This is a genomic window from Streptomyces bauhiniae (genome assembly GCF_004784475.1).
Classification (GTDB): domain Bacteria; phylum Actinomycetota; class Actinomycetes; order Streptomycetales; family Streptomycetaceae; genus Streptomyces; species Streptomyces seoulensis.
Genome location: NZ_SRRT01000005.1, coordinates 514,558 through 570,375, shown reverse-complemented (window position 1 = coordinate 570,375; position 55,818 = coordinate 514,558). Strand labels below are relative to the sequence as shown.

Sequence of the window (55,818 nt, the reverse complement as noted above, 5' to 3'; positions counted from 1 at the left end):
TCTGCGAGGAAGCGCCGAGATCAAGCTCAGGGCTCTGGGTCTCGACAAGCACCTTGATCTCGCCAGCGGTGGATACGCGTCCGACAACTCCCACCGCCCTTCGCTGGTGCGTGTCGCGCAGCAGCGGGCGGGGGGCAACTACAGCTGCGAGTTCACCCGCGAAACGACCGTGATCATCGGTGACTCCCTTGAGGACGTCCGCACCGGACAAGAAGGAGGAGCCCGCGTTATCGCTGTCGCGTCTGGGACCACTCCGCATCACGAACTCACCGCCGCCGGAGCGCACCATGTCATCCCGGACCTCACCGACGCTTCGCGACTAGTCGAACTCATCGAGCAGTCCACGTGAGTCGGGGTGCCATCTCCCACCGCTCCCCAGTGCACGGCCCGGCCTTGTGTACGGCTATGTCCAAGCCGTAGCCCCCGTCGCTCCCCACGCGCACGGCCCGGACCCTCGCGCACGCCTGGGTGATGTCCCAGGAAACGGTCGCTCCCCACGCGCACGGCCCGGACGGGGATGTTCAGGTGCATGGGTTCCTCGATTCCGGTCGCTCCCCACGCGCACGGCCCGGACGGTCTCAACGACCTCGATCGTGACCGAGCTGACGGTCGCTCCCCACGCGCACGGCCCGGACACTTCCTGACCTGCGGCTCTAGGCGCGCTTTGCCGTTTCGTGTCCTGTGTCGTCGAGGGTGAAGAGCGTCAGCGGATCGCTCCGCTGAGGTGGCACCGGCCTTGCTGGGCTGGTGTCTTCCCGTTTCATCGCCTCCTGTCCTCCGGCCCGAGGGCCGGGTGGTCTTATGGGGGCTCCGCGGGCGTTTTGTGTCTCCCCTCTACCGGGGGCGAGGAGTTGATCGGCGAGGACCGCGTGCTGGGCGATGTTGCGTGCGGCGTTGAGGTCTCGGTCGATCGTGGTGGAGCAGTTGGTGCAGTGGAACGTCCTGTCCGCGAGGGTGAGGCGTGGGTTTTGCCATCCGCAGGCGGAGCAGGTCTTGCTGGAGGGGAACCAGCGGTCGAGGACCGCGAGGGTGGATCCGTACCAGCGAGTCTTGTAGGTGAGCTGGCGGCGCAGCTCGCCGGGGGCGGTGTCGAGGATGGCCCGGTTGAGGCCGGCCTTCTGCTTGACGTGTCGGCCGGGCTTGTCGGGGGTGCCGGAGGATGACCGGGTCATCCCGGAGACGTGCAGGTCCTCGATCGCCACCTCGGCGAAGCGAGTCGCCAGTTGTTTGGTCAGTGCGTGCAGGACGGTGCTGCGTCGGACGGCGACTTCGTGGTGCACGCGGCCGACTCGGCGGCGGGCCTTCGCGCGGCGCGCCGACCCCTTCTGCGTTCGGGAAAGGGCGCGCTGGGCCTTGGCGAGCTGCTGCTCTGCCTTCCTGATGTGACGGGGGTTGCTGACGAAAGCTGTGGTGGCTGCGTCGGTCTCCAGAGGCTGGGACAGGACGGCGAGGTGCTTGACGCCGAGGTCGACACCGACGCGGCCGCGGTCCCACTGGCGGCGAGTGGGCTGGTCAGGAAGGTCGGCGTTGACCTTACAGAGGACGGAGGCGTACCACCGTTGCCCTGCGCGGGATACCGTTACCGACTGGATTACCGCATCGCCTCGCCCGATCGAACGGCTCATCCGCTTGGCGGTGTCGTGCAAGCGCACCGAGCCGATGGTCGGAAGTCGGAGCCGACGATAGCTCTCTAGCCGAACGGTCGGCTGCTTCACGTTATGGTGCAGCCGGAACGCTTCGCGGGCGCGCCCCTTCTTCTTGAACCTCGGGTATCCCACCCGCCGGCCAGCTCGGGTGCCCTTCAGGGAGTCGAGCCAGTTCTTCCATGCCCGGTCGGCGTCGATGAAAGCGGACTGGAAGGCATGTGTGTTCACCTCGTGCCACCACGGACAGGGCCGCTCCGGCCCCAGGCTGCCATCCGGCAATGCATCGCCGCGCGAGTCACCCTTGATCTGGTTCAAGTGCTTCTGGACGACCGCCTTCGTCGGCACGGGCACGCGCACCTCCTTGCGCGCCTGGGCCTCTGACATCCCGTTATCCACCAGCTCCTGAACGGCGCTGCGCCACTGCTGATGCGCGGCCACCTTCATCCCGAGCGCGTGGTTGAACGCCCACCGCGCGGCGCCGGCATGCTGGGCAAGGCCCTCTAGCTGGCTAGGAGTGGGGTCTAGCGCAAACCGGAATGCTTTGAGGATCTCCTGCTGCATGCTGCCTCCCCTCCTTCACCAGCGCTGCCGTCTAGTCGGTCCAGACCCTAGCCGCTGCCACTGACAACCGGGGTCTGGTCCTTCCTCCCACGCCGCTGGACGGGCGGCGCCGCACGGGTTTCTACGGTCGGGCTGGGGCGGTGAGATCGTGCCGCGCTCCGGCTCTACGAGGCAAGCTTTCACTCTCCGTCGGCCACGGTCCTGGCGCGCCCGGGTGTAGTCAAACGCTCGTCGAGGGGTGGAGCCGTTTGGCGACGAAGACATGGTGATGCCTTCTGGGGCGGCCGCAAATACGGATTCGCCTACGGCAGACAAGATAGTCCGCGAAGACACTGGATAGCTACGCAACAGCATGTCAACGTACAACGTCCCGCAAAAAAGCATTTCAGGCGGCGCTGTTGCTCGACTCCGAATCTGCTCAGAGTCAGCGTTGCATGGGCCGCCGCCGACATGGTTCCTGATCCGGAGGCCCAGCCTGTCCGATTTCGCTATCCCATCTGCTCGTCTCACCTCTCCCGTACTGCTCGTTATCGGCGCGCTGAACGCTCGGGCCGGTCGAACAGTAGGTGAGCACTTTGGGGCCTCAACGGGGCCCTGTGTCTTCGCGACGGGCCTATTCGGTGAAAATATCTTGCAGCGAGGTTACCTCGCTGATCGCGTCGCCCTCGCGTATGTGGCTCAGCATCCTGTCGTCTCGGGTAGCGCTCCCAAAGCCCCACGCTCATACCTTCTTCGCCCCGAAGATGACGAGCCCCAAAAGGGGTCCGAGGCGTGAAGCGGCCCGCAACATAGCCGCCAATTGCCGGTTAGCCAAACCGGCACTTCTCCAGACCCTTGAGGTGTTCGTTGCGGCTGCGCTTGGCGGTGGAGCTGCTGTGAACACCGAGGTGGCGAAGGAACTCGTTCCGTCCAAGAGCAAGGTGCTGTCCTCGGCTCGACAGGTATCGCCGGTGCCAGTAGCGAGACCGCCGCGGGCACCTCGCCGGAGGAAGGACTTCAGGCTTATGCCCATGGCGCGCTGGCTTTCCTGGCCTTTTGGGGTGGCCGTCCGACAGAAACCAGCGGTCAACTCACCACGCCCCTAATTGCGTCCCCAACTGCATCGCGCGTGGCCATCCTTCGCCCCGACGTGGCTTAGGCGACCGACAAATCCGGAATCCCCGAGGAAATATCAATGGCTCGTCCACCTGCGCTCAAGCTCGCCGAGGTTCTAGCGGAAATCCGGATGAGCCCATCGGCCTTCTACCGCCTACGCGCTCGCGGTCAGGCACCCCAGATGATCAAGCTGCCCAATGGTGAATTGCGCTGTCGCCGCGCCGACTTGGATGCGTGGTGGGATGCGTGCGAAAGGGATATGCCTGAATGGCGATGAGTTATAAGGTCCGGTTCTGGGACATTCGCGAGCGGTCCGACCGCCGCAAGGGATTTGAGGTTCGTTGGACGGTCAACGGGCGTGAGAAGTCCGAGTCCTTCCTCACCAAGGGACTGGCGGAGAGTCGTCGCGCCAAGCTCATGACCGCCGCTCGCGAAGGCGAACCCTTCGATATCCGGATGGGTCTGCCGGCCTCCGAAATCCGCGCCCTAAAGCAGCGGACCACTTGGTACGTCCTGGCCCGGGAGTACATCGAGCAACGGTGGGACCGAACACCAGGGAACACGCGACGCACGCTGGCAGATGCGTTGGCGACCATCACGCCAGCCTTCGTTGAACCAGGAGCCAGCTATCGGGAGCCCCGCGTGCTGCGGCGAGCCCTCTACTCGTGGGCCTTCAACAAGAACGCCTGGAAGGTCGATTCGTCAGAAGAGTGGCAGACGGCATTGGACTGGCTGCAGCGCCACTCCCTGCCTGTAGGTGAGTTGGACGATCCCGATGTGCTGCGGCGTGGCCTCGACGCACTGTGCCGGAAGGTCGACGGAACGGCCGCCGCCGCGAAGACTGTGAAGCGAAAGAGGGCTGCGGTCAACGAGGTGTTTGGTGTAGCCGTTGAACGCGGATACTTCGCGCAGAACCCGCTGATCGGTCTTCGTTGGACAGCGCCGGAAGTCGCCGATGAAGTCGACCCTGACTGCGTGCCGAACCCGGCTCAGGTTGCCCGATTGCTTTCCGCAGTGAGAGTTCTACCTGGCCGTGGGCCTCACCTGTACGCCTTCTTGGCTGCATGTACTACGCCGCCATGCGCCCAGCCGAGGTGATCCATTTGCAGAAATCCCAGTGCCGTCTTCCAGCGAGTGGCTGGGGTCTTCTGAACCTGAAGGGCGGCGTCGTGACTGCTGGTAAGGAGTGGACGGACGACGGCGCCGTCTACGAGATCCACTCCCTGAAACGGCGGGCAGCCAAGGCGACACGCCCGGTGCCGATTCCTCCAGTGCTCGTCCGTATATTGCGCGAACATATACGAAGCTTCGGCGTTGCTCCCGACGGACGTCTGTTCCGCAACGCAGCGGGGAACTACATCGATGCCTCGGCGTATGGGATCACCTGGGGGCGAGCACGTGAGGCTGTTCTTACGATTGACGAGCACGCCCTTGACCTGGCGAAGCGTCCCTACGACTTGCGCCACGCCGGCATCTCGTTTTGGTTGGCCTCTGGCGTCGACCCCGCGGAGTGTGCGCGCCGGGCTGGTCAGAGCATCCAGGTCCTCTTCCGCTACTACGCCAAGTTCCTGGCTGATGCGCGGAACCACGCCAACACCTTGATCGAAGACTCCATGCGGCGATGGGAGGAGGCGACGGACGATGATGATGCGGAGAGCGCCTTAGCGGGATCTTGGCCCGGAAATGCCCCGGAACTGCTGGTCAGAGCTGGGATACGGGTGGGAGATATCGGGAGTAAGGGCGTGTTTCGACTCGTTGCTTAGATGTGCGCCGAGAAGGGCGCCTGCCGGGCATCTGCCCTGGTCAGGCGCCCTTTTTCTGTGTCTAGAAGAAGCCGAGCTTCTTCGGTGAGTACGACACCAGGAGGTTCTTCGTCTGCTGGTAGTGCTCCAGCATCATCTTGTGGTTCTCCCGGCCGATCCCGGACTGCTTGTAGCCGCCGAAGGCCGCGTGGGCCGGGTAGGCGTGGTAGCAGTTGGTCCAGACGCGGCCGGCCTGGATCGTGCGGCCGGCGCGGTAGGCGGTGTTGATGTCGCGGGTCCAGACGCCCGCGCCGAGGCCGTACAGCGTGTCGTTGGCCAGCTTCATCGCGTCGTCGAAGTCGTCGAAGGACGTTACCGAGACGACCGGGCCGAAGATCTCCTCCTGGAAGATCCGCATGCGGTTGTCGCCCTCGAAGATGGTCGGCTGGACGTAGTACCCGCCCTTCAGCTCACCGTCGTACTCGACACGTTCGCCGCCGGTGAGCACCTTGGCGCCCTCCTGGCGGCCGATGTCCAGGTAGGAGAGGATCTTCTCCAACTGGTCGTTGGACGCCTGTGCGCCGATCATCGTCTCGGTGTCGAGCGGGTGCCCCGGCTTGATCTGCTGGGTGCGGGCCACGGCCGCCTCCAGGAAGTCGGTGTAGTGGCCGCTCTGGACGAGCGCCCGGGAGGGGCAGGTGCACACCTCGCCCTGGTTGAGCGCGAACATGGTGAAGCCCTCGAGCGCCTTGTCCCGGAAGTCGTCGTCGTGCGCCCAGACGTCGTCGAAGAAGATGTTGGGAGACTTGCCGCCCAGCTCCAGCGTCACCGGCTTGATGTTCTCGGAGGCGTACTGCATGATCAGCCGCCCGGTCGTGGTCTCCCCGGTGAACGCCACCTTCGCCACCCGGGCACTGGAGGCCAGCGGCTTGCCCGCCTCCGCGCCGAAGCCGTTGACGATGTTGACCACGCCCGGCGGCAACAGGTCGGCGATCAGATTCATCCAGTAGTGGATGGACGCCGGGGTCTGCTCGGCGGGCTTCAGGATGACCGCGTTGCCCGCCGCGAGCGCGGGCGCCAGCTTCCAGGCGGCCATCAGGATCGGGAAGTTCCACGGGATGATCTGCGCGACGACCCCGAGCGGCTCGTGGAAGTGGTACGCCACGGTGTCGTCGTCGATCTCACCCAGCGACCCCTCCTGCGCGCGGATCGCCCCCGCGAAGTAACGGAAGTGGTCGATGGCCAGCGGGATGTCCGCGGCCAGCGTCTCGCGGACCGGCTTGCCGTTCTCCCAGGTCTCGGCCACCGCCAGCGACTCGAGGTTCGCCTCCATGCGGTCGGCGATCTTCAGCAGGATGTCCGAACGCTCCGTCACCGACGTACGGCCCCAGCCGGGCGCGGCCGCGTGCGCCGCGTCGAGTGCCCGCTCGACGTCCTCCGCGGTACCGCGCGCGATCTCGGTGAACGGCTGCCCGTTGACCGGCGACGGGTTGTCGAAGTACTGCCCGCGCGCCGGCGGCACGTACTCCCCGCCGATGAAGTGGTCGTAGCGCGGCTGGTAGGAGACGATCGAGCCCTCGGAGCCGGGCGTCGCGTAACGGGTCATGCTGATGTGCCTCCCGGTGCAGCGCTGCCCGCCATTGGGCAGCTCCCGTCGTGCAGGCTAGACGGGCGGACGTTGCGAATATGTTGCACCGCTGGTCACCCAGGGTGTCTGACGGACCTGAGGGCGTCGGCCCGGTACCCCCGGCACGGACAGTTCGGCCTCCAGCGCCGCGATCCGCGCCCGCACCGGTGCGGTCGGCCGCACGGCCGCCAAGGCCCGCCAGACCGCCAGGTCGTGCTCACCCCACGGCGCGTGCGCCCAGTCCGCGAGCAGATCCGGGTCGCCACGGGTGATCAGCGCCGTTCGCAGAGCCCCGGCGAGTCGGCGTCGCAGGCCCACTACCGCCGGGGCCTGGGAGTTCGGCAGCAGGGGGCCGCGGTACGCCCGTATGGCGGCCGTGAGCGCACCCGTCTCCAACTGCCGTTCCACCAGCGCCGCGTCGCACTCGACCGGCACGGAGAGCCGGTAGGGCCGCGACGCCAGCAGCCCGGGCGGCAGCAGCGGGCGAAGTCTGGCCAACTCGGCCCGCAGGGTCACCGGTGTCACCGACTCGTCCGCGTACAGCGCGCACAGCAGTTCGTCCCCGGTCATGCCCTCGGGATGCCGGGCCAGGAGCACGAGAACCTCGCTGTGCCGACGGCTCAGCCTCACCCGGCGCCCGCCACCCGGACGGAGTTCCGCCTCGTCCCGGCCCAGCACGCTCAATGTGACCGTGTCCTCCGCCTGCCTCGGCGGGGTGACCAGGCTGAGCTGCGACTCGGCCGCGCGTGCCACCGCCTGCACGAAGCCCAGGCTGTGCGGATGTGCCAGACCGTCCCCGCCGGTGATGTCGACGGCTCCCAGGACCCGGCCGGTGTGCGGATCGTGGATCGGCGCGGCCGCGCAGGTCCACGGCTGCACCCGCCTTATGAAGTGCTCGGCCGCGAAGACCTGCACCGGACGGTCCACCGCCACCGCCGTGCCCGGCGCGTTGGTCCCGACCGCCGCCTCCGACCAGCGCGCCCCGGGCACGAAGTTCATCCGGTCCGCCTGCCGCAGCGTCGTCGGATGCCCCTCGACCCACATCAGCCTGCCGTGCGCGTCGCACACCGCGAGCAGATGCGAACCCTCGGCGGCGAACGTGCCCACCAGCTCCCGAACCAGCGGCATCACCTGGGCCAGCGGATGTTCGGCGCGGTATGCGCCGAGGTCGTCGTCGGTCAGTTCCACACTCGCCGTGCCGTCCGGCCCGACGCCGGCCCGCGCGCTGCGCCGCCAGGACTCGGCCACCACCGGCCGGACCGGACGCGGGACCGTACCGACGGTCGTGAAGGTCTCATGCGCTCGGCGTAGCGCCCGAACTCTTTCGTCTGGGTCGGCTCCCGGCTCCAGAGCCACCCACTGATCGGTCAACTCGTCCTCCCTGCGAGGGATCAACTGGGTCATCGTCACGCGCGGCTCCGCCGCGGACAACCGGGCCGGCATGAGGTCAGGAGAAATTGACGAGTCTGATGTAGCGGACCCAGTCCCAGTTCACCCCCGGGTCGGTGTGATCGGTGCCGGGTACCTGGTAGTGGCCGATGATGTGCTCCCGGTCCTTCGGGATGCCGTACTTGTTGCACACCGCGGCCGTCAGTCTCGCGGACTGTTCGTAGAGCGCGTTCGTGAAGTAGGCCGGCTCGTCCACCCAGCCCTCGTGCTCGATGCCGATGCTCCGGGTGTTGTAGCCCCAGTCGCCGGCGTGCCAGGCGATGTCCGCTTCCCGGACGCACTGGGCGACATGGCCGTCCGCCGAGCGCACGAGGTAGTGCGCCGACACCTTCTTGTCGGTGTTCCGGAAGATGGCCAGAGTGTTGGTGTAGGTCTCCTGGGTGACATGGATGATCACCCGGTCGATCTTGTAGGCCGTCGGCCGGCTGGACACCGTGTAGTTGCCGCTGCTCGCGGGCTGCCATTCGCCGGGCGGGTAGTCCACCGCCGCCTGCGCGGCCGCCTGGGGGCCGGGGAGGAGTGCATAGGGGACAGCGGCGAGCGCCGCGCCCTTGAGGATGCCGCGTCGGGTGAGGTGGGTACGGGGCTGGTTCGTCTCCATCGTCGGCTGCCCTTCAGCAGTGTGAGGTGTCATCTGCCTTGTGTGACTTGGCAGTTGAGGGTGCGAATGCGCGGGACCATGGTGTGTGCGGATGCGTGCGTACGGCGGGGGTGCACGTCCGGCTCAGCGGAGCCCCCGCACGTATGACCGACACAGTGTCAGCTCCGGTCGGCGGGAACCGGGAATGGTCGTGGTGGTGTCGGTTGTGGCGTCGTGCGCCGGTCGCTTTCGCGTACATGTATCCCCCGATGCATGTGGCAGATGGTGCTCAGCACGTGTACGGCCTGGGCTTCCGCCGCTTAGGCCCGGCGGTTGCGGCTCGCGTGAATCACGGTACGGCGCGGGGGAGTTGGGCAGAAGGGTGAGCGCCGAGTCCGTGGACAACTGGCGGATTGTGGATAAGTCGGCCACCCGTTCGAGGGACTTCGGGCGTCGGCGGGCGTGGCGGGCTTTCGCCACGGGCACCGCCGAAGTGTCAGGGCCGTTCCGCCGCCATCGCCGGATCATCCAGCACGGCCCGTACCACCGAATGCGCGGCACCGAGCAGCGGACCCTCCGGCCCCAGCTCGGACACCGCCACAGGGCAAGCCGGACCGGCTGTGCGACTGCGCAGCTCACGTTGCAGAGAGGGGAGAAGCCATGGCGAGAGGGCCGCCAGCGCACCGCCGAGGACGACCGTGTCCGGGTCCAGGAGATTGACCGCCCCGGTCAGGGCGATGCCGAGCGCCGTACCCGCTTCCCGCAGCGCCGAGCGCACGTCTTCGTCGCCCGCTTCGGCCTGCTCCGCGAGCACCCCAACCACGTCCTGGCGGGGTTCGATCCCGGCCGCCCGCAGGACGGCCTCTTCTCCGGCGTACTGCTCCAGGCAGCCGCGTCCGCCGCATGGACAGGGAGGCCCGTCCGGACGGACCGGGACATGGCCCAGCTCTCCGGCGAAGCCACGGGTGCCCCGCAGCAACTGACCGTTCACGACGATCGCCGCACCGATGCCGATCTCCGCAGACACATGGAGGAAGTCGCCCGGCGTGCCGGCACCGAGCCACAGCTCCGCCAGCGCGCCGAAGTTGGCCTCGTTGTCCACGGTCAGCGGTACCCCGCCGGGCAGTACACCGCCGAGGTCAGCGTCGTGCCAGCCGAGATTGGGGGCGCGCACGACCGTACGGCCGTCGCGGGCGATCAGACCGGGAACGGCGACCGCGAGCCCGGCGACCCACAGGCCGTCCTTCTCCACCTCGGCCGTGACCTGCTGGAGAAGGGAGGTCAGTTCCTCGGCCACGGCTTCGGGGGAGCGCCCTCGGTTCGCGCCGCGCCGCACGGCCCGCGCACGAACCGAGCCCCGCAGGTCGACCGCGCACACCGCGAGATGATCCACCCCGATCTCAGCCCCGATCCCCGCCGGACCACGCCCGCTCACCGCGAGCGCGGAGCCGGGTCGTCCCACCCGGCTCGGTCGTTCGGGGCCCAGTTCCTCCAGGAGGTCCCAACGGATCAACTCGTCCACGAGGGACGAGATTGCCGCCCGGGTGAGACCGATGCGCGAGGCGACCGTGGCGCGCGACAGCGGGCCGTCCGAGCTGACGGCGTGCATGACCCGAGCCAGGTTGCGGCGACGCATGCCCTGCTGGGTGTCCGGCAGGGCGCGTCCGCTGCCCGCGGGTCGGCTGTCGTGCGGCGGTGCGGTCATGCCTCCGTCGATCCTCGGTGTCCGTGGTCCCTGCTCGGCTTGTGGTTCGGTAGCTCGCTGCCGGACCTGGAGCGCAATCCTCTTGGGCGGGGTCAGAGAGAGTCCGCACCCCGCTCCAGCAGCGGGGACGCGTCGGAGAGTACCCCGGCGATCCGGCTCAGGGCTTCCTCGTCCCGCTCCACGGCGTCCAGGACCCTTCCCTCCGTCGTGTTCCAACGGCGAGCTACGGCCGCCGGGTCCTCGCCGGTCAGCAGCCCCGCGGCCTGCGCGGCCGCGCCGAGGGCGACCAGTTCCTTCGCCTCGGGGATCTGTACCGGCCGCCCGGACAGCCGGCGCACCGTCTCCTGCCAGGCCGTGCCGCGGGCGCCGCCGCCGATCAGCAGCAAGGGAGCGCTGCGGTCGGCGTCCTCGTCGAGAACCAGGTCGAGTGCGCCGAGCAGCGAGTGCACCGCGCCGTCGTAGGCGGCCTGGAGCACCTGACCGGCGGTCGTGTCGTGGCGGAGGCCGTGCAGCAGACCCGAGGCGTGGGGCAGGTTGGGGGTGCGCTCACCGTCGAGATACGGCAGCAGGGTGACCGAGGTGCCGGGTTCCACGGCCTCCCGGTCCAGTCCCAGCAGGGCCGCGACCCGGTCCACGGCGAGGGTACAGTTCAAGGTGCAGGCCAGCGGCAGCCAGTCGCCGTGCGCGTCGGCGAAACCCGCCACCGTGCCGGTCGGGTCGGTGGGGCGGCGCTTGGAGACCGCGTACACCGTGCCCGAGGTACCGAGGCTGAGCACCGGAGTGCCGGGGCGCAGGCCCAGACCCAGGGCGGCGGCAGCGTTGTCCCCCGTGCCCGGCGCCACCAGCGCACCCTTGGAGAACGGCAGGTCGTGGCCGTCGCGCACGGTGCCCGCCACCTCGCCGGGCCGCACCACCCGAGGCAGCAGCGCGGGGTCGAGTCCCACGTGCGCCAGGGTCTCCTCGTCGTACGACTCCGTCGCGGACGCCCACCAGCCGGTGCCGGAGACATCGCCGCGGTCGGTCGTGCCGAGGCCGGTGAGGCGCTCGGTGAGGTAGTCGTGGGGGAGGCGCACCGCCCTGGTGGCGCGGACCGCGTCCGGCTCGTGCTCCGCCAGCCAGGCCCACTTGCTCACCGTGAACGACGCCCCCGGCACACTTCCCGTGCGCTCCGCCCAGGCATCCGGGCCGCCCAACTCCTCCACGAGGCGGCGCGCCTGCGGGGCCGAGCGCACGTCGTTCCAGAGCAGCGCGGGACGTACCGGCTCGCCGTGCGCGTCGAGCGTGACCAGGCCGTGCTGCTGGCCGCCGATCGACACCGCCGCCGCCTCGTGCGCCGCGTCGCCGCACTGGCGGAGCGCCTCGCACAGCGCGTCCCACCACTGGCGCGGATCGCTCTCCCGTCCCGCGCCCGAGGTCACCGTGTGCGCGGCCTGGCCGCTCGCCACCACCTGCCCGGTGGACGCGTCGACGACCAGTGCCTTCGTGGACTGGGTGGACGTGTCCACACCGACGACGAGCGGACCCTCGGCTGCTGACATCGGGCTCTCCCTCTTCCGCGGCGTCATCGACCGGCAGCGACGCCGTTCATCGATGGCGCCCCGGCGTCGAGAACATCTGGTCTCTTCCCAGAGGCGCCTTCGCATACTAATTTGTAAACGGCCATGACGAAATAGTCGTACGCACCAAGGAGCCGCGGCATGAACTACCAGCCCACCCCCGAGGACAAGTTCACCTTCGGCCTGTGGACCGTCGGCTGGCAGGGGAGGGACCCGTTCGGCGACGCCACCCGCCGCGCCCTCGACCCGGTCGAGTCGGTGCAGCGCCTGGCCGAGCTGGGCGCCCACGGCGTGACCTTCCACGACGACGACCTGATCCCCTTCGGCGCCTCCGAGACCGAGCGCGAGTCGCACATCAAGCGCTTCCGCCAGGCCCTGGACGCGACCGGCATGGCCGTGCCGATGGCGACCACCAACCTCTTCACCCACCCCGTCTTCAAGGACGGCGCGTTCACCGCCAACGATCGCGACGTGCGCCGCTACGCGCTCCGCAAGACGATCCGGAACATCGACCTCGCCGCCGAACTGGGCGCCAAGACCTATGTCGCCTGGGGCGGCCGGGAGGGCGCCGAGTCCGGTGGCGCCAAGGACGTCCGGGCGGCCCTGGACCGCATGAAGGAGGTGTTCGACCTCCTCGGCGAGTACGTCACCGCCCAGGGCTACGACCTCCGCTTCGCTATCGAGCCCAAGCCGAACGAGCCGCGCGGCGACATCCTGCTCCCCACCGTCGGCCACGCCCTCGCCTTCATCGAGCGCCTGGAGCGCCCCGAGCTGTACGGCGTCAACCCCGAGGTCGGGCACGAGCAGATGGCCGGGCTCAACTTCCCGCACGGCATCGCGCAGGCGCTGTGGGCGGACAAGCTCTTCCACATCGACCTCAACGGCCAGTCGGGCATCAAGTACGACCAGGACCTGCGCTTCGGAGCCGGTGACCTCCGGGCCGCCTTCTGGCTCGTCGACCTCTTGGAAAGCGCCGGCTACGAGGGTCCGCGGCACTTCGACTTCAAGCCGCCGCGCACCGAGGACCTCGACGGTGTCTGGGCTTCGGCCGCCGGGTGCATGCGCAACTACCTCATCCTGAAGGACCGTGCGGCCGCCTTCCGCGCCGACCCGGAGGTGCAGGAGGCACTTCGCGCGTCTCGGCTTGACGAGCTGGCCCAGCCCACGGCCGCGGACGGGCTCGACGCCTTGCTGGCCGACAGCTCGGCCTTCGAGGACTTCGACGTGGACTCCGCCGCCGCGCGGGGCATGGCCTTCGAGCGGCTCGACCAGTTGGCGATGGACCACCTGCTCGGCGCCCGAGGCTGACGGAATCGCGCGTGGCCAGTCCGTTGCGGCTGGTCACGCGCGTCCTGCGGTGCCCTTCGAACCGGGTCTCAGGGGTTCCTCAGGGTCGGCTTCAGGGATGTCTCAGGGTCGGCGGCCGGAACCGTGAGGCGCTCGGGACCGTTTCCCATGCAGAGAGCGGCAGTGGGTCGTGACGGAGGAGGCGGAGTTCATGTCGAGAAACGCGAAGGTCGCCGTAGGTGGCGTGGCGGTCGGGCTGATCCTGTTGTTCTGGCTGCCCTGGTGGGTGGCGCTTCTGATCATCGTGGGCGTGCCCGCCGCCGCGTACCTGACGTTGGACCCCTCGCAGCGGCGCAGGCTGCGCCGGGTGGCGCGCAAGGAGATAGGCCGCTGACGCCTTTGGGCGCGGCTTCGCGCGGGGTCACAGCGGACGTACGGCGATCTTGTCCAGTCCTTCCAGCAGGCCGGGGAGCTCCGGGCCGCGTCCCACGGGGATGACTTCGCCGGGTTCCGCGTCGAGCAGGATGAACGCGATGTCGTCGGTGCGGGCCACGATTGACCAGCCGGGACCGTCGGCCCGCAGGGTCCGCGCGTCTCCGGGGGCGAACGACGAGCGGACGCGTCCCAGCGGCGGCGGGGCGTCGATGTAGGCGCGTGCCTCCGCGAGCACCTGGCGGACGCCGGGACGGCCGGGCTTGGCGGTGCCTTCTGGCTCGGTCTCCGGTGCTGCTTCGGTCTCCGGAGCGGGTGCCTCGGCTCCGGAAGCCTGCTTGTTCGGCAGGACATCCGCGTCGTCGAGCCGACCGCGCCACTCGGCCCACTGAAGTGCTATCTCGTCGGCGCCGAGTCGCCGCTGGGCCGGTCCCCACGTGCTGGTGTCGGGTGGGGTGAGAGGAGGGGGGTCCGTGGACTCGGTGTCCGGGTCGTGCGGGGCGGGTACGTCGGGAGCGGCGACGGCCAGCGCCAGAGGCCAGCCGGGCAGGGCCGCCACGAGCGTCCGCTCGTCGGGCGACAACTCGTACTCCATGCCGCAGTCCCAGGAAGCGATCGCCACCGCGACCAGGGACACGTCGTCGATGACGGCCGTCCAGCGGGCTCCGTCTCCGTCCTGCCCGAGAACCAGGCCGTACCCCTCCTCGAGCGGTGTGAGGCCCAGCGCCGCGCAGGCCGCGGGATAGTCGTCACCGAGCACGCTCGGGAACTGCGCCGGTGTCAGCAGCACCGCCGTCAACACGTACAGCGCCTCGTCCGCGGCAGCCACGGGTGCATCGTCCGACCCGGCCATCTCAGCCTCCCCAGTGGTTCGTCCGTCGGCGCGCACCCTAGTGCGCGGGGGAGAGGCTTGTCACGACTCCGCGCACCGGGCGGAGCTGCGGTTTTCCTGCCGGACAGGGGCGAAACACCCCGTGGCCGTCAAGAGTCTCCTCAGTCCGCCGGCAGGCCCAGCAGATCCCGGGCCACCGCCCGAGGGGTCGTGGAACGCTCGCGGGCGAGGGCGACCACGGCTCGGCTCGCCAACTCGCCCACACCGAAGGAGAGTGCCTCCGGCGACACCCAGGACGACGCCTCTTCGACGCCATCCTGGTCGTCCCGCGCGCGGGCCGTCACATAGGCAGCCGCGGCTTCGAAGAGGTTGTGCCCGCGCGGCTTCGGCCCGGAGGGCGCCTCCCCGCGCGGGGAAGTACCCAGCCTGGCGGCGTAGTTGCGGATCATGTCGAACATGCGAACCACCTTTCCCCGGCCCGGGGCTCGCTCATCACACATGTCTCGTTACTCAAAGTAGAGTGGGAACTTGCGCGACAGAAGGGGACCTTACGGTGAAACGCTTCGAACGGCTCGACCAGATCCGGCGGATGGACCCGGTCGCCGACGCCCCGGAGATCTACCGGCTCAGCGCCGCGTTCGAATTCCCGTGGGACTACACACGAGCGCTGGAACTGGCCCTCTACCGCACCTACGCCGTCCCCAGCATCGGCCGGCTGCTGGCCGATACGGCGGAGCTGACCGAGCGCACACAGCGGCGGTACGACGACACCGCCCTGCTGCTCGACGCCGTCATGGAACACGGCTTCGCCGCCCCGGAGGGCCGTACCGCGATCCGGCGCATCAACCAGATGCACCGCAGCTACGACATCAGCGACGACGACATGCGCTACGTGCTCTCCACCTTCGTCGTCATGCCCAGACGCTGGATCGACACCTACGGCTGGCGGCGGTTGTCCCGGCACGAGATCGTCGCCACCACCGAGTACTACCGCACCCTCGGGCGCCACATGGGCATCCCCGACATCCCGGCGACGTTCGAGGAGTTCGAGGCTCTCCTCGACTCCTTCGAGAAGGAGCACTTCGCGTGGGACCAGCGGTCCCGGCAGGTGTCCGACGCGACGCTCGACCTCATGACGTCCTGGTATCCGCGTCCGCTCGCACCACTGTTGCGTACGGCGACGCTCGCCCTCCTCGACGAGCCCCTGCTGCGTGCCTTCCGCTACGAGGCGCCGAGCGCGACCGCCACCTCTCTGGTGCGCCGTGCCGTAAAGACCCGTGGACGGCTGGTCAGGCTGCTTCCGCCGCGCCGCGCGCCTCACTTCGCCCGGCAGAACTGGGAGATCAAGAGCTACCCGGACGGCTATCGCACCGCCGATCTGGGCACACACCCGGTGCCGGGGGTGGGCGGTTGCCCGGTGAGGCAGGTGAAGTTGACCGACGCGGTGGACTGAGGCGAGCAGCCGCGGCCAGTCCGAGTTCAGGACTCGCGCACCGCCAGCGCGAGGAAGTAGCCGGGCTCGTCGACGTACGACGTCATGCGCCATCCGGAACGCGCGAGGAGGGAACCGAGATTGGCCTCGGCCCGCAGGTCGTCGGGTGTGAGCTGCCTGCCCTGGCGAGCGGCCAACGCCGCCCGGCCGATGGGGTGGAACAGTGCCAGCGTGCCACCGGGCCGCACCACGCGGGCCAGTTCGCGCAAGTTCTCGCTCGGCTCAGGGAGGTGGGCGATCAGACCTGCCGCGAAGACGGCGTCCAGGGATTCCGTCCGCAAGGGGAGGGCGGTGACGTCGGCGAGCAGCAGGGCACCTTCCTGGCCTCGCCCGGCCTGCGAGGCGGCCTCCAGCATCGCCGGGGTGAGATCCGCCCCGATCACCGTCCCGGACGACCCCACGGCGGCGCGCAGCGACGGGAGCGCGCGGCCGGTGCCACATCCCGCGTCGAGCACCCGCTCGCCCGCGTCCAGCCCCATCTCGGCGACCGCCGCCGCATAGGCGGGCCCGTCGTCGGGAAACTTGCTGTCCCAGTCGACCGCCCGCGCGGTGAAGAACTCCTGGACGTGCGTGTGGTCGTCGCTCATACTCCGATGATCTCTCACCGCCCCCGTTGACGCCGCACGCACAGGGATAGGCCCCGATGCGGTCCTTTCACCGCAACTCCACGTCATGTTCGGACACCCGCTGTGTCATGTTGTGACAGCTTTCGAAACGCGCCCCCTGTGTACGCCCCTGCCCCGGCTAGCGTCCGTGGGCCATGGGACACCTCGACCACGCGGCCTTCGGCTGGCTCACCCCGGCGCTCTCGTATGCGATGGCCTGCATCGGCGCCGCACTCGGCCTGCGCTGCACCGTGCGCGCGCTGGCGACGACCGGCCGGGCGCGCCGCAACTGGCTGATCACGGCCGCCTCGGCGATCGGGACCGGCATCTGGACCATGCACTTCATGGCGATGCTCGGCTTCCGCGTCAGTGGCACCGACATCCGCTACGACGTGCCGCTGACGATCCTGAGCCTCGTCGTCGCCATGGTCGTCGTGTGCGCGGGTGTCTTCGCCGTCGGCTACAGCAGGGACCGCAACCGCGCCCTTCTGATCGGCGGCCTCACCACCGGCCTCGGCGTCGCCAGCATGCACTACCTGGGCATGGCCGCGGTCCGGCTGCACGGGGACGTGTCCTACGACCCCGTACTCGTCGGGCTGTCGGTCGTGATCGCGGTGGTCGCCGCGACGGCCGCGCTCTGGGCGGGCCTGAACATCAAGTCCCCGGTCGCGGTCACCCTCGCCTCCCTGGTCATGGGGGCGGCCGTCAGCAGCATGCACTACAGCGGCATGTTCGCGGTGAGCGTCCACGTCGACCCCTCCGGCGCGACCCTGCCGGGTGCCACGGCCATGCAGTTCATCTTCCCGCTCGCCGTGGGCCTCGGCTCCTACCTCTTCATCACCTCGGCCTTCGTCGCCCTCTCGCCCTCGGCGGACGAGCGCCACGCGTCCGCCACCGCCCAACGGCCCGTCGAGGGCGCCGCCCGCTAGCGGAAGCCCGGCCCGAGAGCCCCGACCCACTGCCCGAGCGAGGAGGCCATGCGCCCACCCCGTAGCACCCCGAAGGCCGGACCACCGGCGCAGTCCCCGACCCCGTTGCGCGGCCGGCGCGCACACGCCGGGCCCCCGGCCGACGAGGGCCCCGAGGCGTACCTCGACATGGCGCCGGACTACGCGCCCCCGCGCGCGAGTCGCTGGCACATGCGCCCCCGGACCGTGCGCGCCAAGGTGGTCTGCCTCCTGATGGTGCCGGTGGTCTCGCTCCTCGCGCTGTGGGCGTACGCCACCGTGACGACCGCTCAGGACGTGTCCAAGCTGCGCCAGTCACAGCGCGTCGACGCCGAGCTGCGTACGCCCGTCGCGGTCGCGGTCGCCGCGCTCCAGGCCGAACGGGCCGCCGCCGTGCGGTACGCCGCCGAACCGAACGCGGCACGCGGGAACGACCTGCGCGGTCTCGCGGCCACTACCGACCGGGCGGTGGCGAAACTGCGGCTCGGTGACGACAGCACCGTCGCCGCCGGCCAGCAGCTCCCCGCGGGCGTCGGCAGCCGTCTGGAGACCTTCGTCGGCGGGGTCGAGCAGCTCCGCGCGCTGCGGACCGCCGTGCTGGGCCGCGAGGCGGACTGGGCGTCAGCGTACGACCGGTACTCCAGGACCGTCGACACCGCGTTCGCCGTGGACGGAGCGCTCTCCGGCATCCAGCGGGCCGATGTGGGCTCCGACGCGCGCGTGCTGCTGGAATTCTCGCGGGCCGCCGAAGCACTGGCCCAGGAGAACGCCGTCCTCGGCAGCACGCGCCCGGACGACACGCTCCGAGGCCGACGTGCCCTGCTGCTGGAGGGCGCCGTCGCCAACCGGCGCACTCTCACCCAGGTCGCTGTCGCCGACCTGCCCGCCGCCCAGCGCGCCGCCTGGAACCGCGTCGCGCACGGCAGCGCCTACCTAGCCCTCACCGCCGCCGAGGACCGCGTTCTCGCCGCCGGCTCCGGCGCCCAGGCGGTCGACACGGCCCCCGGTTCGGCCTGGGCCACCGCCCACGCGCGCGTGCAGGCCGACATGAGCGCCATCGCGGCGGACACGAGCCGGGCGGTCGCGGGCCGCGCCGACCCGTTCACGCACGGCGTGCTGAGCCCTGCCGGTGCCGCCGTGCTGTTCGGCCTCGCAGCCGTCGTCGCCTCGCTCGTGATCTCGGTCCGGATCGGACGCGCGCTCGTGGTCGAGCTGGTGAGTCTGCGCAACGACGCTCTGGAGATCGCCCGCCGTAAACTCCCGGCGGCCATGCGGAAACTCCGGGCCGGTGCGGAGATCGACATCCGGGCCGAGGCGCCCGTCGGACCGCCCGCCGAGGACGAGACCGGACAGGTGGCGGAGGCCCTGACGACTGTGCACCGGGCCGCCCTGCACGCCGCCGTGGAGCGCGCCGAACTCGCCAGCGGCATCTCCGGGGTCTTCGTCAACCTCGCCCGTCGCAGTCAGGTGCTGGTCCACCGTCAGCTCAGTCTGCTGGACAGCATGGAGCGCCGCTCCGACGACCCGAACGAGCTGAGCGACCTGTTCCGGCTCGACCACCTCACCACCCGCATGCGGCGCCACGCCGAAAGTCTGATCATCCTCTCCGGAGCGGCACCCGGCCGGGCCTGGCGCATGCCGGTCTCCCTGACCAACGTCGTCCGCGCGGCGGTATCCGAGATCGAGGACTACGCGCGCGTCGAAGTCCGTCAGCTCCCCGAGGCGGCCGTCATCGGGGCAGCCGTCGCCGACCTCACGCACCTGCTCGCGGAACTGGTCGAGAACGCGGCCCAGTTCTCGCCGCCCCACACGCGCGTGCGTGTGTCCGGCGAACCGGTCGGCAACGGCTACGTCCTCGAGGTCGAGGACCGGGGCCTCGGCATGAGTGCCGAGACGCTCGCGGAGGCCAACCGGCGCATCGAGCAGTCCGAGGCCCTCGACCTCTTCGACAGCGACCGCCTCGGCCTCTTCGTGGTCAGCAGACTCGCGGCCCGCCAGGGCATCAAGGTGCACCTGCGCACCTCCCCGTACGGCGGCACCACCGCGGTCGTGCTGCTGCCCACCGCCCTGGTCCACCAAGGAACCCCGGAGCAGCCCGCCGAGGCACCCGCAGCTCCTCGGGAGCCGGAACGTGAGTACGCGCGCGTGCCCGAGGTGCCCGCCCCCGCCGCGGTGACCACCCAGACCGAGCGACCCGCCCTGGCCGCCACCGTGCCACCGCCCCCCGAACCCATCCCCGACACACCGCCTCCCGGAGTCAGCACCTTGAGGCCCCACCGCCCGCCCACCGACTCCGAATCCTCGGACGACCTCCCGCGCCGCGTGCGCCAGGCCAGCCTCGCGCCCCAGCTCCGCAAGGAGCGCCCCGCCGAACCGGCAGCGGAACCCGAATCACCCGACGACGAGGGACGCACCCCGGAAACCGTGCGGGACCGCATGGCTGCCTACCGCGACGGCTGGGTGCGCGGCGGCGGCCGACGTCCCGGCCGCGCCGCACCAGCGCCCGCGACGGGCAGCGACAGCACCGAAGGAGAACCCGCATGATCCAGGAGCCGAACACGACCGCGAACCAGCGATCCGGCGAACTCGACTGGCTCCTGGACGACCTGGTCAGGCGGGTGGGCGAAGTGCGCCATGCCGTCGTGCTGTCCAACGACGGCCTCGCGGTCGGCGCCTCCACCGGTCTCGGCCGTGACGACGCCGAACACCTCGCCGCCGTGGCCTCCGGCTTCAACAGCCTGGCCAAGGGCACAGGACGCCACTTCGGCGCGGGCGGCGTCCGCCAGACCATGGTGGAGCTTGACGACGCCTTCCTCTTCGTGGTCTCCGCCGGCGACGGCTCCTGCCTCGCCGTCCTCACGGCGGCCACCGCCGACATCGGCCTGGTCGCCTACGAGATGGCACGCCTGGTCAGACGCGTGGGTGAGCACCTCTACGCGGCACCGCGCGTCGGCTCACGGCCGCCCGCGGCAGGCTGACCGGGAAGGCCGGAACCGATGACCGAGAACCCGCCGGGCGACCTCCGCGACGAGGGCAGCCAGTGGTACGACGGCGAGGCCGGGCCCCTGGTGCGCCCCTACGCCATGACCGGCGGACGCACCCAGCCCGGCCCGACCGGGGTGCCCTTCGACCTCATCGCCCTGGTCACCCTCGACCCCGCCGCGCCGGGAGTGGACGACGGCAGCGCGCTGGGCCCGGAACACCGGGCCCTGATCGAGCTGTGCCGTACCGAGACACAGTCGGTCGCGGAACTCGCGGCCGACGCCGACCTGCCCGTCGGCGTGGTCCGCGTGCTCCTGGGCGACCTGCTGGAACTGGGTTGCGTCACCGTCAGCCGCCCGGTGCCGCCCGCGCATCTGCCGGACGAGCGGATTCTGCGCGAGGTCATCGAAGGGTTGCGGGCCCTGTAGATGAACGTTTACGACCGACCCGGCGCCTCTTCGACCGCCGTTCCGCACGCTTCCGGTGCTCAATCGGCCGGAAGTCGGTCACATCTGGTGCTTTTCAGTCCGAACCCCCGAGGCGGTGTCGAAGTTGTCATGATGCTGACCTCACGCCCGAGCACGTCGACCGCAGCCGGCCCTCCCGAGAGAAGTGATCATGGCCTCTGAGCACGACGAAGCCGCCGACGACATCTCCGCCCTGGCGCTGAAGATACTGGTGGCGGGGGGATTCGGCGTCGGAAAGACCACGCTGGTCGGCTCCGTCAGCGAGATCCGGCCGCTGCGCACCGAGGAACTGCTCAGCGAGGCGGGCCAACTGGTCGACGACACCGACGGCGTGGACCACAAGGTCACCACCACCGTGGCGATGGACTTCGGCCGCATCACCATCCGCTCCGGCCTCGCCCTCTACCTGTTCGGGACGCCGGGACAGGACCGCTTCTGGTTCATCTGGGACGAACTCTCGCAAGGGGCCCTGGGAGCCGTGGTCCTCGCCGACACCCGCCGCCTGGAGGACTGCTTTCCTGCGGTCGACTACTTCGAGCACCGGCGCATCCCGTTCGTTGTCGCCGTCAACTGCTTCCCCGGCGCGCGCCCCTACGGCGCCCACGACGTCTCGCGCGCCCTCGACCTGGACCAGGGCACGCCCGTGGTGCTCTGCGACGCCCGTGACCGCGACTCCGGCAAGGAAGTGCTGATCCGCCTCGTCGAGTACGCCGGGCGCATGCACACCGCCCGGCTTCTCGACTCGGTGAGCTGAGGCCGCCTCAGTCCGCGAGGTCCTGCACGGCCACCACATGGTCGATGTGCACCCTCACCAGCAGTTCACCCGGAACGCCGTTGCGGGCGCCGAACTCCTCGGCGCGGTCCTCGCCCATGTACCGCGCGGCGATCCGGGTGGCCCACCGGCGGATCTCGTCCAGATCCTCGGACAACCGGGCCTGTCCGTTCAGCACCACGAACGAGAACGGTGGCCGGTCGTCGTCCACGCAGAGCGCGACCCGCGGGTCACGGGCGAGATTGCGCCCTTTCACTGTCCCCTCCCCGGTGTTGAAGACCAGCTCGTCACCGTCGAGCAGGAACCAGATCGGGGCGATATGAGGGCTTCCATCGGCCCTTACGGTCGCCAGCTTGCCGGTTCGGGTGCCGTGGGAGACGAACGCCCGCCATTCCTCGTCGGTCATCTTGTGTGCCATGAGCCCATCCTGCTTGCCGGGACGCCGGAGGTGGGGAAGGCTTGCGGAAAGCTCCTCCAGCCAGGGGGAGAGGCCACACGGGGAGAACGAACATGGCGCAGAACCAGGGACTGGGCTGGCTCCTGGACGATCTCACTCAGCGCGTGGACCACGTGCGCCACGCGCTGGTGCTCTCGAACGACGGACTGGTCACCGGGGCGAGCACCGGACTACGGCGCGAGGACGCGGAGCATCTGGCGGCCGTTTCCTCCGGACTGCACAGTCTGGCGAAGGGCTCGGGCCGCCACTTCGGCGCAGGCCGCGTCCGGCAGACCATGATCGAGTACGACGACGCCGTACTCTTCGTCACCGCGGCGGGGCCCAGCAGTTGCCTGTGCCTGCTCAGCGGCGCGGAGGCGGACATCGGTCAGATCGCCTACGAGATGACGCTGCTCGTGAACCGGGTCGGCGAACACCTCGGCGTGAACGCTCGGCAGCCCGAGCACTCTCCGGTGTCTGAACTCTGACCTCCGAGTTCAGCGGGGGTACGGAGGGTTATCCACAGGCCCGACACGGAGTGCGCGGATATGGCTACGGTGTGTGCACGGCGAACGCGCAGGGCGTGAGCCGACCACTCCACGGGGGAGCAGAGCCATGCCGGGAACCACCATCGCATCCGTGACCACCCTGACCCCGGAGCGCCCCGCGCTCTGCGCACCGAGCCGCGCGGCTCGGGAACTGGGTCTCAAGCGCTACGAGTTCGACCTTGCCGTCGAGCTGGGCCGCATCCGCGTCGTCTCAGACGAGGGAAGCGGCGGCCGGCGAGTCGCTCGGACCGAGATCGCCCGCCTTCAGGCGCAGGCCGGCTTTCCCCAGACGCTCCGCGAGCGAGTGCGCGTCGTGGGCACCAAGGAGGGCGCCTCACTCATGGGCGTCTCCGAAGGCAGGTTCGCCAGGCTCGCCCGGCTTGGACTGCTGGTCCCGGTGCGCTTCTACCTCAACCGGTACCGAGCCGTGGTGTGGCTGTATCTGGCCGAGGAACTGCGGGAGTTCGTGGCGAACGGTGAGCACGCCGAGCTGATCACGGGCAGGACACCCGAGACACTCAGGAGCCAGTTGACGGCCGGGCTCGACCTGCGCCCGAGAAACTGGCGGGGACGTCACCTCGGTTTCCTGCTGCGGCAGGCCGAGGACCCATGGGCGCGAGCCGGAGCGATTGCCGCCTTCCTGCCGAGCGAGGAGGTCGCGGAGATCGTCAAAATTCCCTACGAGCGGGCCAGGTTGGACCGCGTGAGGCCGAACCTGCCCGAGCACGGCGCCCCCGGATCACCTTCCGCGCTGCTCGGCGAGCAGCTCATGACCGCGCAGGACGCGGACGAGATCGCCTGGCTGAGCGCGGACCTGGCGCGGCAGTTGGAAGCGACGCGGGCACCTCGGTCCGCATCGTCAATCGTGCCGGCTCAGCGGGATCATGCCGCGCGACGACCGCGTGTACGGCGAGTGCCCACACTGCCAGTACCACGACCTGCGGCCCCCGCAGCACCGGTCGACATCGCCACGGCGCGAGCAGGCTCCGAAACTCCGGTCCCTCCGCCGCTGAGGCGAAGCGACCATGGGCCCGGAGCCGGCGCGCCGCGACCGCCCCGGGGGCTGCTGACCTGGCTGCGTCGCAGAAGCCCCCGGAGCGCACCGGCCGACGATCACCCTAGAGGGACCTGAACAGGCCCTCCTGGACGACCGACACGAGCAGTTGCCCGTGCACGTCGTAGATGCGCCCGCGGGCCAGGCCACGGCCGCCGATGGCGATCGGGGACTCCTGGTCGTACAGGAACCATTCGTCGGCGCGGAACGGACGGTGGAACCACATGGCGTGGTCAAGCGACGCCATGTCGAAGTTCCGCTGACCCCACAGCGGCTCGATCGGGATGCGGACCGCGTCGAGCAGGGTCATGTCGCTCGCGTAGGTCAGCGCGCAGGTGTGGACCAGCGGGTCGTCGCCGAGCGGACCGACCGCGCGCATCCACACCGCGCTGCGCGGCTCGGCACCGTCGATGTCATCGGCGTTCCAGCGCAGCCGGTCGACATAGCGGATGTCGAAGGGCTGGCGGCGCGCCATCAGCTCCAACTGCTCAGGGAGCGCGCCCAGATGCTTCCGGATCTCCTCGGCCACGGGCGGCAGCGACTCCGGGTCCGGCACCACACGGGCGGGCGGGAGCTGGTGCTCGAACGGTCCTTCCTCAGGCTTGTGAAAGGAGGCGGTCAGATTGAAGATCGTGCGGCCCTGCTGCACGGCCGTGACCCGGCGCGTGGTGAACGAACGTCCGTCACGGACCCGCTCCACCTGGTACACGATCGGCACGCCCGGCCGGCCCGGACGCAGGAAGTACGCGTGCAGCGAGTGCACGGGGCGGTCGCCTTCCGTGGTGCGCCCCGCGGCGACCAGCGCCTGGCCCGCCACCTGGCCGCCGAAGACCCTCTGGAGGGACTCCTGCGGGCTGCGGCCGCGGAAGATGTTGACCTCGATCTGCTCCAGGTCGAGCAGATCGACCAGGCTCTCGGCCGGATTCGTCATCGGTGGGTTTCTCCTGTGCTCACAACTGACCGACATCGGTGACACGGACGACCGCACGGCCCTCCGCGTCGGATGCGGCGAGATCGACTTCCGCGCTGATGCCCCAGTCGTGGTCACCATTCGGGTCGTCGAAGATCTGACGGACGCGCCACAGCTTGTCCTGCGGCTCCTCCTTGATCACCAGCAGCTTGGGGCCGCGGGCGTCGGGGCCGGTGCCGAGGTCCTCGTACTCGTCCCAGTACTTGTCCATGGCCTCGCCCCACGCGTCCGCGTCCCAGCCGGAGTCGGCGTCCATCTCGCCGAGTTCGTCGACCTGGTCAAGGGCGGCCAGCTCCACGCGGCGGAAGAGGGCATTGCGGACCAGCACGCGGAAGGCGCGCGCGTTGGTGGTGACCGGCTTCACCTCGTCGGCCTTCTCCTGGGCCTCCTCGGCGGTCATCACCTCCGGGTTGGCGAGCTGCTCCCACTCGTCCAGGAGGCTGGAGTCGACCTGGCGGACCATTTCACCGAGCCACTCGATGAGGTCCTGGAGGTCCTCGGACTTCAGGTCGTCCGGGATGGTGTGGTCGAGGGTCTTGTAGGCGCTGGCCAGGTAGCGCAGCACGATGCCCTCGGTACGGGCCAGCTCGTACAGCGAGACAAGTTCCGTGAAGGACAGGGCGCGCTCGTACATGTCGCGGACGACCGACTTCGGCGACAGCGGGTGGTCGCCGACCCAGGGGTGGCTCTTGCGGTAGGTGTCGTAGGCGTGGAAGAGCAGCTCTTCCATCGGCTTGGGGTAGCTGATGTCCTGGAGCCGCTCCATGCGCTCCTCGTACTCGACACCGTCCGCCTTCATCAGGGCCACGGCCTCACCGCGCGCCTTGTTCTGCTGGGCGGCGAGGATCTGACGCGGGTCGTCCAGGGTGGACTCGACGACGGACACCATGTCGAGGGCGTAGGACGGCGACTCGGGGTCGAGGAGTTCGAAGGCGGCGAGCGCGAAGGTGGACAGCGGCTGGTTGAGCGCGAAGTCCTGCTGGAGGTCCACCGTGAGACGGACGATGCGGCCCTCGGCGTCCGGCTTGTCGAGCTTCTCGACGATCCCGCCGTCCAGCAGCGAGCGGTAGATGGCGATCGCGCGGCGGATGTGCCGGAGCTGCTGCTTGCGCGGCTCGTGGTTGTCCTCCAGCAGATGGCGCATCGCCTCGAAGGCGTTGCCCGGCCGGGCGATCACCGACAGCAGCATGGTGTGCGTCACCCGGAACCGCGAGGTCAGCGGCTCGGGCTCGGACCCGATCAGCTTCTCGAAGGTGTTCTCCGTCCAGCCGACGAAGCCCTCCGGAGCCTTCTTGCGCACCACCTTGCGGCGCTTCTTCGCGTCGTCCCCCGCCTTGGCGAGGGCCTTCTCGTTCTCGATGACGTGCTCGGGGGCCTGCGCGACGACGAGTCCGGCGGTGTCGAAGCCGGCGCGGCCGGCCCGTCCCGCGATCTGGTGGAACTCGCGGGCCCGCAGCGTGCGCACCCGGTTGCCGTCGTACTTGGTCAGGGCGGTGAACAGCACGGTGCGGATGGGCACGTTGACGCCGACACCGAGGGTGTCCGTGCCGCAGATGACCTTCAGCAGACCGGCCTGGGCCAGCTTCTCCACCAGGCGCCGGTACTTGGGCAGCATGCCGGCGTGGTGGACGCCGATGCCGTGCCGTACGTAACGGGAGAGGTTCTGGCCGAACTTGGTGGTGAAGCGGAAGTTGCCGATCAGCTCGGCGATCCGGTCCTTCTCCTCGCGGGTGCACATGTTGATGCTCATCAGCGCCTGCGCCCGTTCCACGGCCTGCGCCTGCGTGAAGTGCACGATGTACACCGGAGCCTGCCGGGTCTCCAGCAGCTCGGTGAGCGTCTCGGTGAGCGGGGTGAGCCGGTACTCGTAGGAGAGCGGCACCGGCCGGGTGGCCGAGCGGACGACCGCGGTGGGGCGCCCGGTGCGGCGGGTGAGGTCCTTCTCGAAGAAGGACACGTCACCGAGCGTGGCCGACATCAGGATGAACTGGGCCTGGGGCAGCTCCAGCAGCGGGATCTGCCAGGCCCAGCCCCGGTCGCCCTCCGCGTAGAAGTGGAACTCGTCCATCACAACCTGGCCGATGTCCGCGTTCTTGCCGTCCCGCAGCGCGATGGACGCCAGCACCTCGGCCGTGCAGCAGATCACGGGCGCGTCGGCGTTCACGGAGGCGTCGCCGGTCAGCATGCCCACGTTCTCGGTGCCGAAGATCTTGCACAGTTCGAAGAACTTCTCCGACACCAGCGCCTTGATCGGAGCGGTGTAGAAGGTGACCTCGTCGCGGGCGAGCGCCGCGAAGTGCGCGCCGGCGGCGATCATGCTCTTGCCGGACCCGGTGGGCGTCGAGACGATCACGTTCGCCCCGGACACCACCTCGATCAGCGCCTCTTCCTGGTGGGGATAGAGGGTGAGGCCGCGATCCTGGGCCCACGACTCGAAGTTTTCGTACAGGGCGTCGGGGTCGGCGGTCCGCGGGAGCTGATCGATGAGGGTCACGCCCCCATCTTGCCTGCCCATGCCGTCAACCGGGGAATCGGCTGCGGGCGTCAAGATCATGGAGGCTACGCTGTGTCGCCGACGGATCATCAGCACCGCAGGTCAACTGGACAGCGGCACACGAGGAATGGGCGGGGACGCGGCCATGATGGGACCAGCACACTCACTGTCGGGGGCCGCGGCCTGGCTCGGTGTCGGAGCGGCGGCCGCCGCCTCCGGGTACCCGATGCCCTGGCCGGTCCTGCTGGTGGGTTCCCTGGTCTGTGCCGGTGCCGCGCTCGCCCCCGACCTGGACCACAAGGCGGCCACCATCTCGCGGGCCTTCGGACCGGTGTCCCGCTGGATCTGCGAGATCGTCGACAAGCTGTCGTACGCCGTCTACAAGGCCACCCGGAAGCCGGGCGACGCACGCCGCACGGGCGGTCACCGCACTCTCACGCACACCTGGCTGTGGGCGGTGCTGATCGGGGTGGGCAGCTCCGCGGTGGCGATCACCTGTGGCCGCTGGGGCGTCCTGGCCATCCTGTTCGTGCACATGGTGCTGGCCATCGAGGGCCTGCTGTGGCGGGCGGCACGCGGCTCCAGCAGCGATGTGCTGGTCTGGCTGCTCGCGGCGACCAGCGCCTGGATTCTGGCGGGGATGCTGGACAAGCCGGGCCAGGGCGCCGACTGGCTGTTCAGCGACCCGGGCCAGGCGTACATGTGGCTGGGCCTGCCGGTCGTGCTGGGCGCCCTGGTTCACGACATAGGGGACGCGCTGACCGTCTCCGGCTGCCCCGTCCTGTGGCCCATTCCCGTCGGCCGCAAGCGCTGGTACCCGATCGGGCCGCCGAAGGTGCTGCGCTTCCGGGCGGGGAGCTGGGTCGAGCTGCGGGTACTGATGCCCGCGTTCATGCTGCTCGGCGGAGTGGGCGGCGCCGCGGCGCTCAACTTCATCTGAGTCCCCGGACGAGCTCGTCAGGCGCTCGCGTCCGGGCGCTGACCGCCGTACCGGCGCTCGAACCGGTCGATGCGGCCCTCGCTGTCCAGCGTGCGGGCCTTGCCGGTGTAGAAGGGGTGGCTCTCCGAGGAGATCTCCACGTCGATCACGGGGTATGTCTCGCCGTCGTCCCACTCGATGGTCTGCTCGCTGCTGGCGGTGGACCGGGTGAGGAAGGCGTAGCCCGCCGAGCGGTCGCGGAAGACGACCGGACGGTATCCGGGCTGCTTGTCCTGCTGCATGGCGGCTCCTCGCACGAGTGGGTGGGGCGGGAGGCTTCCGGATCAGCCGGGGAGGGAGTCCTCGTCGACGATGTGGACGGCGGCCTCCTCGGCGGAGGCGGCGGCGCCGTCGATGCCGACGTCGGTGGCCACGAGCGCGCTCTCGTCGTCCTCGTGCACACCCTCGTCGGGAGCGACCAGTCGGCCGGAACGGCGAAGACCGACCTCGTTGTCGAGCAGTTCGCCGTCGGTGCCCTCGACGTCACCCAAACCGTCGCCGTCGAGGGCGGCCGGATCGGGCAGTTCCTCCGCGAGCCGCTGGTCGAGCGTCTCACCGGCGGCGCGCTCCGCCGCCGTCACCCCGTCGTGCTCGACCGCCCAGGGCCGCTCGGGAGGGGACCAGCCCCGGTCGAGGGGATCGTCGACACCGTCGACGTCCAACGTGTCCTCGACGTCGAGCACCCCCGAGTCCTCCTGGATCTCGTCGGTGTCGGGCTGGTAGACGTCGTCACCCCATCCGTCGGCGCTGTTCACGTAGACCTCCATCCGGTAAGCACGACCCGACGCCGTGAGAACGGGCGCGGGCCCATCGGCACACACGACCCTGCTGTCCCACGGAACGGCCGGGAAAACGTCCCCCGGATTCCGGGCCCGGTGCCTTCATCCAGCCTTCCACCCCCCTTCGGGACCGCGCAACGGCAACGCTGGGTAGTGGGCGAGAGGCGGCCGCCTGCCCGCCGCACCACCCGGTTCCGCCTCGGCCCGGTGGGCCGCCGCTCACCCGTTCACCCGTGCCAGGAACGCCAGAGCGCCGCGTAGGCTCCGTCGGCCGCGACCAGGTCGTCATGGCTGCCCAGCTCGCTGATGCGGCCGTTCTCGACGACCGCGATCACATCGGCGTCATGGGCGGTGTGCAGACGGTGGGCGATGGCGACCACCGTGCGCCCGTCGAGGACACGGGAGAGCGAACGCTCCAGGTGGCGGGCGGCGCGCGGATCGAGGAGGGAGGTCGCCTCGTCCAGCACCAGCGTGTGCGGGTCGGCCAGCACCAGCCTGGCGAGCGCGATCTGCTGGGCCTGGGCCGGGGTCAGCGGCAGACCACCGGAACCGACCTCGGTGTCCAGCCCCGCGTCCAGCGCCCGCGCCCAGGTGTCCGCGTCGACCGCGCCCAGTGCCGCCCACAGCTCGGCGTCGCGTGCCTCGGTGCGGGCCAGCAGCAGGTTGTCGCGCAGGGAGCCGACGAAGACGTGGTGCTCCTGGTTGACGAGGGCGACATGCGAACGGACGCGTTCGGCCGTCATCCCGGACAGCTCGGCGCCGCCCAGCGTGACATGGCCGTCCCGCGGTGCGTAGACACCGGCGAGCAGCCTGCCCAGCGTGGACTTGCCCGCGCCAGAGGGGCCGACCAGCGCCAGCCGGGTGCCCGGTGCGACCCGCAGGGAGACCGCGCGCAGCACGTCGACGCCCTCGCGGTAACCGAAGTGCACCCGGTCCGCGTCCACGTCCCGCCCGTCCGGCACCAGCGACGCGTCACCGGCGTCCGGCTCGATGTCCCGTACTCCCACGAGCCGGGCCAGCGACACCTGGGCGACCTGTACCTCGTCGTACCAGCGCAGGATGAGATTGATCGGGTCGACCAGCATCTGGGCGATCAGCGCGCCCGTGGTGAGCTGTCCGACATCCATCCAGCCTCGCAGGACGAAGACACCGCCGACCATGAGGACGGAACCCAGCACGATGATGTGAACGGCGTTGATCACGGGAAACAACACCGAGCGCAGCCACAAGGTGTACTGCTCCCACACGGTCCACTCTTTGATCCGCCGGTCCGAGAGGGCGACGCGGCGGGCGCCGAGGCGGTGGGCCTCGATGGTGCGGCCGGCGTCCACGGTCTCGGCGAGCGAGGCGGCGACGGCCGCGTATCCGGCGGCCTCCGAGCGGTAGCCGGAGGGGGCGCGCTTGAAGTACCAGCGGCACCCGGCCACCAGCACCGGCACCGCGAGCAGGACGGCGGCCGCAAGCGGCGGGGCCGTGACGACAAGGCCACCGAGCAGCAGAAGCGCCCACACGACACCGATCGCCAGCTCGGGAACGGCCTCCCGCATGGCGTTGGACAGCCGGTCGATGTCGGTCGTGATGCGGGAGAGCAGGTCGCCCGTCCCGGCCCGTTCCAGCACACCCGGCGGCAGCCGGACCGAGCGGACGAGGAAGTCCTCGCGGAGATCGGCCAGCATTTGCTCCCCGAGCATCGCGCCGCGCAGCCGCACCTGCAGGGTGAAGAGCGCCTGCACGGCCGACGCGACCACGAAGAGGCCGATGGTCAGGCCGAGTTGAAGGTTGGTGGTCCGGTCGGCGACGCGCTCGACCAGACCGCCGAGCAGGTACGGGCCCACCATGGAGGCGACGACCGCGATCGTGTTGACGCCGATGAGCAGCAGGAAGGCCCGGCGATGACGGCGGAACAGCTCCGCCACATAGTCGCGCACGGTCGACGCCGCGCCGACGGGCAGGGTGGTGGCGGTCGTCGGGGCCGCCGGGTCGTAGGCCGGTGGCGCTACGCCGATCATGCGCTCTCCTCGATATCTTCGAGCGGTTCGAGAGCGCCCAGAAGAGGGGCTCCGTCGGAGGGGTCCGGACGATCCCGTGGGGGAGGCGGGGCCGCGGTGTCCCCTGACATGCGCTGCTCGTCCTCGGTCTCGCGGGTGACGACGGCGCGGTACCGGGGTTCGGTGCCGATCAGCTCGCGGTGCTTGCCGGTCGCCGCGACCTCGCCCTCGTGGAGGAAGACGACCTCGTCGGCCCGGTCCAGCAGCAACGGTGACGAGGTGAGCACCACGGTCGTACGGCCCGAGCGCAGCCGGCGCAGACCGTCCGCGATCCTTGCCTCGGTGTGCGAGTCCACGGCGGAGGTCGGTTCGTCCAGCACCAGGACCTCCGGATCGGCGACCAGGGAGCGGGCCAGGGCGAGACGCTGGCGCTGGCCGCCGGACAGGGAGCGTCCGCGCTCGGTGATCCGTGCGTCCATCGGGTCGACCGCGTCCAGCGACCCCTGCACCAGGGCGTCCAGCACATCCGTGCACTGGGCGGCCGCCAGCGCGTCTTCGGCGCGGACGGTGCCGGAGGCGGGGACGTCGAGGAGTTCGCGCAGGGTGCCGGACAGCAGCACCGGGTCCTTGTCCTGGACCAGGACGGCGGTGCGGGCCTGGTCGAGGGAAAGCTCGTCCAGCGGCACGCCGCCCAGCAGGACCGACAGGCCGGGCTCGGGGGCGTGGCCGCCCAGGCGATCGGCGAGGCGTCCCGCCACATCGGGGTCGCCGCACACCACCGCGGTGAACCCATGGGCGGGGGCGTGCAAACCGGTAGCCGGATCGACCAGGTCGCCGCCCGGCAACTCGGCCGCGCGTGAGCCCTCGGTTTCCGTGAGGCGTTCCAACGACAGCACGCGCGCGGCCCGTTGGGCGGAGGGCCGGGAGAAGGAGTACGCCATGGCGATCTCCACGAAGTGCCGCAGCGGATAGTTCACGATCATGACCGCGCTGTAGACGGTGACCAGCTCACCGACCGTGATCCGGCCCTCGCGGGCCAGTTGGACGCCGCGCAGGACGACCACGATCAGCAACAGACCCGGCAGCAACACTTGGAGGGCGGAGATGACCGACCACATCCGGGCGCTGCGCACGGCCGCGTGGCGTACCTCCTGCGAGGCGCGGCGATAGCGGTCGAGGAACAGGTCCTCGCCGCCGATGCCCCGCAGCACCCGCAGCCCGGCCACGGTGTCCGAGGCCAGCTCGGTCGCGCGGCCGGCCTTCTCGCGCTGAACGTCGGCCCGGCTGGTGGCCCTGGGCAGCAGTGGCAGCACCGCGAGCGCGACCACGGGCAGGCCCACGGCGACGACCACGCCGAGAGCCGGCTGGTAGACCAGCAGCGCGACGCAGACCACGACGACCGTCAGCGCGGCCGCGGTGAAGCGGGACACCGCCTCGACGAACCATCCCAGCTTCTCCACGTCACCCGTCGAAACGGTGACCACTTCGCCCGCCGCGACCCGCCGCGTCAGTGCGGAGCCGAGGTACGCGGCCTTGCGTGCCAGGAGTTGCTGGAGGCGGGCGGCCGCCGTGATCCAGTTGGTGACGGCGGCGCGATGCAGGAAGGTATCGCCCACCGCGATAGCGGTTCCGCACAGCAGCATCAGACCGCCCGTCAGGGCGAGCCGGCGGGCGGACCGGTCGACGGCCGCCTGCACGGCCAGGCCGACACAGAAGGGCAGGGCGCAGACCGAGGCGAAGTGGAGGAGGCCCCACAGCAGTGCCCTGCACTGTCCGCCCAACTGGTGGCGGCCGAGCCACCACAGCAGGCGGGGGCCGGACCGCGCGTCGGGTACGCCTGGATCTGAGTACGGAAGGTCTTGGATCTGCATGGCGTCCCAGTGGCTCGTGTCAGGGAAGGGCATGCTGCGGCGACACCCGGAGGCGGCGGCAAGCCGTGAAAGGTTCGCCTTGAGCCGAGGTGAATTTCAAACGGTTTTTCCGGTGTGGCACGACCCGCACCAGCTTCCGGCCACGCGCCGGCGCCCCGCTACGCCCGGTTCGCCACCGTGGGGATGAGGGGAGAGCCAGGCGGAGGATTCACCGCATCGGGGTGTCGCCGTCGACCAGGGTGTCCAGCAGGACACCGAGCACCTGCCGCTCCTTCTCGGTCAGCGGGGCGAGGATCTCCTCGGCGGCGGAACGGCGTGCTCCGTGCAGTTCGCTCAGAGTGGCGCGGCCCTCGTCCGTCAGCTCGATCCGGGTGACCCTGCGGTTGGAGGGGTCCGGCACCCGGCGGACCTTGCCATGCGCTTCCAGGCCGTCGACCAGGGTCGTCACCGCACGCGGCACCACTTCGAGGCGCTGGGCGAGGTCGGCCATGCGCGGCGGCGAGTCGTAGTGCGCGAGGGTGCGCAGCAGCCGGGACTGGGCGGGGGTGACACCGAGGTCACGCCATTCGAGATGGCGCTTCTGGATGCGGTGCACCCGGCGGGTCAGCCGCAGCAACTGCTCGGCGAGCACGCCCTCGGGATCTGGGGTCGACATGCGGGAACAATATCAGGACCCCATTCATTGTGAGTACAGGTAACAATGAGCTATGCTCAATGAGCCAGAGTCGGCCGCCCGTCGGTCCGGCCCTTCTCGCTTTCCTAGGAGTCCTTTGAACCTCGAACGAGAAACGTCGTGGACGCCGCCACCCGACACCGGGGAGCAACCCCGGCAGGTGCGCCGCATCCTCAAACTCTTCCGTCCCTACCGCGGCCGGCTCGCCGTCGTCGGCCTGCTGGTCGGCGCCTCCTCGCTGGTCTCGGTGGCCACACCCTTCCTCCTGCGCGAGATCCTCGACGTCGCGATCCCGCAGGGCCGCACCGGACTGCTGAGCCTGCTCGCGCTCGGCATGATCCTCAGCGCGGTCCTCTCCAGCGTCTTCGGCGTCCTCCAGACACTGATCTCGACCACCGTCGGCCAGCGCGTCATGCACGACCTGCGCACCGCCGTCTACGGCCGCCTTCAGCGGATGTCCCTCGCCTTCTTCACCCGCACCCGCACCGGCGAAGTGCAGTCCCGCATCGCCAACGACATCGGCGGGATGCAGGCGACCGTCACCTCCACCGCCACCTCTCTGGTCTCCAACACCACCAGCGTGGTCGCCACCATCGTGGCGATGGTCGCCCTCGACTGGCGGCTCACACTCGTCTCGCTGGTCCTGCTCCCGGTGTTCGTCTGGATCAGCCGCCGGGTCGGGGACGAGCGCAAGAAAATCACCACCCGCCGGCAGAAACAGATGGCCGTCATGGCCGCCACCGTCACCGAGTCGCTCTCGGTCAGCGGCATCCTGCTCGGCCGCACCATGGGCCGCTCCGACTCGCTGACCGCAGGTTTCGCCGAGGAGTCCGAGCGCCTGGTCGATCTGGAGGTCAGGGCGAGCATGGCGGGCCGGTGGCGCATGGCGGTGATCTCCATCGTCATGGCGGCGATGCCCGCGTTCATCTACTGGGCGGCGGGTCTGGCCCTCCAGTTCGGCGGTCCCGAGGTCTCGCTGGGCACGCTGGTCGCCTTCGTCTCGCTGCAGCAGGGCTTGTTCCGGCCTGCCGTGAGCCTGCTGTCCACCGGCGTCCAGATCCAGACCTCCCTCGCGCTCTTCCAGCGCATCTTCGAGTACCTCGACCTGCCCATAGACATCACCGAGCGGGTGGACCCCGTCCATCTCGACGAGATCAAGGGCGAGGTCCGCTTCGAGAAGGTCGAGTTCCGCTACGACGACAAGAGCGGCCCGGTCCTCGACGGCATCGACCTCACCGTGCCCGCCGGGGGAAGCCTCGCCGTGGTGGGGCCGACCGGCGCCGGCAAGTCGACGTTCGGCTGCCTGGTGCCCCGGCTGTACGACGTCACCGGGGGCCGAGTCACCGTGGACGGCGTGGACGTCCGCGACCTCGACTTCGACACCCTCGCCCGCGCGGTCGGCGTCGTCGCGCAGGAGACCTACCTCTTCCACGCCTCCGTCGCCGACAACCTCCGCTTCGCCAAGCCCGACGCCACCGACGACGAGCTGCACACGGCGGCCCGCGCCGCCCAGATCCACGACCACATCACCGCCCTGCCGGACGGATACGACACTGTCGTCGGTGAGCGCGGACACCGGTTCTCCGGTGGAGAGAAGCAGCGCCTGGCCATCGCCCGCACCATCCTGCGCGACCCGCCCGTCCTCATCCTCGACGAGGCGACCAGCGCCCTCGACACCCGTACCGAGGTGGCGGTCCAGGACGCGATCGACGCCCTGTCGGCCGACCGGACCACCATCACCATCGCCCACCGGCTCTCCACCGTCCGGGACGCCGACCAGATAGCCGTCCTCGACTCCGGCCGGGTCGCCGAACTGGGTACGCACGAGGAACTGCTGGAGCGCGACGGACGCTATGCGGCGCTGGTGCGCCGGGACGCTCAGCTCGAACCTGCCGGCTGACGTGCCGTCATGACGAGCGATCAGGAGTCGACAAGCTGAAGATATGTCGGGTTTACGGTCATATGCGTACTACCGTGCCCGCATGCAGACGAAGACTCGGTCACGGAGCATGATGCGACTGACGCGCCGGGGCAGGCTCGCCCTCGTCGGGGTCGGCGCCGTCCTGGCCGGCACCGCCGTGGTGGTGCCGCTGAGCCTGGGAGGGTTCGGGGAAGACGAGCCCAGGACCCTGCTCATCCCGGAGGGCTGGCGCGCGAGCCAGATCTACGACGCGATCGACAAGGCGCTCGCACTGCCGCCCGGCAGCGCCCGCAAGACCGTCGCCAAGGCGGGGCTCAAGCTGGAGTCCGCCGCCGAAGGCAACCCGGAAGGCTACCTCTTCCCGGCGACCTACACCCTCACCGACGACACCACCGCCGAGTCGTTGCTCCGCCAGATGGTCGAGACGGCCAACCGCAGGTTCAACGGCGCACCGGTCGCGGCCGGAGCGCAGCGGAACGCGATGAACGTCTACGAGGCCGTCACCGTCGCGAGCATCGTGCAGGCCGAGGCGGCCACCAAGAGCGACATGGGGAAGGTGGCCCGCGTCGTCTTCAACCGGCTGGAGCGCGGGATGCCGCTCCAGATGGACTCGACCCTCAACTACGCCCTGAAGCGCAACACCGTCCACACCAGCATCAACGACACCCGGATCGAGAGCCCGTACAACTCCTACCAGCGCATGGGGCTGCCGCCGACGCCGATCGACAACCCCGGCGAGGACGCGATGCGGGCGGTGACCAACCCGACGAAGGGGGACTGGTTGTACTTCGTCACCGTCAAGCCCGGCGACACCCGCTTCACCGCCGACTACACCCAGCATTTGCGGAACGTGGCCGACTTCAACGCCCAGCAGAAGGCCGGTGCCGGCTCGGGCACGCCGTCCGGGAGCCACAGTCCGGTCACCCGGCCGCCCCAGTGAGCGGCCGGGGCGGCCAGGGATGAGCGGTGCCCGGAAGGCTCAGCGGCCGCGGGCGACCAGGAGCGGGGCCGGGCGCCCGGTGGCGCGGGACGCGGTGTCGGAGGACAGCAGTCCGCGAGCGGCCAGTTCGGGGATCACGCCCTCGCCGAACCAGTACGCCTCCTCCAGATGCGGATATCCGGAGAGGACGAAGTGTTCGACGCCGAGGGCGTGGTACTCCTCGATCCGGTCGGCCACCTCCGCGTGGCTGCCGACCAGGGCGGTGCCCGCGCCGCCCCGGACCAGGCCGACGCCGGCCCAGAGGTTGGGGTAGATCTCCAACTGGTTGCGGGAGCCGCCGTGCAGCTCCAGCATCCGCCGCTGGCCGACCGACTCGCTGCGTCCCAGGGCGGCCTGGGCGGCGGCGATGGTGTCGGAGTCCAGGTCGTCGAGGAGCCGGTTGGCCGTCGACCAGGCGTCGGCGGAGGAGTCGCGGGAGATGGTGTGCAGCCGGATGCCGAACCGGACCGTGCGCCCCTCCCGCTCGGCCAGTGACCGAATCCAGTGGATCTTCTCCTTCACCTGGGCCGGCGGCTCGCCCCAGGTCAGATACACATCGGCGTGACGGGCGGCCACCGGACCCGCGGCCTGGGAGGAGCCGCCGAAGAAGATCTCCGGCACCGGGTCCGGCGGGAGGGAGGTGAGGCCGCCGTCCACGTCGTAGTGGGCGCCGTGGAAGTCGTAGGGCTCGCCCTGCCAGACGCCGCGTACGACGGACAGGAACTCGTCGGTGCGTTCGTAGCGCCGGTCGTGGTCGAGGTGGTCGCCGAAGCGGCGCTGTTCGGCGGAGTCGCCGCCGGTGACGACGTTGAGCAGGAGCCGTCCGCGGGTGAGGCGCTGGTAGGTCGCGGCCATCTGGGCGGCCAGAGTGGGCGAGAGCAGCCCGGGGCGGAAGGCGACCAGGAACTTCAGACGTTCGGTGTGCTGGGCCAGGGCCACCGTGGTCAGCCAGGCGTCCTCGCACCAGGTGCCGGTCGGGGTGAGCACCGCCTCGAAGCCCAGTTGTTCGGCCGCCTTGGCTATCTGCGCCAGGTACTCGATGTCGGGGGTACGCAGGCCGCGGGTCTCGCGGCCGATGTTGGAGCCGTAAGCGTGCCGGTCGACGAGGGTGCGGCCGTCGCCGCCGGTCGGCAGGAACCAGTGGAGTCGTACGGTCATGAGGGGGCCTCCCGTGTCAGTGCTTGGCCGGAGTGGTGGAGGGCGGCAGGTCGCCGTTGAAGCGCGGGTCCACGAAGTCGCCGAAGTCGACCTTCTTCGGGATGAGGTTCAGCTCGGTGAAGGTGTCGGCGATCCGCTGCTCGGAGGCGACGAGGGGCTTGTCCACGGCGACGGCGACACGCGTGGCGTTGGTACGGCGCACGGAGGCGAGCGCCACGTCGTACGGCAGGCCGGTGTCCTTCGCCCACACCTTGGCCCACTCCGCCTGATGGCCGTGGACCCAGTCCGTCGCGCGCCGCAGCCGGGCCAGGTAGTCCTTGACGGCGGCGGCCTTCTTGGAGTTCCGCAACGCGGCGGGCGAGGCGACCTGGAAGGTGAGGCCGTTGGTGACACCGTCGCCGGTGGTGAGGACCCGGCCCTGCTTTCCCTCGAGGACCTGCGAGGTGTACGGGTCCCAGACCGCCCAGGCGTCGACCTTGCCCGAGTTGAACGCGGCGAGCGCGTCGGCGGGCTGGAGGTACTTGACCTTGATGTCCTTCAGATGGAGCCCGGCGGTTTCGAGGGAGGCGACCAGTTGGTAGTGGGCGGAGGAGCCCTGGGCGACGGCCACGGACTTGCCCTTGAGCTGCTTCGGGCTGGTCAGCTCGGAGTCGTTGCGGACGAGGATGGCGTCGCCCCGGGACGTGCCGTGCCAGGCGGCCACCACTGAGATCTTGGAGCCGGCGCCCGCCGCGAAGACGGGCGGGGTGTTGCCGACGCCGCCGACGTCCACGGCCCCGGCGTTGACCGCCTCCAGCAGGGGTGGCCCGGAGGTGAAGGTCGACCACTTGATCCGGTAATCCAGGTTCTTCAGCTCCCCGGCGGCCCGCAGGATGGCCTCGGAGCCGCCCTTCTGGTCGCCGACGGCGAGGGTGACGGAGCCGGAGCCGTCGATCCGCGCACCCGTGTCGGCGGCGGAGTCCCCACCGCAGGACGTGAGCAGGAGGGTCAGGGGGAGGAGCAGTGCTGCGGGGACCAGGAGTCGTCGCATGAAGGGTCCGTTCATGTGCGAGGGGGGCGAGGGGACGGGGAGGATCAGGCCGCTTCGGCCGTCGGCGCGACACCGAGACGGGCCAGGAGATCGGCGCGGATCGCGGCGAAGCGGGGGTCGGTGAGTTCACGGGGCCGGTCGAGTTCGACGCGCTGCTCGTGCGCGATGCGGCCGCCGTCCATCACCAGGACGCGGTCGGCGAGCAGTACGGCCTCCTCCACGTCGTGCGTGACGAGCAGGACCGCGCAGCCCCGGCGCTGCCACAACTCACCCACCAGGCGCTGGGCGTTGATGCGGGTCAGCGCGTCCAGCGCGCCGAACGGCTCGTCCAGCAGCAGGAGATCGGGCTCGCGGACCAGGGCACGCGCGAGGGAGACGCGCTGGGCCTCGCCGCCGGAGAGGGTCTTGGGCCAGGCGTTCACCCGGTGGCCGAGCCCCACCTCCTCCAACGCCTGCTCGGCGAGGGCGCGTTCGGGTTTGCCGGGCAGGCCCAGCAGGACATTGCGCCACACCCGCTTCCACGGCATGAGCCGGGGTGCCTGGAAGGCGACCGCGCGGCGGCGGGGGACCAGTACCGTGCCGTCGATGTCCCGGTCGAGCCCGGCGAGCACCCGGAGCAGCGTGGACTTGCCGCAACCGCTGCGGCCGAGCAGGGCGACGAACTCGCCCGGCGCGAGGTCGAGATGGAGGTCGTCGATGACGGCGCGTCCGTCGAAGGCGCGGGTCAGCCCCTCGACATGGACGGCCTGCGCGACCGGGGTGGCCGTGGGGCTCACCGGCCCGTGAACGTCGGTCGCCATCGCAGCAACAGCCTTTCGAGGGAGCGGACGATGAAATCGGCGAGGAGGCCGAGGAAGGCGTAGACGATCAGGCAGACCACGATCACGTCGGTCCGCAGGAAGTCGCGGGCCTGGACCATCAGGAAGCCGATGCCGGAGTCGGCGTTGACCTGTTCGGCGAAGACCAGGGCGAGCCAGGCGATGCCGAGGGAGTAGCGCAGACCGGTGAGCGCGCCGGGCAGCGCCCCCGGCAGCACCACATGGCGGACGAGACCCCAGCGGGAGAGCCCCAACGACTCGCCCGCCTCGATGAGTTGGGAGTCGACGCCGCGAATGCCCGCGTAGACGTTCAGATAGAGCGGGAAGGTCACACCCAGCGTGATGATGGCGATCTTGGGGGTCTCGCCGATGCCGAACCAGATGATGAACAGCGGGATCAGACCCACGAACGGCACGGTGCGCAACATCTGCACCGGCGCGTCGACCACGTCCTCGCCGATACGGAACAGCCCGGATACCAGGGCGAGTCCGGTGCCGACGGCGGTGCCGAGGACCAGCCCGCCGGCGACGCGTTGCAGGGAGATGCCCATCGCGGAGGGCAGCGAACCGTCGGCTATGAGATCACCGGCGACCTGGGCTATCCGTCCCGGTGAGGCGAGTACATCGGGGGCCAACACGCCGGTGGCGCTGAGCACTTGCCACAGGATGAGAAGGGCGACCGGGCCGGTGGTGCGGCGCAGCCAGCGGGGGAGCCGGGTGCGCCGGGAGGAGGCGGGGACGAGGCGTTGCAGGGCGGGGGAGGCGGGCAGCTTTGCTGTGCCCGCCGCGTCGGATGGATGCGGTGGGGCATGGCTGATGCTCATGGGTGCTCCACACGATGGAGAGCGGGAACGAGGGTGCGCCCGTCGCCGCCACGGCGCCCTCGGCTCAGCGGAGGGTCACGTGCGGCGGGCGGGGAACGCGAGACGGCCCGGAGAAAGGGCGAAGGTGGAACGGGAGAAAGGCGTCAGCGGCCGGGGCGACACGCGGCGGAGGCCACCCGCAGCAGGTCGATGTGACCGCGCGTGGTGAGCAGGGCTGAACGCGACATGCCGGTGAACGTAGCCAGGCGGGTGTTCGCCGGTCAACGGCGTCTCGGTCAGTGGACTGCCCGTCTCGGGGAACAGTCGTGCCGGAGGGCGTGAAACGTGAACGGTGGGTGAGGATGGAGGCATGTCAGATGCCTTCACCACGCGTGTGCTCGACGTCGCCACCGGGTCCCGTGAGCGGGTCGTGGACCTGACTCAGGAGTGCGAAAGCTTCCTGGGCGAGGTCGCGGCGGGCCGCGACGGCCTGCTCAACATCTTCGTACCCCACGCGACCTGCGGCGTCGCGGTCATCGAGACCGGCGCCGGCAGTGACGACGACCTGCTCACCGCCCTGCACACCCTGCTCCCGGCCGACGACCGCTGGCAGCACCGCCACGGCAGCCCCGGTCATGGCCGCGACCACGTCCTCCCGGCGATCGTCCCGCCCCACGCCACGCTGCCCGTGATCGGCGGCAGCCTGGAGCTGGGCACGTGGCAGTCGGTGTGCCTGGTCGACACGAACAAGGACAACGCCAACCGCCAGGTGCGGTTGAGCTTCCTCGGGTAGTGATGCGCTTCGCTTGAACTGAGGGAACGCGTGCGCGTCGCGGGCGAGTTGTGGTCCGCGTCATCGTCCTCGTACGACTTTGCCGATCCTTTACAACCCCTGCCGAGCCTGTCTCGTCTCTCCGCTCGATCCATCACACAGCCGGCCCGGCCACCCGCCGGACCGGCCGACGAGAGAGAGCGATACATGCGCCGAACAGTCCTCAGTGCCACGGCGGCCGCGTGCGTCGCCGTGCTGGCGAGCACGGTGCCCGCGTTCGCCAGTGGGGCGGACTCGTCCCCGACCCCCCGCCCCGCCACCTCCGCACCGTCGGCCCGGCCGAGCGCGCCCGCCAGTGCGGAGCCGAGCGCGGTTCCCACCCAGGTGCCGAGCCGGGCGGCCACCCCCGTGCCGTCCGTCGCGCCGGGTGAACGACGCGGCCAGGTCGGTGTCGTGCCGAGCGGCGCGCCCGACACCGGCGTGACCACCGGCTCCGACAGCTCCGACGGCATGCTGATCGGCGGCAGTTCCGCCGGCGTGCTCGCGGTAGGCGGCGCGGCGGTCCTCCTCGTACGCCGCCGCCGGGCGACCGGGGCATGACTCACCTCTCCAGGCGTGTGTGCGTCACCGCGGCGGCGGCCTCGCTGCTCGTGAGCTGCGCCGGGCACGGCGGTGACCGGGCATCCGCCGCTCGCCCCGGTGGCGCGCACCTGACCACCCCCTCCGCGAAACCGCCGGCCGCGCGCAGCCGTTCGGTCCCGGTGCGCCTGCGGATTCCCGGGATCGGCGTCGACACCCCGGTCATGCGGCTCGGGTTGGCGCAGGACGGCACCGTGCAGGTGCCCCCGATCACCGCGCACGACCAGGCCGGCTGGTACCAGAGCTCCCCGGTGCCGGGGCAGACGGGCCCGTCGGTGATCCTCGGTCATGTCACGGTCGGTCCCTACGGGGACGGCGTCTTCCGCCGGCTCGACCGGCTGCGCCGGGGCGACGGGATCAGCGTGCGCCTGGAGAACGGCACCTCGGCCGAGTTCACCGTCACCTCCGTACGGACCGTCGCCAAGGCCGAGTTCCCCACGGAGGCGGTGTACGGCGACGTCGACCGGCCGGAGTTGCGGCTCATCACCTGCGGCGGCCCCCGAACCGGCGACGGCTATCCCGACAACGTGATCGTCTTCGCCGCGTCGCACACCACGCGTCGCTGACCGGTCGCCGCCCGCCCTGATCCCGGGCCGACGGAACGTACGCCGTGGAGCGTACGGCCTCGGTCCGGGGTCTTCCCCAGGGTGGCCCCGAGCATCCGGGCGCCAGAACCCCACCCCCATGGAGAGTGTTGAAACGGTCCCGTGAGAAGGCGGCAGCAGAGCTGTTCGCCGTTCTCTACCCGCGCCTGGCCGGCTGGTGCCGCCGTCTGGTGGACGACGACGAGACCGCCCACGAGATCGCCTCGGAGGCGTTCACCCGCCTCTGGGCCCGCTGGACGTCAGTGTCGGAGCCCCGGGGCTTCCTCTACGTCACGGCCGCCAACATCGTCCGCGACCACTGGCGCCGCCTGGAGCGCGAACGCCGGGCCGTGCGCCGCGCCACCGTGGAGGCGTCCGTGCTCCCGCCCACCGAGCAGAACGATCCGTCGGTCCGCCTGCTCGTCCAGGCGCTCCCCGAACGACTGCGCATACCGACCCTCCTGCACTACTACGCTGACTTGCCGATCCGGGAGGTGGCCGAGCTGACCGGGCGCAAGGAAGGGACCGTCAAGGCCGACCTTCACGCGGCCCGTGAACTGCTCCGCGCCCACTTGAGGAGAAGCCTTGATCACATACAGTGACGACGGTCCGGACTTCGAACCCGACGACCCCCTCGCCGTCCTCATGCGGCCCCCGTCCGCACACCTCGCACCCCCGCCCGGCTGGTACGAGGAGATCCGCCGTGGCGCGGCCCGCCGCCGCATCCTGCGCACCGCTGTCGTAGCCAGTGCGGGCTGCGCGGTCGCCGCCCTCCTCGCCGTACCCTTCCTGCGCGGCGCACCTCAGGACCCCGCCTCTCCGACGGTCCCCCTCGCTCCGCCCCCCGCGAGCAGCCCCACGGCCCCGCCGAGCCCGGCCCAGTCCGATCCCGTGCGTCCCTCCGCACGCCCTGACGCACGCCCCGACGCCCGCTCCTCGACCAGTACGCAGATCCCGTCGGCAGCCATCACCTCGCCCTCAGCCGTCCCCTCGGCCACCCCTACGGAGCGCCGGCCCTTGCCCCCCACCCCGCGCCCGCGCACGGCGGTGCCGTCGACGGACCCGACGCGCTCCTGAGCCGTGACGTCCGCTGCGAAGTGGACACCCCGGACCATCAGGTCCAGCTACCCATGTCGCCGTGCCCAACCGCCTTGCGGTTAGCTTGGGTGCGTCAGGTGGGCAGGTCCGTGGTGGCAGAGGTGCACGTGGAGAGCGGGAAGTCGGGAGCGGTGTCGCTGCGCGCGGGTGATCCGGCCGAGATCGGCGGCTATCCCCTGGAGGCGCGGCTCGGCTCGGGAGGCATGGGCACGGTCTTCCTCGCCCGTACCGCTTCGGGGCGGCCGGTCGCCGTCAAGCTGATCCACCGGCACTTCGCGGAGGACGACGAGTTCCGTATCCGTTTCCGGCAGGAGGTGGTGGCGGCGCGGCGGGTGAGCGGTGCGTTCACCGCCGCCGTGGTCGACGCCGATCCCGAGGCCGAGCAGCCGTGGATGGCGACGGCGTACATCGAGGGGCGCACGCTCGCCCAGCACTGCGCCGTAGAGGGCCCGTTGAGCGGGGCGAGGCTCAGGAACCTCGCCATCGGGCTGGCGGAGGCGCTGCGCGACATCCACCGGGCCGGTGTCGTCCACCGTGACCTGAAGCCCTCGAACGTCGTCCTCTCGCCCGAGGGCCCGCGCGTCATCGACTTCGGCATCTCGCGTGCCGTCGACCAGGAGACGCTCACGATGACGGGGCGGATCATCGGTACGCCGCCCTTCATGTCGCCGGAGCAGTTGCAGTCGCCGCGCGACGTGGGGCCGAGGTCGGACGTCTTCTCGCTGGGCACCCTGCTGGTGTACGCGGCGACGGGCCGCGGGCCCTTCGAGGGCGACAGCCCCTACCTGATGGCATATCAGGTGGTGCACGAGGAGCCGTCGCTCGGGGCCGTGCCGGAGGCGCTGCGCGCGGTCGTCGAGCCGTGCCTGGCCAAGGAGCCGGGGCAGCGCCCCTCGTCGGACGAACTCCTCGTGCTGCTGCGGAACTTGCCGATGGATCTCGGCGGCACCGAGACGGACGGACTCGGCGCGGGCCGGCCCGGCGACATGGCCACTCAGCATCTCGCCCCTACCGGTCCCGGCGCGGAAAGCACCCTCAGCGGTCGCCGTCTGCGCCACCGCTGGCGGCCCGCCCTAGCCGTCGCCGTCGCGGTCGCGGCCATCGGCGGGGCCGTCGCCGCGCTGAACGTGGTCCGCTCCGGGAGCGACGACGACCGGGGCAAGAGCGTCGCGGCATCGGCAGCCGCCCTTCCGGACGGCTTCAAGCCGTGGCACAAGGCCGTGCTGGGCGGCCGTGAGGACATCCCCGACGAACTGCGCTGCGTCGCGCACGGCGACGCGGTGTACTGCGGGGGCGGCGGTGTCGTCGCGGCCCGGCTGCGGGCCCGTGACGGCTCGCGGGTGTGGACCGTGAAGAGTCCGGGCGTCCCCGCCCAGGGCGTGCACCTGGTGGGCGCGACCGACGACACGGTGCTCGGCTACCGCATCGCCGCCCAGGACGACCCGAAGTCCCCTCTCACCGAGGTGGTGGCCGTCGACGCCAGGACGGGCCGCGAGCTGTGGTCCGCGCCGTCCGGCGCGCAGTCGCAAGCCGTCACGGGCCGGACCCGGGACGCCATCGTGGTCGGCTCCGCCGTCGTGATGGTCGACGGGTCCAACTCCCGCCTGGAGGCCCGTGACGCGCGCAGCGGTGCGGTCCGCTGGACGACACCGTTCCCCACGGGCGCGCGGTGCGCCCCCGTCCCCGCCGGCCCGCGGCTCTTCGCGATGTGCGCGACCGACGAGGAGATGGACGCCGTGGCGGTGCTCCACCCCACCCTGTACGAGGTCGACCGAGCCTCGGGGCGACTGGGCGCTCCCATACAGGTCGACGGGCCCGCCGTGCCGATGGGCGTCGCGGGCGGCAGGCTCGTACTCCTTCGGGAGCACCTGGACGGAGTCGCGTCGGACGGGTACGACGGCGTGGTGCGGGTCGACCCGGCATCGCGGAAGGTCACGTACTCCCGGCTGGCCAGGGCGTACGCGGGGACGCCGGGGATGGCGGGCGGCACCGTCTATGTGAGCGGGCAGACCGGGCTGGTCACGGCGATCGACCCCTCGACCGGCCGGAGCAGGTGGTCACGGCAGACCGCTGTGGAGGGCGCGTCGGGGCCCGTGGCGGGAGACGGAGCGGTGTACTTCAGCTCGGCCACCGGCCGGGTCGTCGCCCTGGCGCCCCACGACGGCACATCCCTCTGGACGACCGGGCCGCAGGCCGATGGTCTGACCGGCGAGCAGGGGGCGAGCCCGCGTGTGACCGTCGCAGGACGTGCGGTGATCGTGGCCGCGGCGAACAACACGCTCTTCGCCTTCGACACCCGGAACCCGCCGGAGACGGGCTGACCCGCCCTACGACGCCGAACGGAGTACGAGCAGGGTGATCTCGCTCGGGGCGAAGACCCGGAACGGCGGACCCCAGAAGCCCGTGCCCCGGCTCGTGTAGAGCTGGGTGCGGGAGCCGTGGTGGGTGAGGCCGGCGAGGGCGGGCTGGTCGAGGCGGACCAGGTAGTGGAACGGCCAGATCTGGCCGCCGTGGGTGTGGCCGGATAGCTGGAGGTCGACGCCCTGGGCCGCCGCCCGGTCGATGAACTTGGGCTGGTGGGCGAGGAGCAGGACGGGGAGGTCGGGGTCGGCGCCGGTCAGCGCTTCGGCGAGGTCCGCGCCGTGGCCCGCCAGGCCCGAGGACTCGGCGGTGACATCGTCCACGCCGGCCACCACGAGGGTGTCGCCCCCGCGCTCCAGCAGCACATGGCGGTTGCGCAGCGGCTCCCAGCCCAGCTCGTCCATCAGGTCGACCCAGCCCTGGGCCTCGCTGTAGTACTCGTGGTTGCCGGTGACGTAGACGCGGCCCCGCGTCGCCTCGACGGTGCCCAGCGGGGTCGCCTGGGCGCGGCGGCGTTCGGCCGTGCCGTCCGCGATGTCGCCGGTGTGGCAGACCAGGTCGGCCTCCAGGGTGTTCACGGTCTCGCAGACCCGTTCCGACCAGCGGGCGCGGTCGAGCGGGCCGTAGTGGGTGTCGGTGATCAGGACGACCCGGGTGCCGTCCAACCCGGCGCCCAGGCGCGGGAGTTCCACGTCCAGCCGGCGCACGCGCGGCACGCGCCGGGCCTCGGCGTACCCCCAGGCGAGCAGCACGGCGGTCACGCCGAGGACCGCCCAGGTGACGATGCGCGCCCGGTCCTGACTGTCACCCACACCGGCCACGGTCAGGGCGAGCCGCAGCAGGACGCCGAGCAGGACGGACCAGACGAACAGCACCCACGCGCTCCCCAGCAGCGTGTCCCCGACGATCGCCGCCCAGTCCTGCTGGCGCCGTCCATGGCCGCGTGCCATCGCCAGCGGCATACCGATCAGGCCGAGGGCGAACAGCGCGGTGCCGACGAGGGTCACCGGGAGCGGCCAGTGCTGGCCGGTGTACAGGAGGGCCCCGCACGGCACGGCCCACAGCAGGACGGGCGCGACCAGGGGGAGGTAGCGCATCAGGCGTTGCAGCCGGCCGCGCGGCGCCTCTTGCGCGTCACCGGCGGTGGATGGGGTGCTGCTGGTCTCGGTCACGCTTCCCCTTCGGTGGAGTCTCCCCGTGGAACCCATTGTCCGCCGCCGCGAAACGGGCCGCCCTCCGGGGCTCGGCCGGTCCGTTCCGGGCGGCCCGAGTCAGCGCTTGGCCGACAGCGACTTCCAGGCCACCGGGAAGTCGAAGTATGTGTTCGGGTACGGCTCCGGCTTGTATGTGTAGTGCCACCACTCCTCGGCCAGGTTCACGAAGCCGAGCTTCTCCAGGGTGTTCTTCAACAGCAGCCGGTTGGACCGCTGTTGGCCCTGGATACGCGGGTCCAGGGTATGGGCGAGCGGGTCGAAGCAGTCGAAGCCCGTGCCCATGTCCAGGGAGTTGTCAGGGAAACGCTGCTTCTTGGGGGCGAAGCAGGGGACGAGCGGCTGGCCGGGGGTGTACGGGCGGGTCGGCCGCGCCGGGAGCCGGACGATCGTCAGGTCCATGGTCGAGCCCCGGCTGTGGCCGGACTTCTCCGCGATGTAGCCGTCGGCGAAGAGCCGGGTCTTGTCGACCTTCGGGTAGAACTCGGCCTTCATGGCCTCGTCGTCCAGGTCCTCGGCCCAGCGGACGAAGTGGTCGACGGCGCGCTGCGGCCGGTAACAGTCGTACACCTTCAAGCTGTAGCCGTGGCGCAGGAGTTGGCGCTGCGCCTGGTGCAGGGCCTCGGCGGCGGGGCGGGTGAGGATGCAGAGCGGCTGCCGGTAGCCGTCGATGCGCTCGCCGACGAAGTTGTGCGGGGTGAAGTAGCGCATCTCCTGGAGGATCGTCGGGTCCACCGTGCTCAGGGCCACGAAGTCCTTCGGCGCCTTCGGTTCCGGCGTTGCGCGGGCCGGGGCGGAGGCGGCGGTGACGGTCAGCAGGGCGGCTACGGCGGTGATGACACCGCGTGCGGCGCGGGAGAGTCGTGTCATGCCCCCTGCGTCTATCAGGTGGGGACCATGGTCGGGAAGTACCGGTGACCGGCTCAGAGCGGCTTCCGCCAGACCGAGATGTGCTTGGCCGAGTCGTCCGTGAACGGGGCCCCGGTCCAGTCCGCCACCCGTCGCTCCAGGTCCAGGCCGGCGATGCGGGCCATCAGGTCCAGCTCCGCGGGCCAGGCGTAGCGGTGGCGGGAGGCCGAGCGGCGGTACCGGCCGTCCTCGCCGTCCCGCGTGAGGTGGTGCGAGACGAGGATCTGCTCCACCAGGTCGAAGGTGTCGAAGCCGATATGGTGCGCCGACACATCGAACGGCACCGCCACCTGTGTGGGCGGCAGCAGCCGCAGCGGAGGCACCCCCAGCTCGATCACGAACCGCCCACCGGGCGCCAGATGCCGGGCGGCGTTACGGAAGCACTCCACCTGCTCGTCCTGGGTCAGCAGGTTGGAAATCGTGTTGTAGACGAGGTACACCAGGCTGAACTCACCCGGTACCACCGTCGTGGCCATGTCTCCCAGGGTGACCGGCAGCGTCTCCTCGTCCACCTTCCGGCGCAGTACCGCCGCCATGTGCGCGGAGAACTCGATCCCCGCCACCGGCACCCCGCGCTCCCGCAACGGCACCGCCACCCGCCCGGTACCGACGGCGAACTCCAACGCCCGCCCCTCACCGGCAAGTTCGGCGAGGAAATCAAGGGTCGGGCCGAGCACATCCGCCGAGGACATCTCCGTCTCCTCGGCGTCGTAGCGCTCGGCACTGGCACGGTCCCACAGCTCGCCGCTCGTCACGGGCGGCCACTCTGCCGGGGGCGGCGGGGGGTTGTCGACGCAATAAACGGGCGCAATGAACGGGCGCAATGAACAACGCGGCCGCACCCAGGGGCGCGGCCGCGTCATTACGGAGGAGCGTCAGCTCTCCTTAGCGTCCTTCTCCTCGTGCAGCTTCTTGATGCGCGCGGTCTCCTTGCGGACCTCGGCCTGGGTGGCGCGCTCCTTCTCCAGCCACTCGGGGCTCTCCTCGCGGAGGTCCTCGATCTGCGCGGTGGTCAGGGGCTGGGTGACGCCGCCGCGGGCCAGGCCCGCGATGGAGATGCCGAGGCGGGCCGCGACCACCGGCCGGGGGTGGGGGCCGTTCTGACGCAGCTCGCGCAGCCACTCGGGCGGGTTCGTCTGGAGCTCGTTCAGCTCGGCGCGCGAGACCACACCCTCCTGGAAGGCGGCGGGGGTGGCGGGGAGGTACACACCCAGCTTCTTCGCCGCGGTGGCGGGCTTCATCGTCTGGGGGCTCTGCTGCGAACTCATGAGGTCAAGGGTATCGGCCGTGTGCGTGGCAGCCGACCACGGCCGGTAGCCTGGCCTGGTGACAGGCTCGGAAGAATCACCGTCGTTCCGGCTCGCGTACGTCCCCGGAGTGACGCCCGCCAAATGGGTGCGGATCTGGAACGAGCGCCTGCCCGGCACCCCCCTCGTCCTCACCCAGGTCCCCGCCGCCGAGGCGGACGCCCTGTTGCGCGCGGGAGAGGCCGACGCGGGCTTCGTACGGCTGCCCGTCGACCGCGACTTCTTCAGCGCGATCCCCCTGTACACCGAGGACACGGTGGTCGTCGTCCCCAAGGACCACGTGATCACCGCGGCCGAGGAGGTCACCCTCGCCGACCTCGCCGACGAGGTGCTCTTCCACCCGCTGGACGACGTCTTCGACTGGGACGCCCCGCCCGGTGAGCCCGGCTTCGAGCGGCCCGCCACCACCCCGGACGCGCTGGAACTGGTCGCGGCCAACGTGGGCCTGCTGATCGTCCCGCAGTCCCTGGCGCGCCTCTACCACCGCAAGGACCTCACCTACCGCACGGTCGTCGACGCCCCGCAGTCCCAGATCGCCCTGGCCTGGCCGGAGGAGGCCACCACCGACCGGGTGGACGACTTCATCGGCATCGTCCGGGGCCGCACCGTCAACAGCACCCGGGGCCGCGCCACGCCCCCGGAGCCCAAGCAGCAGAAGAAGAAGCCCGCACAGGGCGCCGCCAAGCAGAAGGGCGGCAAGCCCACCGGGCGGCCCGTGCGCGGGCGCTCCGGCGGGCGTCCGGGGAAGCCGCGCCGCAAGTCCTGAGCCGGGTGCTCACGCCTTCGACGGCGTGCGCTCCACGGGCTCCGGCGCCGGGCCGTCGCCCATCGGCGGCTCCGGGTGCGCCTGCCGTTCCCGCAGGTCGGCGACGGCCAGCACCAGCGCGACCAGGATGATCCCGACCGCCGTGAGCAGGCCCAGTTGCAGCGCCCGGGTGGAGGTGCCGTGGTTGGCCAGGTGGGCGAAGTACACCGCGCCCACGGCCGCGATCCCGGCCGCCGATCCGATGCGCTGGGCCGTCACCAGGATGCCGCCCGCCGCCCCGGCCCGGCGGACGGGTACGCGGGTGAGGGTCAGCGTGGTGTTGGGGGAGATCGTCACCCCGGAGCCCACCCCCGCGAGCAGCAGCGGCAGCGCCGCCGCCCACGCCGCGCCGGGCCCCTGGACGAGCTGTACGGCGCCGATCACGGCGAGCAGGCCCACCGCCACCCCGACCAGCCCGACGACCACCAGTTTCCGGCCGTGCCGCACCACCAGCCGGCCGCCCAGCGCCGCCCCCACCGCCGAGCCGATGGCGAACGGCAGCGAGGCCAGCCCCGCCGCGAGCGCGCCGTAGCCGAGGCCGTTCTGCAAGTACAGGGTGTACACGAAGAACACGGTCGTGAAGCCGCCGAAGTACACCAGGTTCAGCAGCACGCCCAGGGTGAAGGAGCGCAGGGAGAACAGGTCCAGGTCGATCAGCGGATCGTTTCCGCGCTTGCCCTGACGCCGCTCCCAGCGCCAGAACGCGGCCAGCAGCAGCGCCGCCACCGGCATCAGGGCCCACTTGGTCCGGCCCGTCCACTGCTGCTCCTGCACCAGCGGCAGCATCAGCGCCAGCACACCCGCGCCGAGCAGCAGGACGCCCGTCAGGTCCGCGCCCTCCCGCCGCTTCTCCGCCACCGGGGTACGTGGCAACAGCCGGAGCGCCGCGCAGAACGCGGCCACGCCGATGGGCAGGTTGACGTAGAACACCCAGCGCCAGCCGTCGTCCACGCCGAACGCCTGGATCAGCAGGCCGCCCGCCGGCGGGCCGACCGCCGTGGAGATGCCGACCACGCTGCCCAGCATCCCGAACGCGCGCGCCCGGTCGGCGCCCTGGAACATCTGCTGGATCAGCCCCGTCGTCTGCGGCGCGACGATGCCCGAGGCCGCGCCCTGCAGCAGCCGGAAGACCACCAGCCAGCCCGAACTCGGCGCCAGCCCGCAGGCCACCGAGGTGACCGTGAACAGCGCGAGCCCGAACAGGAACGCCGCCCGGCGCCCGCGCACGTCACCGAGCCGGCCCGCCGGGACGAGGGCGAGGCCGAAGGTGAGCGCGTAGCCCGACACCACCCAGGACACGTCGGCGGCGTCGGCGCCGAGGCCGCGTTCCATCGAGGGCAGCGCGACGTTCACGATCGAGCTGTCGAGCAGCGTCATGAAGCCCGCCACGAGACAGACCGCGAGCGCCTGCCACCGCCGTCGGTCACCGGCGTCGGCAGGGCGGGTCTGGACTGTAGTCATGGGGTCACGCTATGCAGTGACCCTTATGTCCGCACTGCGGGAAACGGGCCCGCGCGGGCGGTCAGGACTTCGCCGCCGACCGGCCCACCGACTCCACCAGGGGCAGCAGCCGGTACGGCACCCGCTCCCGCAGGGCCACCTCGGTACGGGTGCGCACCACGCCGGGCACGCTGATCAGCTTCTGGATCACGTCCTCCAGATGGGCGTTGTCCCGGCCCACCACCCGCGCCAGCAGGTCCCCGCCACCGGTGGTGGAGAACGCCTCGACGATCTCCGGAACGGCCGCCAGCGCCTCCCCGACATCGTCCATGTGGCCCTGCGTGACCTCGATGTGCACGAACGCCAGCACCGGGTGGCCGAGCGCGGCGGGGGAGAGGGAGGGGCCCGTGCCGGTGATCACGCCGTCCCGTTCCATCCGGTCCAGCCGGGCCTGGAGGGTGCCCCGCGCGATGCCGAGGAGGCGGGCGTACTCGCGCACGCTGGTGCGCGGCTGCTCCAGCAGCAGGCGCAGGATGCGGGTGTCCAGTTCGTCCACGGCCATCGCGTTCCGGCCTCCTCGCGGTTCGTCGACCAGCGTGACTGTACCAATGGCCCAGTGTCTCGCGGTGGGCGCATGCCGTGCGACCTGGACCGTTGGTCCCCGGGGCTCCTGGCGGGGTTGGGGCTGTGTGGGCCAATGGCTCAGTGAAAAGGGAGGCAGTTGAGCCAAACGGACCTGAGGTGCTGTCATAGGGGTGTCGATGGCGCTGCGGATTCCGCGGCGCCTTTTTCGTGCGAACGGCCACTAGGGGGCGGACGAGCAGTGCTGAAGAAGGTGTTCATGGCGCCGGACCCGGGGCGGATACGGCTGCGCTTCGCCGCGCGGGCCGTGCTCGGCATCGGGCTGGCCGTCGTGGTGTGCGGGCTGGTGGGGCAGTCGCTGACCGGCATGGTCGCGGGCGGACTCGCCGCGCTGCTCGCCCTGTTCACGGTCGCCGACCCCACCGTGCGCGGGCAGGCCGTCACCACGGCGCTGCTGCCCGGGGTCGGCGTGCTGGTGCTGGCGGTCGCCGCCGAGTTGCACGCGTATCCGGTCGCGCGTGATCTGGCGTTCCTCACGGTGGTCGGTGTCGGCGTGTACGCGCGTCGGTGGGGGCCGCGGGGGCACAGCCTTGGCGTGTTCGCCTTCATGATGTTCTTCGTCGGGCAGTTCCTGCACGTCACGCCGGTGCAACTGCCCGAGCTGTACGCCGCCGTCCTGCTGTCCGTGCTCTGCGCCGCCGCGGTGCGCTTCGGGGTCTGGTGCTACGAGCGGGGGCTCCCGGTGCCCACGGTGCCCGTCCCTCCGGGGGGTACGGGGCTGGCCCGTGTGACCACCCGGCAGGCCGCGCAGGCGGTCGTGGGTGCCGGGTTCGCGCTGGTCCTCGGCCAGGTGCTGTCCGGGCAGCGGTGGTACTGGGCCGTCGGGGCGACCTGGTGGGTCTTCGTGAACACCGCCTCGCGGGGGGAGACGCTGGTACGGGGGTTCCGGCGCGTTCTCGGGACCGTGCTGGGGATCGGGCTGGGGCTGCTGGTGGCGCTGCCGGTGGACGGGGCTGTCGTGCCGTCCGTGGTGCTGGTCGCGGTCGCGGTGTTCGGGATCTTCTACTCGGCCGCCGTGTCCTACACCTGGATGATGCTGTGGGTGACCTTGCTGGCCGAGGTGCTGTACGGGCTGCTCGGGGTGCTCACGCCTGCGCTGCTGGCGTTGCGGGTGGCCGAGACGGCTGTCGGGGCGGTGGGGGCGATGCTGGCCGTGCTGGTGGTGTTGCCGGTGACCACGCATGTCACCACCGATGCGTGGATTCAGCGGGCGTTGCGGTGTGTGCACGCGTGCACTGCTGAGGCTGCGGCTCGGCTTGCGGGGTCGGCTACGGCTGATCCCGGGCCGCTGGTGGCTGAGCTGGAGTTGCTTCTTGGGCGGGTGCGGATGTCTGTGGCGCCGTTGGTGCATCCGTTGAATCCGCTGGTGGGGCGTAAGGGGCGGGCCCGGCGGGTGTTGGTGCTGTTGGACGAGTGTGCGCGGGAGGTTCGGGGGTTGGTTGCCGTTGCGGCTGATCCCGAGGCTTCTCATGATGCTCGGCTGGCCGCTGCCTGTTGGCGGGTGGAGGCTGCTGTGGAGGCGCTCACCGTCGGGGGCGTTGAGCCTTTGCACCGGCCCGGGGAGGCTCCGGTGGAGCCGGCGCTGGTTCATATGCATGGGCTTGAGCATGCGCTGGCTGATCTGGCGGAGCCGCTGCGGGGGGCTGCGGGGGTGTCTCGGCTGGTGGGGGCATGAGGCGTGCGGGTGCGCTGTGGCTTGTCGCGCAGTTCCCCGCGCCCCTTAGGTGGGCTGGGGTGAGGCTTGCTGGGTCGTGCGGGTGCGCTGTGGCTGGTCGCGCAGTTCCCCGCGCCCCTAGGTAGATGCGAACCAGGCTTGCTGGGATGTGTACGCAGTGCGAAGGGCCCGCTCCGGGGTTGGTGGGGCGGGCCCTTCTTTTGTGCTTGGCCTTTTTAGAAGGCTGGGGCGCCCTGGGGCTGCTGGGCGATGCCCAAGGAGGCTGTGTACTTGGCGAGGGCCAGCTTGCCGATGGCGGGGTAGGCGCCGAGGGCCTCGGAGGTGGCGCAGTCGACCTCGGCTGCGGCCGCCGTGAGGAGCGCGGTGTCGATCTCCGGGCCGATCAGGTACGGCGCGAGCGCGAGCTGCTGCGAGCCCGAGGCGCGGAGCTGTTCGGCGATGGAGGCGATGGAGCCCTCCTGGTCCAGCGCGGCGGCCATCACCGGCACGGCGAGGCGCGCGGCGAGCAGCATGCCGGTGATGCCGGCGGCCTGCACGGCCTCCTCGCCGCCCACGGACGCCAGGATGATGCCGTCGGCCGCGGTCGCCACCGTGAAGAGGCGGGCGCGGTCGGCACGGGCGAGGCCCGCCTCCGACAGCCGCACGTGCAGCCCCTCCGCCAGCAGCGGGTGCGGACCGAGGACATCGGTCAGCTCGGCGGCGACCCGGCTGTCCATCACGGCCTGGCGGGTCTGCCGCAGCAGGGCGTTGTCGGGACCGGCCAGCAGCGGCACGACCACGGCCACCGGACCGTCCGGCGCCTTGGCGTCGGAACCGGCGGCGACGGCCTGCTCGTGGCGGGCCGTGCGCTCCTCGGCGGCGCGCGCCAGGACGGCGCTCAGGGTCGGGAATTCGTCGTCGTCCCCGTCCAGGTAACCGATCCGCGCGTCGAGGCCGGGCAGCTCGGAGCGGGCGATGCTCACGACCTCCTCGGCGAGGCTGCGCGTGGCGGCGCTGGGCGCACCGGGCACCGCGAGGACGAACGCGGGCGCGTCCTCGGGAGCCACCAGCGGCTCCGGACGGCGGTGCCGTCCGGGCTGGCGGGGTCGCGGCATTCGTACTGGCAGGCCGGACTCGGGTCCAGTGGGGGAGCTCATGGCGCCGCATGTTACTGGTTTCCCGAGCGCCCCTGTTCGGGGAGGGTGCAGGTGAGCGGTATCCGTCCGGTTTTGTCGGATGAGTTGCGTACATGGGGCGGCTGATCCGGTCCCGTATTGGGTAGTTGAGGGCTCGGTGGGACGGATTTCCCTTTATGTCGGCCTCTTGTGTGCGCCGTTCACATGCAGCAGGTGCGGGTCCTCGGGCCATACGGCGTTCCCCGACGCCAGCGCGACGGCCAGCCGGACGCAGCCGTGCAGGGGATCGCCCTCGGCCACCGTCTGCCGGGCGTGGGGTATCTGTCGGGTCAACTCCTCGTGCAGGAAGGTGAGGAGAGGTTCGGCCAGATTCAACAGGCCACCGGTGCAGGCTACTTCGGGCATGCCGGACGCCGGGCACGCGGCGGCGACCGACTCGGCCATGTGACGGGCCGCCGCGCGCAGGATGCCGGTGGCGACGGGGTCGTGCGGGGCGCAGGCGGCGACGTCCGGGGCGAAGGAGGCGAGCAGGGCCGCGCGGTCGGGCCGGGGATAGATCAGGCCCGGCAGCTCCGGGGGCTGCCCGAACCGCTCCCGCGCCCGCTCCAGCAGCGGTACGGAGCCGCCCGCGCGGCCGTCGTACGCCCGTAGCGCCGCCTCCAGGCCGGCCCGTCCGATCCAGGCACCGCCGCCGCAGTCGCCCAGCAGGTGGCCCCAGCCGTCCGCGCGGCGCCAGGTGGTCAGGTCCGTGCCGATGGCGATCAGGCCGGTGCCGGCCGCGAGCACGGCGCCCGGGCGTGGTCCGAGGGCGCCGATGTACGCGGTGACCGCGTCGGCGGCGAGGGCTACGGTCCGTACGTCCAGCGCTTCGGTCAGCGCGTCCGGCAGCTCGGCGCGGAGGGCGTCGCCCAGGGTGGCGAAGCCGGCGGCGCCGACGACGACGGTGGTCAGCTCGTCCACGCCTGCCTCGGCCGCGAGGGTG

The 55,818-nt window shown here is 70.8% G+C and carries 55 protein-coding genes (2 of these 55 cut by a window edge); 25 read left to right on the top strand and 30 right to left on the bottom strand.

Going from position 1 to position 55,818, the window contains the following annotated elements; genetic code table 11:
* Window positions 1-349, top strand: partial view of an HAD family hydrolase gene (locus tag E5083_RS19495; protein WP_341869877.1) — the end only. It extends 359 nt beyond the left edge of the window; the window shows 349 of its 708 coding nt (coding positions 360-708); its start codon lies beyond the left edge, outside the window; the stop codon is at window positions 347-349.
* 304 nt (window positions 350-653) lie between these two features.
* Here E5083_RS19495 and E5083_RS19485 read toward each other — a convergent pair whose 3' ends face one another.
* Window positions 654-2,207 (bottom strand): RNA-guided endonuclease InsQ/TnpB family protein, encoded by a 1,554-nt coding sequence (locus E5083_RS19485; RefSeq protein ID WP_244317564.1) that lies wholly within the window; start codon window positions 2,205-2,207, stop codon window positions 654-656.
* A gap of 1,174 nt (window positions 2,208-3,381) precedes the next feature.
* On the opposite strand from E5083_RS19485, the gene E5083_RS31750 reads away from it, so the two are divergent.
* From E5083_RS31750 to E5083_RS32160, 3 genes are read left to right on the top strand one after another with little or no spacing between them, the layout of a single operon-like run.
* A complete protein-coding gene (locus E5083_RS31750) occupies window positions 3,382-3,579 on the top strand; it encodes a helix-turn-helix transcriptional regulator (protein ID WP_135786970.1) in 198 nt (65 codons plus the stop codon).
* Window positions 3,570-4,400 (top strand): hypothetical protein, encoded by an 831-nt coding sequence (locus tag E5083_RS32165; RefSeq protein WP_341869876.1) that lies wholly within the window; start codon window positions 3,570-3,572, stop codon window positions 4,398-4,400. Before E5083_RS31750 ends, E5083_RS32165 begins: the two co-directional genes overlap by 10 nt.
* The gene (locus E5083_RS32160) at window positions 4,367-5,065 is read left to right on the top strand and encodes a hypothetical protein (protein WP_341869875.1); all 699 of its coding nucleotides are present in this window, start codon (window positions 4,367-4,369) and stop codon (window positions 5,063-5,065) included. The genes E5083_RS32165 and E5083_RS32160 overlap by 34 nt, the downstream gene beginning before the upstream one ends.
* A gap of 61 nt (window positions 5,066-5,126) precedes the next feature.
* Here the strand turns inward: E5083_RS32160 and adh are convergent, their stop codons facing one another.
* From adh to xylB, 5 genes are all read right to left on the bottom strand, one after another.
* The gene (adh, locus tag E5083_RS19470) at window positions 5,127-6,650 is read right to left on the bottom strand and encodes an aldehyde dehydrogenase (RefSeq protein ID WP_135786969.1); all 1,524 of its coding nucleotides are present in this window, start codon (window positions 6,648-6,650) and stop codon (window positions 5,127-5,129) included.
* Window positions 6,651-6,707: 57 nt separating this feature from the next.
* Complete coding sequence (locus tag E5083_RS19465; RefSeq protein WP_135786968.1) at window positions 6,708-8,042, bottom strand: GAF domain-containing protein; 1,335 nt, start codon at window positions 8,040-8,042, stop codon at window positions 6,708-6,710.
* A 76-nt stretch (window positions 8,043-8,118) separates the two neighbouring features.
* Entirely contained in the window at window positions 8,119-8,721 is a 603-nt protein-coding gene (locus tag E5083_RS19460; protein ID WP_135786967.1) for an N-acetylmuramoyl-L-alanine amidase, read from the bottom strand.
* Between the two features lie 475 nt (window positions 8,722-9,196).
* A complete protein-coding gene (locus E5083_RS19455; RefSeq protein WP_135786966.1) occupies window positions 9,197-10,405 on the bottom strand; it encodes an ROK family transcriptional regulator in 1,209 nt (402 codons plus the stop codon).
* A 92-nt stretch (window positions 10,406-10,497) separates the two neighbouring features.
* Entirely contained in the window at window positions 10,498-11,943 is a 1,446-nt protein-coding gene (gene xylB / locus E5083_RS19450; RefSeq protein WP_135786965.1) for a xylulokinase, read from the bottom strand.
* A 159-nt stretch (window positions 11,944-12,102) separates the two neighbouring features.
* On the opposite strand from xylB, the gene xylA reads away from it, so the two are divergent.
* Together xylA and E5083_RS19440 are read left to right on the top strand one after the other, a co-directional pair.
* Entirely contained in the window at window positions 12,103-13,269 is a 1,167-nt protein-coding gene (xylA, locus tag E5083_RS19445) for a xylose isomerase (RefSeq protein ID WP_135786964.1), read from the top strand.
* A 190-nt stretch (window positions 13,270-13,459) separates the two neighbouring features.
* Window positions 13,460-13,642, top strand: coding sequence for a hypothetical protein (locus E5083_RS19440; protein WP_030803508.1), 183 nt, complete (start codon window positions 13,460-13,462; stop codon window positions 13,640-13,642).
* A 27-nt stretch (window positions 13,643-13,669) separates the two neighbouring features.
* Here E5083_RS19440 and E5083_RS19435 read toward each other — a convergent pair whose 3' ends face one another.
* Both E5083_RS19435 and E5083_RS19430 read right to left on the bottom strand, forming a co-directional pair.
* Window positions 13,670-14,533 (bottom strand): hypothetical protein, encoded by an 864-nt coding sequence (locus E5083_RS19435; RefSeq protein ID WP_135786963.1) that lies wholly within the window; start codon window positions 14,531-14,533, stop codon window positions 13,670-13,672.
* Between the two features lie 140 nt (window positions 14,534-14,673).
* Window positions 14,674-14,970: a hypothetical protein gene (locus E5083_RS19430; protein ID WP_135786962.1), complete on the bottom strand. Its 297-nt coding sequence runs from the start codon at window positions 14,968-14,970 to the stop codon at window positions 14,674-14,676.
* Window positions 14,971-15,065: 95 nt separating this feature from the next.
* Here E5083_RS19430 and E5083_RS19425 point away from each other — a divergent pair, with 95 nt between their 5' ends.
* Entirely contained in the window at window positions 15,066-15,965 is a 900-nt protein-coding gene (locus E5083_RS19425; RefSeq protein WP_135786961.1) for an oxygenase MpaB family protein, read from the top strand.
* Between the two features lie 26 nt (window positions 15,966-15,991).
* On the opposite strand, the gene E5083_RS19420 is transcribed toward E5083_RS19425, so the two are convergent.
* Entirely contained in the window at window positions 15,992-16,591 is a 600-nt protein-coding gene (locus tag E5083_RS19420; protein ID WP_135786960.1) for a class I SAM-dependent methyltransferase, read from the bottom strand.
* 173 nt (window positions 16,592-16,764) lie between these two features.
* On the opposite strand from E5083_RS19420, the gene E5083_RS19415 reads away from it, so the two are divergent.
* The 5 genes from E5083_RS19415 (at window position 16,765) to E5083_RS19395 (ending at window position 21,759) form a co-directional block, all read left to right on the top strand.
* Window positions 16,765-17,538: an MHYT domain-containing protein gene (locus E5083_RS19415; RefSeq protein ID WP_135786959.1), complete on the top strand. Its 774-nt coding sequence runs from the start codon at window positions 16,765-16,767 to the stop codon at window positions 17,536-17,538.
* A 48-nt stretch (window positions 17,539-17,586) separates the two neighbouring features.
* Window positions 17,587-20,100 carry a sensor histidine kinase gene (locus E5083_RS19410; RefSeq protein WP_135786958.1) on the top strand — a complete coding sequence of 838 codons (2,514 nt, stop codon included), beginning with the start codon at window positions 17,587-17,589 and terminating at the stop codon, window positions 20,098-20,100.
* Window positions 20,097-20,534, top strand: coding sequence for a roadblock/LC7 domain-containing protein (locus E5083_RS19405; protein ID WP_030803522.1), 438 nt, complete (start codon window positions 20,097-20,099; stop codon window positions 20,532-20,534). The genes E5083_RS19410 and E5083_RS19405 overlap by 4 nt, the downstream gene beginning before the upstream one ends.
* 18 nt (window positions 20,535-20,552) lie before the next feature.
* Complete coding sequence (locus E5083_RS19400; protein WP_135786957.1) at window positions 20,553-20,966, top strand: DUF742 domain-containing protein; 414 nt, start codon at window positions 20,553-20,555, stop codon at window positions 20,964-20,966.
* A gap of 190 nt (window positions 20,967-21,156) precedes the next feature.
* A complete protein-coding gene (locus tag E5083_RS19395) occupies window positions 21,157-21,759 on the top strand; it encodes a GTP-binding protein (RefSeq protein ID WP_135786956.1) in 603 nt (200 codons plus the stop codon).
* A gap of 7 nt (window positions 21,760-21,766) precedes the next feature.
* Here E5083_RS19395 and E5083_RS19390 read toward each other — a convergent pair whose 3' ends face one another.
* On the bottom strand, window positions 21,767-22,195 hold the full coding sequence (locus tag E5083_RS19390; protein WP_135786955.1) for a PPOX class F420-dependent oxidoreductase: 429 nt from the start codon (window positions 22,193-22,195) through the stop codon (window positions 21,767-21,769).
* 92 nt (window positions 22,196-22,287) lie between these two features.
* On the opposite strand from E5083_RS19390, the gene E5083_RS19385 reads away from it, so the two are divergent.
* Window positions 22,288-22,701 (top strand): roadblock/LC7 domain-containing protein, encoded by a 414-nt coding sequence (locus tag E5083_RS19385; RefSeq protein ID WP_030803533.1) that lies wholly within the window; start codon window positions 22,288-22,290, stop codon window positions 22,699-22,701.
* Between the two features lie 127 nt (window positions 22,702-22,828).
* Window positions 22,829-23,893, top strand: a complete 1,065-nt coding sequence (locus E5083_RS19380) for a DUF6397 family protein (protein WP_244317563.1) — start codon at window positions 22,829-22,831, stop codon at window positions 23,891-23,893.
* Here the strand turns inward: E5083_RS19380 and E5083_RS19375 are convergent.
* Complete coding sequence (locus tag E5083_RS19375; protein ID WP_135786954.1) at window positions 23,880-24,746, bottom strand: acyl-CoA thioesterase; 867 nt, start codon at window positions 24,744-24,746, stop codon at window positions 23,880-23,882. The two genes, E5083_RS19380 and E5083_RS19375, sit on opposite strands and share 14 nt — an antisense overlap.
* 19 nt (window positions 24,747-24,765) lie before the next feature.
* Window positions 24,766-27,279, bottom strand: a complete 2,514-nt coding sequence (locus E5083_RS19370) for a DEAD/DEAH box helicase (RefSeq protein WP_167513576.1) — start codon at window positions 27,277-27,279, stop codon at window positions 24,766-24,768.
* Between the two features lie 145 nt (window positions 27,280-27,424).
* On the opposite strand from E5083_RS19370, the gene E5083_RS19365 reads away from it, so the two are divergent.
* The gene (locus E5083_RS19365) at window positions 27,425-28,219 is read left to right on the top strand and encodes a metal-dependent hydrolase (RefSeq protein ID WP_135786952.1); all 795 of its coding nucleotides are present in this window, start codon (window positions 27,425-27,427) and stop codon (window positions 28,217-28,219) included.
* 17 nt (window positions 28,220-28,236) lie between these two features.
* On the opposite strand, the gene E5083_RS19360 is transcribed toward E5083_RS19365, so the two are convergent.
* The 5 genes from E5083_RS19360 to E5083_RS19340 form a co-directional block, all read right to left on the bottom strand.
* Window positions 28,237-28,500: a type B 50S ribosomal protein L31 gene (locus tag E5083_RS19360; RefSeq protein ID WP_135786951.1), complete on the bottom strand. Its 264-nt coding sequence runs from the start codon at window positions 28,498-28,500 to the stop codon at window positions 28,237-28,239.
* Window positions 28,501-28,542: 42 nt separating this feature from the next.
* Window positions 28,543-29,013 carry a DUF5709 domain-containing protein gene (locus E5083_RS19355; protein ID WP_135786950.1) on the bottom strand — a complete coding sequence of 157 codons (471 nt, stop codon included), beginning with the start codon at window positions 29,011-29,013 and terminating at the stop codon, window positions 28,543-28,545.
* Between the two features lie 251 nt (window positions 29,014-29,264).
* A complete protein-coding gene (locus E5083_RS19350) occupies window positions 29,265-31,046 on the bottom strand; it encodes an ABC transporter ATP-binding protein (protein WP_135786949.1) in 1,782 nt (593 codons plus the stop codon).
* Window positions 31,043-32,896, bottom strand: coding sequence for an ABC transporter transmembrane domain-containing protein (locus E5083_RS19345; protein ID WP_135787057.1), 1,854 nt, complete (start codon window positions 32,894-32,896; stop codon window positions 31,043-31,045). The genes E5083_RS19350 and E5083_RS19345 overlap by 4 nt, the downstream gene beginning before the upstream one ends.
* A 208-nt stretch (window positions 32,897-33,104) precedes the next feature.
* Window positions 33,105-33,551: a MarR family winged helix-turn-helix transcriptional regulator gene (locus E5083_RS19340; protein WP_135786948.1), complete on the bottom strand. Its 447-nt coding sequence runs from the start codon at window positions 33,549-33,551 to the stop codon at window positions 33,105-33,107.
* A gap of 178 nt (window positions 33,552-33,729) precedes the next feature.
* On the opposite strand from E5083_RS19340, the gene E5083_RS19335 reads away from it, so the two are divergent.
* Together E5083_RS19335 and mltG are read left to right on the top strand one after the other, a co-directional pair.
* On the top strand, window positions 33,730-35,469 hold the full coding sequence (locus tag E5083_RS19335) for an ABC transporter ATP-binding protein (RefSeq protein ID WP_425276735.1): 1,740 nt from the start codon (window positions 33,730-33,732) through the stop codon (window positions 35,467-35,469).
* An 82-nt stretch (window positions 35,470-35,551) separates the two neighbouring features.
* Window positions 35,552-36,430, top strand: a complete 879-nt coding sequence (gene mltG, locus E5083_RS19330; protein ID WP_135786946.1) for an endolytic transglycosylase MltG — start codon at window positions 35,552-35,554, stop codon at window positions 36,428-36,430.
* Between the two features lie 39 nt (window positions 36,431-36,469).
* Here the strand turns inward: mltG and E5083_RS19325 are convergent, their stop codons facing one another.
* The 5 genes from E5083_RS19325 to E5083_RS32265 all read right to left on the bottom strand — a co-directional run bounded on the left by E5083_RS19325 (window position 36,470) and on the right by E5083_RS32265 (window position 40,526).
* Window positions 36,470-37,627: an LLM class flavin-dependent oxidoreductase gene (locus tag E5083_RS19325; protein ID WP_135786945.1), complete on the bottom strand. Its 1,158-nt coding sequence runs from the start codon at window positions 37,625-37,627 to the stop codon at window positions 36,470-36,472.
* A gap of 16 nt (window positions 37,628-37,643) precedes the next feature.
* On the bottom strand, window positions 37,644-38,657 hold the full coding sequence (locus E5083_RS19320) for an ABC transporter substrate-binding protein (RefSeq protein WP_208754088.1): 1,014 nt from the start codon (window positions 38,655-38,657) through the stop codon (window positions 37,644-37,646).
* A gap of 44 nt (window positions 38,658-38,701) precedes the next feature.
* Window positions 38,702-39,457: an ABC transporter ATP-binding protein gene (locus E5083_RS19315; RefSeq protein ID WP_135786943.1), complete on the bottom strand. Its 756-nt coding sequence runs from the start codon at window positions 39,455-39,457 to the stop codon at window positions 38,702-38,704.
* Complete coding sequence (locus E5083_RS19310) at window positions 39,430-40,299, bottom strand: ABC transporter permease (RefSeq protein ID WP_135786942.1); 870 nt, start codon at window positions 40,297-40,299, stop codon at window positions 39,430-39,432. Before E5083_RS19310 ends, E5083_RS19315 begins: the two co-directional genes overlap by 28 nt.
* Before the next feature lie 143 nt (window positions 40,300-40,442).
* Entirely contained in the window at window positions 40,443-40,526 is an 84-nt protein-coding gene (locus tag E5083_RS32265; protein ID WP_343235472.1) for a putative leader peptide, read from the bottom strand.
* A 122-nt stretch (window positions 40,527-40,648) separates the two neighbouring features.
* Here E5083_RS32265 and E5083_RS19305 point away from each other — a divergent pair, with 122 nt between their 5' ends.
* From E5083_RS19305 to E5083_RS19280, 6 genes are all read left to right on the top strand, one after another.
* Window positions 40,649-41,071, top strand: a complete 423-nt coding sequence (locus tag E5083_RS19305) for a YjbQ family protein (RefSeq protein ID WP_135786941.1) — start codon at window positions 40,649-40,651, stop codon at window positions 41,069-41,071.
* 186 nt (window positions 41,072-41,257) lie between these two features.
* Window positions 41,258-41,650 (top strand): LPXTG cell wall anchor domain-containing protein, encoded by a 393-nt coding sequence (locus tag E5083_RS19300; protein WP_135786940.1) that lies wholly within the window; start codon window positions 41,258-41,260, stop codon window positions 41,648-41,650.
* The gene (locus E5083_RS19295; RefSeq protein ID WP_135786939.1) at window positions 41,647-42,255 is read left to right on the top strand and encodes a class F sortase; all 609 of its coding nucleotides are present in this window, start codon (window positions 41,647-41,649) and stop codon (window positions 42,253-42,255) included. Before E5083_RS19300 ends, E5083_RS19295 begins: the two co-directional genes overlap by 4 nt.
* 128 nt (window positions 42,256-42,383) lie before the next feature.
* Entirely contained in the window at window positions 42,384-42,875 is a 492-nt protein-coding gene (locus E5083_RS19290) for an RNA polymerase sigma factor (protein WP_135786938.1), read from the top strand.
* Window positions 42,859-43,350, top strand: a complete 492-nt coding sequence (locus tag E5083_RS19285) for a hypothetical protein (protein WP_208754087.1) — start codon at window positions 42,859-42,861, stop codon at window positions 43,348-43,350. Before E5083_RS19290 ends, E5083_RS19285 begins: the two co-directional genes overlap by 17 nt.
* A 152-nt stretch (window positions 43,351-43,502) precedes the next feature.
* Complete coding sequence (locus E5083_RS19280; RefSeq protein WP_135787056.1) at window positions 43,503-45,692, top strand: serine/threonine-protein kinase; 2,190 nt, start codon at window positions 43,503-43,505, stop codon at window positions 45,690-45,692.
* A 6-nt stretch (window positions 45,693-45,698) separates the two neighbouring features.
* Here the strand turns inward: E5083_RS19280 and E5083_RS19275 are convergent, their stop codons facing one another.
* From E5083_RS19275 to E5083_RS19260, 4 genes are all read right to left on the bottom strand, one after another.
* Window positions 45,699-46,904, bottom strand: a complete 1,206-nt coding sequence (locus E5083_RS19275; protein ID WP_135786937.1) for a metallophosphoesterase — start codon at window positions 46,902-46,904, stop codon at window positions 45,699-45,701.
* 99 nt (window positions 46,905-47,003) lie between these two features.
* Complete coding sequence (locus E5083_RS19270) at window positions 47,004-47,813, bottom strand: M15 family metallopeptidase (RefSeq protein WP_135786936.1); 810 nt, start codon at window positions 47,811-47,813, stop codon at window positions 47,004-47,006.
* Between the two features lie 53 nt (window positions 47,814-47,866).
* Window positions 47,867-48,607, bottom strand: a complete 741-nt coding sequence (locus E5083_RS19265; protein WP_167513575.1) for a class I SAM-dependent DNA methyltransferase — start codon at window positions 48,605-48,607, stop codon at window positions 47,867-47,869.
* Between the two features lie 120 nt (window positions 48,608-48,727).
* On the bottom strand, window positions 48,728-49,120 hold the full coding sequence (locus E5083_RS19260) for a DUF5997 family protein (RefSeq protein WP_135786934.1): 393 nt from the start codon (window positions 49,118-49,120) through the stop codon (window positions 48,728-48,730).
* A 58-nt stretch (window positions 49,121-49,178) separates the two neighbouring features.
* Here E5083_RS19260 and E5083_RS19255 point away from each other — a divergent pair, with 58 nt between their 5' ends.
* On the top strand, window positions 49,179-49,925 hold the full coding sequence (locus tag E5083_RS19255) for a LysR family substrate-binding domain-containing protein (protein ID WP_135786933.1): 747 nt from the start codon (window positions 49,179-49,181) through the stop codon (window positions 49,923-49,925).
* Between the two features lie 9 nt (window positions 49,926-49,934).
* Here E5083_RS19255 and E5083_RS19250 read toward each other — a convergent pair whose 3' ends face one another.
* Window positions 49,935-51,425 carry an MFS transporter gene (locus E5083_RS19250; RefSeq protein WP_135786932.1) on the bottom strand — a complete coding sequence of 497 codons (1,491 nt, stop codon included), beginning with the start codon at window positions 51,423-51,425 and terminating at the stop codon, window positions 49,935-49,937.
* A gap of 61 nt (window positions 51,426-51,486) precedes the next feature.
* The gene (locus tag E5083_RS19245; protein WP_135786931.1) at window positions 51,487-51,966 is read right to left on the bottom strand and encodes an Lrp/AsnC family transcriptional regulator; all 480 of its coding nucleotides are present in this window, start codon (window positions 51,964-51,966) and stop codon (window positions 51,487-51,489) included.
* A gap of 261 nt (window positions 51,967-52,227) precedes the next feature.
* Between E5083_RS19245 and E5083_RS19240 the strand changes: the two genes are divergently transcribed.
* Entirely contained in the window at window positions 52,228-53,721 is a 1,494-nt protein-coding gene (locus E5083_RS19240) for an FUSC family protein (protein WP_135786930.1), read from the top strand.
* Window positions 53,722-53,936: 215 nt separating this feature from the next.
* Here E5083_RS19240 and E5083_RS19235 read toward each other — a convergent pair whose 3' ends face one another.
* Both E5083_RS19235 and E5083_RS19230 read right to left on the bottom strand, forming a co-directional pair.
* On the bottom strand, window positions 53,937-54,857 hold the full coding sequence (locus E5083_RS19235; protein WP_135786929.1) for a sirohydrochlorin chelatase: 921 nt from the start codon (window positions 54,855-54,857) through the stop codon (window positions 53,937-53,939).
* Between the two features lie 153 nt (window positions 54,858-55,010).
* A protein-coding gene (locus E5083_RS19230) for an N-acetylglucosamine kinase (RefSeq protein WP_135786928.1) crosses the window boundary here: on the bottom strand, window positions 55,011-55,818 show its 3' portion. It continues 89 nt past the right edge of the window; the window shows 808 of its 897 coding nt (coding positions 90-897); the start codon falls outside the window, past its right edge; it ends in the stop codon at window positions 55,011-55,013.

Coding starts and splice junctions, on each gene's coding strand:
- E5083_RS19460 (WP_135786967.1), bottom strand. CDS start 8,721: ATGGAGACGAACCAGCCCCGTACCCACCTCACCCGACGCGGCATCCTC.
- E5083_RS19235 (WP_135786929.1), bottom strand. CDS start 54,857: ATGAGCTCCCCCACTGGACCCGAGTCCGGCCTGCCAGTACGAATGCCG.
- E5083_RS19455 (WP_135786966.1), bottom strand. CDS start 10,405: ATGACCGCACCGCCGCACGACAGCCGACCCGCGGGCAGCGGACGCGCC.
- E5083_RS19310 (WP_135786942.1), bottom strand. CDS start 40,299: ATGAGCATCAGCCATGCCCCACCGCATCCATCCGACGCGGCGGGCACA.
- E5083_RS19305 (WP_135786941.1), top strand. CDS start 40,649: ATGTCAGATGCCTTCACCACGCGTGTGCTCGACGTCGCCACCGGGTCC.
- E5083_RS19360 (WP_135786951.1), bottom strand. CDS start 28,500: ATGCAGCAGGACAAGCAGCCCGGATACCGTCCGGTCGTCTTCCGCGAC.
- E5083_RS19440 (WP_030803508.1), top strand. CDS start 13,460: ATGTCGAGAAACGCGAAGGTCGCCGTAGGTGGCGTGGCGGTCGGGCTG.
- E5083_RS19270 (WP_135786936.1), bottom strand. CDS start 47,813: ATGACACGACTCTCCCGCGCCGCACGCGGTGTCATCACCGCCGTAGCC.
- E5083_RS19485 (WP_244317564.1), bottom strand. CDS start 2,207: ATGCAGCAGGAGATCCTCAAAGCATTCCGGTTTGCGCTAGACCCCACT.
- mltG (WP_135786946.1), top strand. CDS start 35,552: ATGCAGACGAAGACTCGGTCACGGAGCATGATGCGACTGACGCGCCGG.
- E5083_RS19250 (WP_135786932.1), bottom strand. CDS start 51,425: ATGACTACAGTCCAGACCCGCCCTGCCGACGCCGGTGACCGACGGCGG.
- xylB (WP_135786965.1), bottom strand. CDS start 11,943: ATGTCAGCAGCCGAGGGTCCGCTCGTCGTCGGTGTGGACACGTCCACC.
- E5083_RS19420 (WP_135786960.1), bottom strand. CDS start 16,591: ATGAGCGACGACCACACGCACGTCCAGGAGTTCTTCACCGCGCGGGCG.
- E5083_RS19430 (WP_135786962.1), bottom strand. CDS start 14,970: ATGTTCGACATGATCCGCAACTACGCCGCCAGGCTGGGTACTTCCCCG.
- E5083_RS19350 (WP_135786949.1), bottom strand. CDS start 31,046: ATGATCGGCGTAGCGCCACCGGCCTACGACCCGGCGGCCCCGACGACC.
- E5083_RS19380 (WP_244317563.1), top strand. CDS start 22,829: ATGCCGGGAACCACCATCGCATCCGTGACCACCCTGACCCCGGAGCGC.
- E5083_RS19295 (WP_135786939.1), top strand. CDS start 41,647: ATGACTCACCTCTCCAGGCGTGTGTGCGTCACCGCGGCGGCGGCCTCG.
- E5083_RS19410 (WP_135786958.1), top strand. CDS start 17,587: ATGCGCCCACCCCGTAGCACCCCGAAGGCCGGACCACCGGCGCAGTCC.
- E5083_RS19405 (WP_030803522.1), top strand. CDS start 20,097: ATGATCCAGGAGCCGAACACGACCGCGAACCAGCGATCCGGCGAACTC.
- E5083_RS19415 (WP_135786959.1), top strand. CDS start 16,765: ATGGGACACCTCGACCACGCGGCCTTCGGCTGGCTCACCCCGGCGCTC.
- E5083_RS19340 (WP_135786948.1), bottom strand. CDS start 33,551: ATGTCGACCCCAGATCCCGAGGGCGTGCTCGCCGAGCAGTTGCTGCGG.
- E5083_RS19395 (WP_135786956.1), top strand. CDS start 21,157: ATGGCCTCTGAGCACGACGAAGCCGCCGACGACATCTCCGCCCTGGCG.
- E5083_RS19325 (WP_135786945.1), bottom strand. CDS start 37,627: ATGACCGTACGACTCCACTGGTTCCTGCCGACCGGCGGCGACGGCCGC.
- E5083_RS19300 (WP_135786940.1), top strand. CDS start 41,258: ATGCGCCGAACAGTCCTCAGTGCCACGGCGGCCGCGTGCGTCGCCGTG.
- E5083_RS19385 (WP_030803533.1), top strand. CDS start 22,288: ATGGCGCAGAACCAGGGACTGGGCTGGCTCCTGGACGATCTCACTCAG.
- E5083_RS19345 (WP_135787057.1), bottom strand. CDS start 32,896: ATGCAGATCCAAGACCTTCCGTACTCAGATCCAGGCGTACCCGACGCG.
- E5083_RS19400 (WP_135786957.1), top strand. CDS start 20,553: ATGACCGAGAACCCGCCGGGCGACCTCCGCGACGAGGGCAGCCAGTGG.
- adh (WP_135786969.1), bottom strand. CDS start 6,650: ATGACCCGTTACGCGACGCCCGGCTCCGAGGGCTCGATCGTCTCCTAC.
- E5083_RS19365 (WP_135786952.1), top strand. CDS start 27,425: ATGATGGGACCAGCACACTCACTGTCGGGGGCCGCGGCCTGGCTCGGT.
- E5083_RS32160 (WP_341869875.1), top strand. CDS start 4,367: ATGTACTACGCCGCCATGCGCCCAGCCGAGGTGATCCATTTGCAGAAA.
- E5083_RS19375 (WP_135786954.1), bottom strand. CDS start 24,746: ATGACGAATCCGGCCGAGAGCCTGGTCGATCTGCTCGACCTGGAGCAG.
- xylA (WP_135786964.1), top strand. CDS start 12,103: ATGAACTACCAGCCCACCCCCGAGGACAAGTTCACCTTCGGCCTGTGG.
- E5083_RS32265 (WP_343235472.1), bottom strand. CDS start 40,526: ATGTCGCGTTCAGCCCTGCTCACCACGCGCGGTCACATCGACCTGCTG.
- E5083_RS19245 (WP_135786931.1), bottom strand. CDS start 51,966: ATGGCCGTGGACGAACTGGACACCCGCATCCTGCGCCTGCTGCTGGAG.
- E5083_RS31750 (WP_135786970.1), top strand. CDS start 3,382: ATGGCTCGTCCACCTGCGCTCAAGCTCGCCGAGGTTCTAGCGGAAATC.
- E5083_RS19390 (WP_135786955.1), bottom strand. CDS start 22,195: ATGGCACACAAGATGACCGACGAGGAATGGCGGGCGTTCGTCTCCCAC.
- E5083_RS19315 (WP_135786943.1), bottom strand. CDS start 39,457: ATGGCGACCGACGTTCACGGGCCGGTGAGCCCCACGGCCACCCCGGTC.
- E5083_RS32165 (WP_341869876.1), top strand. CDS start 3,570: ATGGCGATGAGTTATAAGGTCCGGTTCTGGGACATTCGCGAGCGGTCC.
- E5083_RS19320 (WP_208754088.1), bottom strand. CDS start 38,657: ATGCGACGACTCCTGGTCCCCGCAGCACTGCTCCTCCCCCTGACCCTC.
- E5083_RS19260 (WP_135786934.1), bottom strand. CDS start 49,120: ATGAGTTCGCAGCAGAGCCCCCAGACGATGAAGCCCGCCACCGCGGCG.
- E5083_RS19435 (WP_135786963.1), bottom strand. CDS start 14,533: ATGGCCGGGTCGGACGATGCACCCGTGGCTGCCGCGGACGAGGCGCTG.